We start from the raw sequence: 46,206 nt of genomic DNA on the forward strand, positions 1-46,206 counted from the left end.
CTCATCCCCGCGCCCCCCGTCCCCCACACCCCCCCCCCCCCCCCCCCCGCGGGGGAGCCCCCCCCCGGCCCCCCCCCCCCGGGCGGGACCGGCACGGCCCGGTTCGTGCTCAAGAAGCTCCTCGAAGCGCTGATCAGCATCGTGCTGGTGATCGTGCTGTTCTTCTTCCTCTTCCGGATGCTGCCCGGCGACCCGGTCGCGGCGATGACCCGCGACCACCCCACCAGCCCGCGGCAGATCGCCGAACTGCGCGAGAAGATGGGCGTCGACAAGCCCGTCTTCGTCCAGTTCGGCAACTACTTCTGGAACCTGCTGCACGGCGACCTCGGCGAATCCCGGCTGCTCAACAACGGCCGCCCGGTCGCCGACATGATCGGCGAACGGCTCTGGCCGACCATCCTGCTCGTCGGCAGCGCCACCCTGCTCGCCGTCGTCCTCGGGCTGTGGCTCGGCATCCGCGCCGCCTGGCGCCGCGACAGCTTCTTCGACCGCAGCCAAACCGGGCTCGCGCTGACCCTGTGGTCGGTCCCGCAGTTCTGGCTCGGCCTGATGCTGCTCGTGGTGACCAACGGCCTGTTCCCCAGCCGCGGCATGCACTCCCCGGACGCCGCACCCGACGTCCTCTCCCAGACCCTCGACGTCCTGCACCACCTCGTGCTCCCGTGCGTCACGCTGCTGGCGGTGTTCTACGCCCAGTACATGCTGATCATGCGGTCGTCGCTGCTGGGGGAGATGAACGCCGACTACCTCACCACCGCCCGCGCCAAGGGCCTGCGCGACGACCTCGTCCGCCGCCGCCACGCCGTCCCCAACGCCCTGCTGCCCACCACCACGCTGGTGTTCATGCAGTTCGGCTCGGTGCTGGCCGGCGCGGTCACCGTCGAGGCCGTGTTCAGCTGGCCCGGCCTGGGCCAACTGACCTACGACGCCCTGCACGGACCCGACCTGCCGGTGCTGCAGGGCGTGTTCACCGTCCTGGCCGGCGCGGTGGTGCTGATGAACCTGCTCGCGGAACTGCTCTACCGCGTGCTCGACCCGAGGGTGCGTACCTCATGACCACCGCCGAGACACCCCGGCAGATCACGTGGGCGCGCCGCCGGGCGTCGCTGAAGAGGACCTGGCGCGAGTTCGCCGGCCAGCGGGCCGCGCTCACCGGGCTCGTCCTGCTCGGCGCCACCGTGCTCGTCGCCCTGCTCCTGCCGCTCATCAGCGACGAGACCGGCCTCGACGTCACCAAGGCCACCGGGGCACCGCTGTCCCCGCCGAACGCCGACTTCTGGCTCGGCACCGACAACTTCGGCCGCTCGGTGCTGCTGATGACCGTGTGGGGCACCCGGATCTCCCTGCTCGTCGGGTTCTCCGCGGCACTGCTGTCGGTCGTCATCGGCACCCTGATCGGCATCACCGCCGCCCACTTCGGCGGCTGGGTGTCGGCGACCCTGCTGCGGTTCACCGACTTCTTCCTGGTGCTGCCCTCCCTGATCCTCGCGATCGCGCTCTCGGCGGTGCTGCCCAAGGGCGTCGGCACGATCATCATCGCCATCGGCCTCACCGCCTGGCCCAGCACCGCCCGGCTCGTCCGCGCCCAGACGCTGACCATCGAGAGCCGCCCCTACATCGAGCGCGCCCACGCCCTCGGCGGCGGCCACCTGCACATCATCGGCCGGCACGTGCTGCCCGGCGTGATGCCGCTGGTCCTGGCCAACACCACCCTCGTCGTCGGCAACGCCGTCATCGCCGACGCGACCCTGTCGTTCCTCGGCGTCGGCGACCCCAACTCCATCACCTGGGGCCTGGTGCTGGAAAACGCGCTCAACAACGGCGCCATCAGCCGCGGCGCCTGGTGGAACGTGCTCCCACCGGGCATCGCCATCGTCCTCGTCGTCCTCTTCTTCACCCTGGTCGGCCGGGGCCTGGAGACCGTGTTCAACCCGAGGTTGAAGAAGTGACCACCCCGCTGCTGCAGCTCACCGACCTGAACGTCACCTACGCGGTGGGGGACTCCGAAGTCCCCGCCGTCCGCGGCGTCGGCCTCACCCTCGACCCCGGCGGCACCCTCGGCGTCGCCGGCGAATCCGGCTCCGGCAAGTCCACCGTCGCCATGAGCGTGCTGCGGCTGCTGCCGCGCACGGCGAAGATCACCGGCGAAATCCTCCTCGACGGCCAAGACGTCACCACCATGAAGTGGGGACGGCTGCGCGCGGTCCGCTGGGCCGAGGCGTCGGTGGTGTTCCAGGGCGCCATGCACGCGCTCAACCCCGTCCGCAAGATCGGCGAGCAGATCGCCGAACCGCTGCGGCTGCACCCGCCCGCCGGCAAGACGCTCACCGACGCCGCTGTCGACGCCCGCGTCGCCGAGCTGCTCACCCAGGTCGACCTGCCCCCGAGCCGGGCCGGTGCCTACCCCCACGAGCTGTCCGGCGGGCAGAAGCAGCGCGTCATGATCGCCATGGCGCTGGCCTGCTCGCCCCGGCTGATCATCGCCGACGAGCCGACCACCGCCCTCGACGTCATCGTCCAGGCCCAGGTCCTCGCCCTGCTCGCCAAGCTGGTCGCCGAACAGCACATCGGGCTGATCATGATCAGCCACGACCTGTCCGTGCTCGCCGCCACCTGCGAACGCATCGCCGTCATGTACGACGGGCAGATCGTCGAGGAAGGCCCCAGCGCCGAGGTGATGGGCTCACCTCGCCACGACCACACGCGAGCGCTGGCCGCCGCGTTCCCCACCGTCGGCGACCCGGTGTCCCGCTTCGCCCCGGCCACCAGCACCCCGCTGCCGCCCGAACCGGCGAACCGCGTTCCCGGCGGTGAGCCGCTGCTGGCCGCGGAGAACCTGCGCGTGTCCTTCCGCGACCGCACCGGCAAGCGCATCGACGCCGTCGCCGGCGTCGATCTCACGGTGTCCCGCGACGAGATCGTCGCCCTGGTCGGCCAGTCCGGCTCCGGCAAGACCACGCTCGCCCGCACCCTGCTGGGCCTGCAGAAACCCGATTCCGGCGTGGTCCGCTACGCCGGGAAACCCGTCCCGGCCGGCGGGGCCGGGCTCAAGGCCTACCGCCGGCAGGTCCAGCTCATCCTGCAGGACCCGACGAGCGCGCTCAACCCGGCCCACACCGTGTACGAGGCCGTGGCCGAAGGCCCGCGGATCCACCGGCTCGCCGACGAGCGGGCCGTCGTCCACCGGGCGCTGGAGGCCGCGGAGCTGCGGCCCGCCGAGAAGTACGCCGACCGGCTGCCGCACCAGCTCTCCGGCGGCCAACGCCAGCGCGTCGTCATCGCCGGGGCGCTGGCGCTCGAGCCGTCGGTGGTGGTGGCCGACGAACCGGTCGCCTCCCTCGACGCTTCCGTCCGCGGCGAAATCCTCGCCCTGCTGCTGCGGCTGCGCCGCGAACTCGGCCTCGCCGCGCTCGTGATCACCCACGACCTGGGCCTGGCCTGGAACATCGCCGACCGCGTCGCCGTGATGTACCGCGGCGAGCTCGTCGAAACCGGGACCGTCGAACAGGTCCTGCTCGACCCGCGGCACGAGTACACGAAGTCCCTGCTGGCCGCCCTGCCCGGCGGCACCCTCCAGCACCGCACTGTCGAAACCTGATACTGCGAGAACTCCGCACGAGCGCGGTGTGTAATCTCCGAACGGAAATGGCGACCACCACCGACCCCGCACAGACGCCCTCGACCGGCCTGGCCGAGCGGCTCCGCGTGCCCTCGCGATTCCCCTACCGCACGATCGCGATGGGCACCGTCGGCAGCACCCTGCTGATGATCGCCGCCCTCGGCGCCGGCGGCATCCTGATCTCCGACCCCGTGCTCGGCCACGGCCCGCTCTCGTGGGTCCGCTACGGCCACGGGCGCATGCTCGCCAACGCCGTCCTCTACACCGGCTTCGGCATGGTCGTCTGGGCGTGGGTCCGGCTCGGCCGCTACGTCCTCGCCGGCCGCATCGGCAGCCGCCCGATCCTGGTCGCCGCCGGGTGCTGGATGGCGCCGCTGCTGGTGTCGCCGCCGCTGTTCACCCGCGACGTCTTCTCCTACCTCGGCCAGGGCGCCCAGCTGCTCTACGGGCTCGACCCGTACGCCAACGGCCCCGCCGAGCTCGACGTGCTGCCGAACGTCGTGCAGAACGTCCACCCGCTCTGGCAGACCACCCCGGCCCCGTACGGCCCGCTGTTCCTGCTGATCTCCAAGGGCGTCGTCGCCACCAGCGGCGACAACATGATCCTCGGTGTCATCCTCATGCGCCTCGTGCTGCTGGTCGGCCTGGCCGGCACGCTGTGGGCGCTGCCGCGGCTGGTCAAGCACCTCGGCGGCAAGCTCCCGGTCGCGCTGTGGCTCGCGGTGGCCAGCCCGATGATGGTCATCCACCTCTTCGGCGGCCCGCACAACGACTTGATGATGCTCGCGTTCCTCACCATCGGCGTCCTCGCCGCCCTCGAGCGCAAGCACGTGCTCGCGGTCGTCCTGGTCACGATCGGCATGCTGATCAAGCCCACCGCCGCGATCGCGCTGCCGTTCATCGTCTGGATGTGGGCCAACCACCTCACGGGCGAGTCGAAGGTCCGCAACTTCCTGCGCGCCGGCGCGGCCTCGATGGGCCTGTTCCTGCCGGTGTTCGTCGCGGGCACGTGGATCTCCCTGGGTTCGCTCAACCTCGGCTGGTGGTCCGGGCTCAAGGCGCCCCAGCTCATCGCGAACTGGCTGAACATCCCCACCGGCATCGGCGAGGTGTTCTACAACCTGGTCCACCTGATCGTGGACGTCCAGGTCTCGCCGTTCGTGACGGTCGCCCGCGCGGCGGGCATGCTCCTGCTGATCGCCTTCGGCGTCCGCCAGTGGTGGCTCGCCCGCGGCGGCGGCACGGAGGCGGTCTACCGGGCCGGGATCTCGCTGCTCGCGGTGGCGATCCTCATGCCGCCGACCCTGCCGTGGTACCTGACCTGGGGCTTCGTACTGCTCTCGGCGTTCAAGTGGCAGCCTCGCCACTTGGCGCTCGTGGTGGCGGTGTCGGTGTTCGTGACGCTGGTCTACTACCCGACGGGCGAGCAGGCCCTGTACGACTGGTGGTTCATCGCGCTGGTGGTGGTGGCGAGCCTGTACTCGGCGGCGTCGCTCCTGCGCCCGGACCCGCTGGGCGTCATCGACGCCTGGCGCCGCCCGGAGAAGTTCCTCCGCGACTAAGGCTCCTGACAGAACGATCTTCGGGGTCTTCCGATCCTCACATGTTCGCCCTGCGAGGCGTGGCCCAAAAGCGGTCCGAGGCCCATCGCCCGCCGTGGGCAGGCCCATGGCTCCGGGCCGGGCACGGTCAGGTGAGTGGTTGAGCGCACCATCGCGTAGTACCACGGCATGAAACGCCTGCGCATCCGCTGAGAACGCCCCGACGACATCCACGAAGCTCGCCACCTGCATCATCACCTGGCGACACGTCGCACGACTTTGTAGGAACTCCAAGCCGGGCGGCTGCGCGCCATCTCCTGCGCTGCACGCCGTAGTAGCGGCCGGCGTGCTCCCGCTCTTCGGAGGACATGCCGGGACGATGGCACGCCCGCCGGCCCGGAGCCACCGGATTCAGGCGATTCCGGTCCAGCCGGTCCACGTGTGCACGTCCGTGACCACCACAGCGTGCTCCGGCGGGCGCTCGGCGTACTGCTCGTACTTGGCCACCAGCCACGCCACCGGCTCAGCCCCCGGCGGCTCCACCCGCGCCACCCCGTCCGCCCGCGCCCACCACAGCTGCGTCCAGTCCTCGGCGTAACCGTCGGCCAGGAAGCACACCGCCGGGTTCTCCGCGATGTTGCGCAGCCGCCGCAACGCCACCGAAGACTTCGGCTTGTGGTCCACCGCGAACACCACCGTGTCACCGCGCACCGCGAACGTCACCGGCACCAGGTGCGGCACCCCCTCAGCCGAGGCCGTCGCCAGCCGCGCCACCCGTGCCGCGGCGAACCGGTCCCGGGCCTCCGTCGACGTGAGCTTCACGTCAACGCGGGGGAGTCGAACGTCAGCGTCCCCAGGTCCGCGTCCAGCGTCACCGGTACCCCCAGCGGCAACGTCGGCGACGACGCCACGTGCCCGAACCCGAACTCCTCCACCAGCGGCACCCCCAACGGCCCCAGCCGGTCCAGCACCAGCGCCCGCACGTCCGCAGGGTTCCCGCACGCCGCCCACGAACCCAGGACGATGCCGCGCACCCCGGCGAACCAGCCGCTGCGCAGCAGCTGCGTCAGCATCCGGTCCAGCCGGTACACGCTCTCCGTCACGTCCTCCAGCAGCACGATCGCGTCGCGCGCCGACCCGTGCTCCGGCGTCCCGATCCCCGCCGCCAGCAGCGACAGGTTCCCGCCCGCCGACACCCCCGACGCCCGGCCCGGCACCAACGGCGACCCGCCGCGCACCACCAGCGTCCGCTCCGGTTCGAACAGCGAACGCCGCAGGTGTTCGACCGCGAAGTCGTCGAACAGCACGCTGGCCGGCATCGGGGAGAACAAAGTGGACAGTCCCAGGTGGGCGTCCACCGCGCGGTGCAACGCCGTGATGTCCGACGACCCGGCCAGCACCTTCGGGCCCGCCGCCCGCAGCGCCGGCCAGTCGACCAGGTCCAGCATCCGCTGCACGCCGTAACCACCCCGCGCCGCCAGCACGCACCGCACCCCGGGATCCAGCCACGCCTCGGTGAACTCCGCCGCGCGTGCGGCGTCGGCACCGGAGAGGTACGGCGGCGAGCCCGGGTCGGCCCGCACGCACGGGCCGACCCGCACCTCGACGCCCCAGCCGCGCAGCACCGGCAGCGCCTTCTCCAGCAGGTCCGCCGGCACCGGCCCGGCCGGCGCCACCAGCGCCACCGTGTCCCCGGCCCGCAGCCGCGGCGGCCTCACCGCGACAGCTCCAGCCGCGCCACACCCGGCGTCTCGAAGCCGAACACCTGACCGTAGAACGACAATTCCGCCTCCAGCGCCGCCACGATCGTCGCCGCCTGCCGGAAGCCGTGCTGCTCGCCGGCGAACCGCTGGTAGGCGTACGGGATCCCACGCCCGGCCAGCTTGGCCACGAACCGGTCGGCCTGCTCCGGCGGGCAGATCCGGTCGTCCAGCCCCTGCTGGAACAGCACCGGCCCGGCCAGCCCCCCGACGTTCGCCAGCGGGGAACGTTCGACGTACCGCTGCCGCGTTTCCGGCAGCGGCCCGACGAGCCCGTCCAGGTACCGCGACTCGAAGTCGTGCGTGTCGCCCTCGGTCCCGGTCCACCCGGCCAGGTCCAGCACCGGGTACATCACCGTGCCCGCCCGGTAGGTCTTCGTCGTCGTCAGCGACGCCGCCGCGGTGAACCCGCCCGCGCTTCCGCCGCGGATCCCCAGCCGGTCACCGTCGGCCAGCCCGGCCGCCACCAGCGCTTCGGCCACCGCGACGCAGTCGGCGACGTCCACCACGCCCCACTGCTCCCGCAGCCGCTCGCGGTAGGCGCGCCCGAACCCCGTCGACCCGCCGTAGTTCACCGCCGCCACGCCGATGCCGCGGCTGGTGAAGTAGGCGATCTCCAGGTCCAGCTCGGCGAGGTGCTGCCCGGTGGGGCCGCCGTGGACGTGCACCAGCAGCGGCGGCCGTTCACCGTCGGGTGCCGCGAAGTCCGGGTTCCGCGGCGGGTACAGCACCACCGGCACGGTCTCGCCGTCCGGCGTGCTGAACACCCGCTCCTGGGGCACCGGCAGGAACGCCGAAGGCAGCTCCGGCTGCGGCGTCAGGTCCGTCACCGAGCCGTCGAGGGAAACCCGCACGACGGCGGACTCCCGAGCCGGCCCGCCCGCGACGCCGGCGACCGTGTCGCCGGACACCGCCAGTCCCGTCGAAGACCAGGCCGTCAGCTCATCGGCCACCGGCGCCACGGTGCCGTCCGCCTCGTCGAGCACCACCAGCCGGCCCGAGGAAAGCACCGCGTGCCGCCCGCCGCCCAGCGGCGCGAACCACCGCGACCCCGCCTTCCACAGCGGCCCGCCGAGCTCCTGCTCCACCGGCGCGAGGTTCACCACCGAGCCGTCCAGGCCGATCCGGTGCAGGTTCCACCAGCCGCCGGGGTCCATGAGCGCCAGCAGCGCGGCCGGCGTCTCCCACTCGACCTGGCACACCGAGACGTCTGCGCCGCCCGCCAGCACCCGGTGCGGCCCGAACGAGCCGTCCGCGGCCACCTCGGCCACGCACAGCTCGGTGCCGTCCCACGGCATCAGCGGGTGGTCCCAGCCGAACCAGGCCGCGTGCCGCCCGTCCGGCGACAGCTTCGGCACGGTCAGGAACCGGTGGCTCGCGGCCAGCACCCGCTCGCCGCCGCCGTCCACGGCGATCGCGACGAGTTCCCGTTCGACGTCGGTGGGCCGCGGCCCGGTGCCGCGCTCCCGGACCGCCCACACCTCACCCGGTCGCCCGGCCCGCAGATCGCCGTAGCGGGCGCTCTGCGGCTCCGCGGGGGAGGGCGTGAGCGCCACCACGCCGATTTCGCTCTGCGCGTACACGCGCTGATCGGCCCAGTGCGTGAAGACCACGGAATCCCCGGCGGCCGCCCACGGCCGCCCGCCGTACTCGTGCAGCCGGTTGCGGACGTTCCACGGGGCCGGCAGCACGTCCTCGGTACCGCCCGGCACCGCCCGGACCAGCGCGACCCGGCCCTGTTCAGCCGGTCGCGCCTCGGCCCACCACACCTCGTTCCCGACGACGTCGAGCCACTGCGGGCCGCCACCGGCGGCGGCCACTTCGGCGGCGGTGATGGGCGAAGACCAGGTTCCGCACGGGGAGATCCGAGACACCCCCCGAGGCTAGCGGCCCGCGAACGGTGGGGCGGCGGATGCCGATCATGCGCCGGTGGCCTAGGGTCGTCAGTGCTATGTCTCGCGTAATCCACGTCTTCCGCCAGCCGGATCGGTTCGTCGCCGGCACCGTCGGCGAGCCCGGCGATCGCACGTTCTACCTCCAGGCGTCGGAGGACGTGCGCACCATCAGCGTCACCATCGAAAAACAGCAGGTCGTCGTCCTCGCGGAACGCCTGAGCTCACTGCTGGAGGAGGTGGCCAGCCGGTTCGGCGCCGACGTCCCCGACGACGCCCCCGAAGACCTCGTCGACCTCGACCCGCTCACGGTGCCGGTCGAGGAGGAGTTCCGCGTCGGCACCATGGGCCTCGGCTGGGACGCCGACAGCAGCGCGGTCGTCATCGAACTGCTCGCCATCACCGAGGGCGAGGTCGACGAAACGGTCGTGCTCGACGACACCGAGGAGGGCCCGGACGCCGTCCGCGTCTTCCTCACCCCGGCCGCCGCGCGCGCCTTCGCCGAGCGGGCCGACCGCGTCGTCAACGCCGGCCGCAAGCCGTGCCCGCTCTGCGCGGAGCCGCTCGACCCCACCGGGCACATCTGCCCCCGGCAGAACGGCTACCGGCGCGAAACCGACGCGGGCGAAGAAGACTGACCATGGCGACTGCCCCGGCCGACCCCGCGTCCCGCGAACTCGTCACCCACGGCCGAATCGACGTCGAAGGCCGGCTGGTCGACGCCTCCAACGTCACCCTCTTCTGCGCCATCGAGCTCGACGGCGTCACCGGCCGGGTCGTCTACAAGCCGGTGTCGGGGGAGCGGCCGCTGTGGGACTTCCCCGACGGCACCCTCGCCGGGCGCGAGGTCGCCACCGCGATCATCGCCGACGCCGCCGGCATCGGCGCGATCCCGCCGACCGTGCTGCGCGACGGCCCGTTCGGCCCCGGCATGGTCCAGCTGTGGGTGGAAACCACCGAGGACGACCTGGTCGAAGTCCTGCCGCCCGACGACGTCCCCGACGGCTGGCGCCCGGTGCTGCACGCCCACGACCGGCTCGGCGAACCCGCGGTGCTCGCCCACGCGAACCACCCCGGGCTGCGCGACCTCGCCGTGCTCGACATCGTGGTGAACAACACCGACCGCAAGGGCGGGCACCTCCTGCCCGGCGTCGACGGCCACGTCTACGGCGTCGACCACGGCATCTGCCTGCACACCGACCCCAAGCTGCGGACCGTCCTGTGGGGCTGGATCGGCGAGCCGCTGCCACCGGACACGGTCGAGAAGCTGCGCAAGCTGCGCTCCGAAATCGACGGCGGCCTCGGCAAGACCCTGTCGGAGCACATCACCAAGTTCGAGATCCGGGCCCTGGCCGACCGCACCGACGTCCTGCTCGCCGAGGGCCTCTTCCCCGAGCCCGGTGACGACTGGCGCGCCATCCCGTGGCCCCTCTTCTGATCGACGACCCGGCCCGGGCCCGGCTCGTCGACCGCTTCGGCGCGGAACTGGCCGAGCCGTGGTGCGACGCCCTCCCGGACCTGGTCGCGCGCCTGACCGCCGAGTGGGGGCTGACCGTCCGCGAGGCGCGGCCCGGCAACACCGGCCGCACCCTGCTGTGCACCGGCCCCGGCGGCGACCTGCGGGTCCTCAAGCTGACCCCCGATCCGGAAGTCGCCCGGCTGGAGTTCACCGGGCTGCGCGCCTGGGCCGGCTGCTCCCGCGTCGTCCAGGTCCTCGACGCCGACCTCGACACCAACGCGATCCTGCTCGAAGGCCTCGTCCCGGGCACCGAGCTGTCGGGGCGCGACGTGCCGTGGGCCGAGCTCGGCGAGCTGCTCGACCAGCTGCACTCTGTTGATCCAAGCGGAGTCGATCCAAGCGGGGTCGAGCGCGCGTTCCGGCGCCTGGCCGAGGGCATCGAGTTCATCTTCAACCTCTCCGAACGCCGTCGTCGCGAGTCCCCGGCCGCTGCACACCTGAGCGCCGGCGTGCTGGCCAAGGGGCGCGAGCGCGCCATGGCACTGGCCACCAGCGGGCCGGTCACGCTGATCCACGGTGACCTGCACCCCGCCAACGTCCTCGACGCCGGGCCGGAACGCGGCATCGTGGCCATCGACCCGCGACCCGGCCTCGGCGACCCGTCCCTCGACGCCGTCGACTTCGTCTACGTCCCGATGGCCGCCGGCGGCACCATCGACGACGGGATCGCCGCCCTCGCCCCCCACGTCGCGGACTTCGACGCCGAGCGCGTGCGCGCCTGGTGCGTCGCCATGGCCCCGCTGGTCGCGCTCGCGCCGCTACGCCGGGGCGAGCGGACACCGTTCACCGACGCGGTCCTGGAACTGGCCCGCTGACGGCGTGGCATGACCCGTCCGGGGTGCTGCCGCCAGTAGGTTCCCTGCTCGTGCGCTCCCATTCCTATGACGACGTGCTCGCCGGCCGGCGCCGCAAGAAGGTGCCGGAGGTTCCCGCCGAGCGCGGTCTCGTGGTCGAAGACCCGGCCAGCGGCTACTGCGGCGCGGTGGTGAAAATCGAGTACGGGAACGTCGTGCTCGAGGACGCCAAGGGCCGCCACCGCGTCTTCCCGCTCGCCCCCGCCGGCTTTCTCCTCGAAGGCAAACCGGTCACGCTGGTGCCGGTCAAGACGGTGAAAGCGCCGGCCAAGCAGGTCTCCGCGTCCGGGTCGGTGAAGGTGCAGGGCCTGCAGGCCCGCGTGGCCCGCGACTCCCGCATCTGGGTCGAAGGCAAGCACGACGCCGAGCTCGTCGAGCGCGTCTGGGGGCACGACCTGCGCGTCGAAGGCGTCGTCGTCGAACCGCTCGACGGCGTCGACGTGCTCGCCGAACGCATCGCCGAGTTCGGCACCGGCCCCGGCCGCCGCCTCGGCGTCCTGGTCGACCACCTCGTGCCCGGCAGCAAGGAATCGCGGCTCGTCGAGGCCGTCCACGACGAGAACGTGCTGGTCACCGGCCACCCCTACATCGACGTCTGGGAAGCGGTGCGCCCCGCCGCGGTCGGCATCGAGGCGTGGCCCAAGATCCCGCGCGGCATCGAGTGGAAGCAGGGCATCTGCGACGCGCTCGGCTGGGGGCAACCTTACGAAGGCTGGCAGCGTGTCCTGAGCGGGGTGAGCAGTTTCCGCGACCTCGAGACCCCGCTCATCGGGGCGGTGGAACGGCTCATCGACTTCGTCACCGAACCGGCGGAAGAGGGCTGAATGTCCGAATTGTCCAAGGTCACGCGAAGGTTACGTCCCGTCACTGCGCCGGTGCGAACCGGCGCGATCTGAGAGCATGAAGCCATGACTTGGGCTCTGGTCTGGTTGATCGTCGGGATCGCCCTGATGATCGCCGAAGTCGTCTCCGGCGACTTCGTGCTGATCATGCTGGGGGTCGCCGCGCTGTTCGGCGCCGGTGCCGAGGTCCTCACCGGGAACCTGGTCATCGACGTCGCCGTGTTCGCCGTCGCCTCCGTCGGCATGCTCCTGCTGGTCCGCCCCGCGCTCAAGCGGCGCTTCCTCTCCGGGCCGACCCACCACACCGGCATCGACGCCCTGATCGGCGCCCGCGCGGTTGTCGTGTCCACAGTGGACTCCGAAACGGGTCAGGTGAAGCTGGCCGGCGACGTCTGGTCGGCGCGCAGCATGTCGGCGCACCTCCCGCCCATCGCGCCCGGCACCTCGGTCACGGTCGTCGAGATCTCCGGCGCCACCGCCGTCGTGTCGGACGAACCGTGAGCCTCGGACTCGTCATCGTCGGCGAGGGCCACGCCGCGGTGCTCGAACGCGGCGGGCAGTTCCGCAGCGTGCTCGGCCCCGGCCGCCACTTCGTGCTCCCGTTCGCCGACCGGGTCCGCGCCCGCCTCGACCTCCGTGACCAGATCCTCTCGGCCCCGCCCCGCCCGGTCGAAGCCGGCGACGGGCACGAGGTCCTCATCGGCTTCGAGGTCGTCTTCGCGATCACCGACCCGCGCCTGGCCACCTACGAAATCTCCGCCCCGGCGCTCGCGATCGAACAGCTGACCCGCACCGCGCTGCGGCAGGAAGCCGGCCTGACCACGGCCGAGCGCGCCGTCACCGCGCCCGGGGACCTGCACCGTACAGTGTGGACAGTCCTGCACGACACCACCGGCCGCTGGGGCATCACCACCAAGGAGCTGCAGCTCACGGTGAGCCCGCCCGCGGCACCCACAACGCCGTCAACCGCGCAAGAATGGTACTAGGTAAGGGGAAATACTCTTGACCGGATTCGCGATCGGCCTGGTCATCGCCTTGGTCTTGCTCGTGATCATCACGATAGCCAAGGCGGTCATGGTGGTGCCGCAGGCGCAGTCGGCCGTGATCGAGCGGCTCGGCCGGTTCCGCACGGTCGCCTCGCCCGGCCTCAACATCCTCGTGCCGTTCCTGGACAAGGTGCGCGCCCGGATCGACCTGCGCGAGCAGGTCGTCTCGTTCCCGCCCCAGCCGGTCATCACCGAGGACAACCTGACGGTGTCGATCGACACGGTCGTGTACTTCCAGGTCACCGACTCGCGCGCCGCGGTGTACGAGATCTCCAACTACATCGTCGGTGTCGAGCAGTTGGCCACCACCACGCTCCGCAACGTGGTCGGTGGCATGAGCCTCGAGCAGACCCTGACCTCCCGCGACTCCATCAACACCCAGCTGCGCGGGGTGCTGGACGAGGCGACCGGCCGGTGGGGCATCCGCGTGGGCCGCGTCGAGCTCAAGGCGATCGACCCGCCGCCCTCCATCCAGGACTCGATGGAGAAGCAGATGCGCGCGGACCGGGAAAAGCGCGCCATGATCCTCACCGCGGAAGGTCAGCGCGAGTCCGCCATCAAGACCGCGGAAGGCCAGAAGCAGAGCCAGATCCTCTCCGCCGAAGGTGCCCGCCAGGCGACCATCCTGGCCGCCGAGGCCGAGCGGCAGTCCCGGATCCTGCGGGCCCAGGGTGAGCGCGCCGCGCGCTACCTGCAGGCGCAGGGCCAGGCGAAGGCGATCGAAAAGGTGTTCGCCGCGATCAAGGCCGGCCGCCCGACGCCGGAGGTACTGGCCTACCAGTACCTGCAGACGCTGCCGCAGATGGCGCAGGGCGACGCGAACAAGGTCTGGATGATCCCCAGCGACTACGGCAAGGCCCTCGAAGGCTTCGCCCGCGCGCTCGGTGCCCCCGGCGACGACGGTGTGTTCCGGTACGAGCCGGCGAAGGAAGACGACGTCCCGGCCAAGCCCGACCTCGAGGACGAAGAGGTCTCCAGCTGGTTCGAAACCAAGAGCGACCCGAAGGTCGCCGAGGCCGTCGCGGCCGCGGAAGCGGTGGCGCGCAAGGAGGTCCCGGCCATCGGGGCGCCCTCGTCGCCGCCCGCGCGGCCGTCGATCCCGCGCCCGGCCCAGCAGCTTGAGCCCGCCGCCGACGAGGACCGCGGCACGGAGGTCACGCCCGCCCCGCAGCCGCCTTCGAGCTCCCAGCCCCCGACGCCTCAGGGTGGCCAGCCCGCGCTGCCGCAGCCGCAGGCCCCGGCCGGTCCGCCCCCGGGCGGCCAGTACCAGGGCCCGCCCCCGCAGGCCCCGCCGCCGGGCCAGTTCGGCGGCGGCCCCCAGCAGAACCCGGGCACCGGCCCCTTCCCGCAGCAGCCCCCGTTCGGCGGCCCGCGCCGCTGAAGTTCACCCGACGAGGGGCCTCCCACCGAGTGCGGTGGGAGGCCCCTCGCCACGTGTGTCGTCCATCCAGGTACGCGTGTCGTCCGCCTGGGCACGCGTGTCGTCCGGTCAGGTGCGCTGGTAGATGCTCGCGTCGTCGATGTCGGCCTTCGAGCGGTCCTTCAGGAAGATCACGCACAGCACCGTGACCACCGCGGACAGGATGATGTAGCCGGAGATCGCGTACGGCGTCCCGGTCGTGTGCAGCAGCCACGTCGCCAGCAGCGGCGCCGGCCCGCCCGCGAACACCGACGCCAGCTGGTAGCCGAGCCCCGCGCCGCCGTAGCGCAGGTGCGTCGGGAAGCTTTCGCCGATCAACGCCGCCTGCGGTCCGTACTGGAGTGCGTGCGGGACGAAGGACACGACGACCGCGACGAACACCAGCGCGTGGCTGCCGTGCGCCAGGATGGTGAAGTACGGGAACGCGATCACCCCGGTCAGCACCGTCCCGCACAGGTAGACCCGTTTGCGGCCGAAGGTGTCCGACAGCGTCGAGAACAGCGGAATCAGCGCCAGCTCGCACGCGGCCCCGACGAGGACCGCGTTGAGCACGAAGGTCTTGCTGAACTCGTGCCGCGACACGACGTAGATCAGCACGTAGCTGGTGAACAGGTAGAAGGGCATCTGCTCGCTGAACCGGACACCGGCCGAGAGCAGGATTTCCCGCCAGTGGTGCCGGATCGCGTCGAGCACCGGCGTACGCGCGGTCTGCCGGTTCTCGACGAGCTTCGCGAACATCGGCGTCTCGAGGATCTTCAGCCGGATCACCAGGCCGACCCCGACGAGCACCAGGCTGAGCAGGAACGGGATCCGCCAGCCCCAGGAGTCGAACGCCTCGGGGGAGAGCGTCGCCGACAGCAGCGTCATCCCGCCGGTACCCAGCACCAGCCCGACCGGGACGCCGATCTGCGCGAAACTGCCGAGCAGCCCCCGTTTGCGCTGGTCCCCCCACTCCATGGCGAGCAGCACCGAGCCGCTCCACTCGCCGCCGATGGCGATGCCCTGCACCAGCCGCAGCAGCACCAGGATCAGCGGCGCGGCGACCCCGATCGCCGACGTCCCGGGCAGCATCCCGACGACGCCGGAGGAGATGCCCATCAGCAGCAGCGTGACGATCAGCGTCGCCTTCCGCCCGATCCGGTCACCCCAGTGCCCGAAGACGGCGGCCCCGACCGGCCGCGCGGCGAACCCGACCGCGTAGGTGGCGAACGACTGCATGGCGCCGGCGTAGGCGCTCGAAGCGGGGAAGAACAGGTGCGGGAAGACCAGGGCCGCCGCGGTGTTGTAGAGGAAGAAGTCGTACCACTCGATGGTCGTGCCGACCGCGCTCGCCAACGCTGCCCGCCGTACTTGCACTTTGCTGCCTGACGCCACCTTGTGAGTGACGCTGTTGTCTCCCAGAACCATCTCGCAACACCTCCGGTGACCGATGTCACACAACAGTGTGACGCGCGTCAACGGTTTCGGCGATCGATGACGCGTTTCTCGTCCGGTCGGTGACGGAGCGCCGGAAAAATCGGACGCGCGACGGCGAGCTGCGCCGGTGGCCGGGGCACGCCCGCTACGAAGCTTTCCTCGCCGGCAGCCCGGCGACCAAACTTGCCGACTGAGCAACTTTGCAGATTCGGCAAATTTCTGTACTGTGAAGTCATGGACGCCGACCGCGCCGGGCTTCGTGATCGCAAGAAGCAGCAAACGCGCATCGCGCTGAGCTGGGCGGCGATCCGGCTGACCGTCGAACGCGGCTTCGACAACGTGCGGATCGAAGACATCGCCGCCGAAGCCGGGGTGTCCACGCGGACCTTCAGCAACTACTTCGGCAGCAAGGGCGAAGCCATCGTCGCCCGCCACCACGACCGGGCGCGCGCCATTGCCGCCGCGCTGCGCGAACAGCCGGCCGGTAAACCGATCTGGGACGCCGTCACCCAGGCCGCGCTCGACGGGTTCGCGCTCGGCGAACCGGTGCCCGACGGGCAGGGCGCCACCCCGGCGTGGGTGGAAGGGCTGCGGCTGATGGTCGCCGAACCCGCCCTGCAAGGCGAGTTCCAGAAGGCCGGCGCCGCGGCCGAAGCCGAGTTCGCGCTCGCCGTCGCCGAACGCACCGGCACCGACGCCACCCGGGACGTCTACCCGCGGCTCGTCGCGGGCGTCGTCGGGGCGGCGCTCAACGTCGTCACCCAGCAGTGGCTCGTCGCCGAACCGCGGCCGTCACTCGAAGAGGTCCTGCGGGACGTCTTCGGCCGGCTCGCCGCCGGCCTGCCCGAACCCCGCTAGCCCCCCATCCGAAGAGCGCCCGCACGCCGGGCTGCTTCGCCATGCCCATTTTCCCGCCACCGCAAGGAGTTTCGCCATGGAAGACGTCGTCATCGCCGGAGCCGGTCCCAACGGTCTCATGCTCGCCTGCGAACTCGCCCTCGCCGGGATCCGCCCGCTGGTCCTGGAGCGGCTGCCCGAGCCGACCACGGAAAACCGCGCCAACGGTCTCGTCGGCCAGGTCGTCCGCCTCCTCGACCGCCGCGGCCTGCACGACCGGCTGGCGGGCCCGATCGGGCCGCCCGCACCGGCGTTCGTCTTCGGCGCGATGCGGCTCGACCTCACGCTCACCGACCCGAACCCGCTGAACATCCTCGGCGTGCCGCAGCGGCGCGTCGAAGCGATGCTCAACGAACGCGCCGCCGAACTCGGGGTCGAGGTCCGCCGGGGGCACGAGCTCACCGGGCTCACCCAGGACGCCGACGCGGTCACCCTCGACGTCACCGGTCCCGAAGGGCCCTACCGGCTTCGGACCCGGTACCACGTCGGCGCCGACGGCGGCCGCAGCATCACCCGCAAGCTCGCTGGCATCGACTTCCCCGGCGTCACCGAAGACCGCACGCTCTCCTACACCGCGAACGGCACCGTCCCCGCCGAGTTCGCCGACACGGAGTCCGGCGGCCTGCGCGTGCCCGGTCACGGCGTCATCCCGCCGTTCTTCCACTACCGCACCGGAACCGGCCTGTTCGTCTACGCGCCGTTCCCCGCCGGACCGTTGATCAGCACCATGGAGCTGGCCGACGGCGAAGAGTCCGGCGATGAGCCGCCGATGACCCTCGACGAGCTGCGCGCGAGCATCGAGCGGGTCCTCGGGTTCGCGCTGCCGGTCGAGCCGCCGACCGGCGACGGGCCGCACCTGCTGCGCCGGCTGCGCGGGCGCAACACGCGGCTGGCCGCGAAGTTCCGCGAAGGGCGTGTCCTGCTGGTCGGCGACGCCGCCCACGTCCACTCCGCGATCGGCGGCCCCGGGCTCAACCTCGGCCTGCAGGACGCCGCCGGCCTCGGCTGGAAGCTCGCCGCGACGCTGCACGGCTGGGCGCCGGCGGGCCTGCTCGACACCTACGAGAGCGAACGCCGTCCGATCGCCGAGCGCGTCGTCATGCAGACGCAGGCGCAGTCCGCGCTGGTCGCGCCGGGTCTCGAGGTCACCGCGCTGCGCGAGCTGTTCGGCGAGCTGCTGCGGCTGCCCGGCACGGTGCAGCACATCGCGGACCTCATGTCCGGCGCCGACGTCCGGTACGAGCCGGCCACCGACCACCCGCTGGACGGCCGCTGGGCGCCGGACCTCGTCCTGGCCGACGGGACCCGGCTCGCCGAGCTGACCCGGACGGCCCGGCCGCTGCTGCTGGACTTCACCGGCTCGCTCGGCGACGAGCTGCGCGGCTGGACCGACCGCGTCGACCTCGTTCCCGGCCGGGCCCCGGGCGACGCGACCGCGCTGCTCGTCCGGCCCGACGGCTACGTCGCCTGGGCGACCGGCGCGACGGACCCGGACGAAACGGAACGCAAGGCCCTCCGCACCGCCCTCGAACGGTGGTTCGGCCACCCGCTTGACGCGTAGGAGATCTCCTACCTATTGTCGGCGGCATGACGATCACCCACGTGCAGTTCCTGACCCTGCCCGTTGCCGACCACGCCCGCGCGCGGGACTTCTACGTGGGCAAGCTCGGCTTCGAGGCGCTCGTCGACCGTCGCACACCCGAGGGCGGCCGGTTCGTGATGGTCGCGCCGAAAGGGGCGAAGACCGGCGTGGTCCTGACCGACCAGCAGGTCACCGGCATCGAACCGGGGCCGCGGCACTTCCAGCTGCAGACCACCGACGTCGACTCCGACGTCGCCGCGCTGCGGGCGGCCGGGGTCGAGGTCGCCGAGCCGCGGTCGCAGCCGTGGGGCCGGGCGACGTCGTTCACCGACCTCGACGGTCACACGATCGGCCTGCTCGAGCCCTCGGACTTCGGCGCCGTGCCGCGCTGATGCCGGTCAACGACGACGTCTTCGCCGCGCTGGCCAGCCCGGCGCGGCGCGAAGTGCTCCGGCTGCTGCTCGAGGGTCCGATGGCCGCCGGCTCGATCGCGGAACGGTTCGAGATGGCCCGGCCCAGCCTCTCGGAACACCTGCGGGTGCTTCGGGAGGCGGGCCTGGTCACCGAGCAGCGCCAGGGCCGCCACCGCGTCTACCGCCTCGACGCGGCGCCGCTGGAAGAGGTCGCGGACTGGCTGACGCCGTACGAGCGCTTCTGGCGCACCAAGCTCGCCAACCTGCGCGACCTGCTGGACGAAGGGGACGACCTGTGACCGACGACGACCCGACCGCGATCCACGTCGACCAGTTCCTCGCCCACCCGGCTCGCAAGGTGTGGCGCGCCCTGACCGAGCCGGACCTCCTCGAGCGCTGGCTGAACATGCCCAACGACATCAAGCCCGTGGTGGGGCACCGCTTCGAGCTGCTGGCCGAGCCGGTGCCCGCGGCCGGGTTCGCCGGTGGCCCGGTGGCGTGCGAGGTCCTGGAAGTCGAGCCCGAGCGCAAGCTCAGCATCCGCTGGGGTCCGCAGTGGACGGTCACCTGGCGGCTCGAACCGGAGGGCAGCGGCACCCGGCTGTTCCTCAGCCACGAAGGGTTCGACCCGGACGACGAGTTCCAGCGCGTCTCGCGCCGGATCATGGGCGGCGGCTGGCGCTCGCACGTGCCGCGGGCGCTGGCGCGGTTGCTGGACACGCTGCCCGATCCGGCCCCGTTACGATCGGCTGGTGAACCCCGCCGCTGACCCCGCCGAGTCGAAACCGCTGCGCGCCGACGCCCGGCGCAACCGGGCTCGCGTGCTGGAAGCGGCCGAGAGCGTCTTCGCGGCGAAGGGCACCGGGGCGCCGACCGAGGAGGTCGCGCGCGTCGCCGGCGTCGGCATCGGCACGGTGTTCCGGCACTTCCCGACGAAGGAGGCGCTGCTCGAAGCGGTGCTCTTCGCCCGGCTGAGCCGGTTCGTCGACGAGGCCGAGACGGCGGTGGCCGCGGAGTCCGCCGAGCCGGGCACCGCGTTCTTCAGGTTCCTCGCCAGCTGGGTCGAGATGTCGAGCGCGAAGAGCGCCTACTTCGAAGCCCTCACCGCGGCCGGGGTCACGGTCCCGGTGGCGAAGTCCGACATCGGCGCGCGGCTGCTGGCGGCCCTCGGTGTGCTGCTTTCGCGCGCGCAGCGGGCGGGCGCGGTCCGCGACGACCTGGTCGTCGGCGAGCTGATCCCGGTGATCATCGGGGTCGCGCGGGCCGCCGAGTACGCCGGCCCGGACACGACCCTGCGCGGCCGGGCGGTGGACATCCTCTTCGACGGTCTCCGCCCGTCAGCGGGGGAGCGGCGCTGAGCCCACCGGCGCGAGCACCGGGCGCTTCGCGGTGAGCGTGTCGCCGGAGGACTCGCCCCGCAGCCGGCGTCGCACCCACGGCAGCGCGTGCTCCTGGGCCCACTTGAGGTTCTGGCTGCGGCGCGCGGCCGGGCTCAGCACCTCGCGCGGACCCAGCTCGGTCGCGGCCAGCGGGTGTTCGACACCGAGGGCGGCCAGCACGGCGATGGCGACTTCGGTGTGGCCCCAGGCGTTGAGGTGCAGGCGGTCCGGTGCCCACAGCCGCCGGTCGCGCAGCTGCCGCATGGCCCACATGTCCACCAGCAGCGCGCCGTGGCGAGCGGCGATCGCGCGGACGAACTCGTTGTAGATGGCGACCCGGCCGCGCATCCTGCGGAACAGCGCGTCCTCGACGCCGTCGACGCCGGTGAACAGCACCAGGCGGGCACCGGTCGCCCGGATCTTCGCGACGGCCGCTTCGTAGTCGGCCATCAGCCCGTCGATGTCGACCTTGGGCCGCATCAGGTCGTTGCCGCCGGCGTAGAGGGTGACCAGATCGGGGTCCATGGCCAGCGCGGGCTCGAGCTGCTCGCCGAGGATCTGCGGCATCAGCTTGCCGCGGATGGCGAGGTTGGCGTAGCGGAACTCGGGCTCGCGCACGGCGAGCTGCTCGGCGACGCGGTCGGCCCAGCCACGCACCCCGTTCGGAGCGGCGGGATCGTCGTCACCGACGCCTTCGGTGAACGAGTCCCCCAGGGCCACTAAGCGCTTGCTCATGTGTCCAGTGTAGGCAAGCCCCGGAAGAAAATTCCGAAGGCCTGTCGGATCGCGGCCGTGGTGTTCGTAGCAGGAGTAAAAGGGCAAACCGCTTCCCCCGAGGAGACCCACCATGACCGCCACCTACACCTTCGACATCTTCTCCACGCTCGACGGCTACGCCAACCACAGCGGCGACTGGGGCGGCTACTGGGGCAAGCAGGGCCCCGAATTCCTGGCCCACCGCGCCGCCGCCTACCGCGACCCCCCGCGCATGGTGCTCGGGGCCAGGACCTACGCGTCGAACGCGCCCTTGCTCAGCGCGGGCTTCGACCGCAGCCGGTTCGACGAGTGGATCACGCGCATGTTCGGCTCCCCGGTGACGGTGCTCTCCAGCCGGCTGACCGAGCCGCTCGACTGGCCGGGCACGACGATCGAGCCCGGCGACCCGGTCGAGGTCGTCAGGCGCCTCAAGGCCGGATCGGACGTGCCCCTGCGCTCCCACGGGAGCCTGACGCTCAACCGGGCGCTGCTGAACGCCGGCCTGGTCGACGCCGTCGAGGTGACGGTGTTCCCGGTGCTCTCCGGCAAGACCGGCGTGACCCGGGTCTTCGACGGCGTGGACGACTTCGACCTCGAGCTGCTCGAGGCCCGGACCTTCGACGGCCACACGCAGGTGCTGACCTACCGGCCGACCCGGCACGGTTGACCGGTGCCGGGAGTTCCGCCGGGCGCGGAATCCGTGTACCGCGCCGCCGCGGCCCGGTACACGGGAAGGGTGACCGACTACGACGCGATCGCCGACTGGTACGAAACCACCCTCGTCCCCAGCTGGCGGGCGGACCCGCTGGAGTTCGGGCCCACCCTGCGGGAGCTGCTCGGGCCGGGCACGGGACCGTGTCTCGAGCTGGGCTGCGGCACCGGTGCCCACGCCGGGCGCATCCGGGAGCTCGGCCGCACCCCGCTCGGCGTCGACCTCTCCGCCGGGATGCTGCGGCACGCGGCCGCGCGGCCGCCGGTCGCGCGGGGTGATGCCACGGTGCTGCCGGTCGCCACCGGGGTGCTGCCCGCCGTCGTCGCGATCATGGTCCACACCGACATGCCCGCCTACCCCGCGGTGCTGCGCGAAGCCGCCCGCGTGCTGGCGCCGGGCGGGGTGTTCGTGCACGTCGGCGTGCACCCGTGCTTCTGCGGCGGCTTCGCCGACCGCACCGACGGCCGCGCCGTCGTCATCCGGCCCGGCTACCGGGAACCCGGCTGGACGATGGAGTCGTGGACCGATCAGGGCCTGCGGGACAAGGTCGGGGCCACCCACCTGCCGCTGCCCGCGCTGCTGGGCGCGGTGCTCGACGCGGGCCTGGTGTTCGAGCGGTTCGCCGAAGGCGGCGCGCCCACGCCGACGGTCTTCGCCTGGCGCGCGAGAAAGCCTTACGCCGGAGGAACCAACCGATGATCCTCCGGGACGGGTCGCTATTCTCCCGCGATGACTGGGGAAGTCCGAATCGGTGACCAGGCCCGCGCGGCGGCCACCCGCACACTGCAGACAGCATTGCGCGAAGGCCGGCTCGACCTGGCCGAGTACGAACGGCGGCTGGTGGTGGTCCAGGCCGCCCGGGTGCGGAAGGACCTGACGCCGGCCGTCGCCGATCTGCCCGATGGTTCCGGCCGGACCGGCCCGGGACTGCGGATCTCCGCCGCCGACCGGGAACAAGCACTGGTCCGGCTGGCCGACGCCCTGACCGACGGGCGCCTGCAAGCACGCGCCTACGCCGACGCCGAGGAACTGCTGAACCGGGCCGTCACGTACGCCGACATCGACGCCGTCGTCGGCAACCTGGACGCCAAAGCCAGTCACATCGAGCGCGATCAGGCCATCGCGCGCATCGAGGCCGCGGTCGCCGGCGGCCTGCTGGATCCGGCCGAACAGCACGACCGCGTGGCCGCGGTCCGGCGGGCGGCCACCGACGCGCAGCTGGCCGCGCTGGTGGCCGACCTCCCCGCCGGTGCGGGGCCGGCCCGCTTCCCGCGGGCCTCCCACGCCGACCGGGAAGCCGTGGTCGCCCGGCTGCACGACGCCGTCGAAGCCGGGGTGCTCGACCTGCCGGAGTTCGACGAGCGGGTGCGCGCGGTGTACGCGGCGCGGCTGCGCAACGAGCTGACGCGGCTGGTCGCGGACCTGCCCGAGCCGGCGCCGGAACCGCTGGCTTCCCTGCCGCCCGCACCGCCCGTCGACCTGCCTGCGCCGCAGCCACCGTCGTTCGAGGCCGGTATGACCAGGGCCAAGATCGCGGGCTTCAGCGTGTTCCCCATGATCGGCCTCGTGATCGTCCTGGCGATGGCGGGCCTGACCGCACCGGCCATCGCGGTGGCCTCGGTGTCGGCGATAGTGTTCGTCGGGACCCTCGTGTACGCCAAGCGCACGATGACGGCGGCGATGGCCGCGGAAAGCGCTCCCCGAGCCGAAACCTCGTTTCAGCCGATGGCCGAGCCGTATCCCAGCCGGGTGACGTGGGTCGACGTTGACCCTTCCGAGTGGACGCCGCGCGAGCGGGTGCTGGGCCGGCACAAAGGCGACCTCCTGTCGGTGACGGCACTGGTCCTGCCCGACGGCACCCCGGTGGCGATCACCGGCGGCCGGGACAACACGGCCCGGGTGTGGGACCTGACCGACGACTCGTGGCGGCACACGCTCGACGGCCACACCCACGACGTGGTGGGCATCGCGGCGATGGTTCTGCCGGACGGCGTCCCGATCGCGGTGACGATCAGCCCGGACCGGACCGCTCGGGTGTGGGACCTGCGGGACGGTTCACCGCGCGGCACCCTGCCGGGACTGGCCCCGGACCCGGAGGCGGTGCGGTGCCTGTCGCTGGCCGACGGCACCCCGGTGGCGGTCGTCCACAACGGCCGCGACGCGATCCAGACCTGGGACCTGCGCGACCACAAGAGGCGGCACAACCTCCGTCTGGGGACCACCACCTTCGACCAGCTGGCCCCGGTGCTCCTCCCCGATGGCACGCCGGTCGCCGTCGTCTCCGATTGGGGGCACAACCTCCTCCGGGTGGTGAACCTGACGAACGGGAAGCCGTGCTTCCGGCTCGCCGGCCACACCCACCCGGTCAACGCGATCGACACCACGGTCCTCGCCGACGGAACCCCGGTCGCCGTGTCCGCGGGCCAGGACAAGACGATCCGCGTCTGGGACCTGGCTCGCCGGACCCTGCTCCATACCATTTCCGGCCTGGTCCAAGCGAAAGAAGCGCTGGTGTGCACGACACTGCCGGACGGCGCCCCGGTCGTGGTCGCCTGCGACTGGGATCCGGGCAACACGATGGTGTGGGATCTGCGGGACGGCGCCGAACTGCCGTTCCGGTCCGATCTCTGGGGAAAGATCCTGGGCGCGGTCGCCCTCCCGGACCGGACCCTGCTCCTGGGGCTGTCGGACGACTCCTGCGCGGCGGCTGTTCGCCGGCTTCCCTAGGCGCTGACCTGCCGGGCCCGGTGCTCGGCCACGTGGACGCGCGTGGCACACCGGGTCGAGCAGAACCGGCGACGGCCGTTGCGCGAGGTGTCGACGTACGCCGTTTCGCAGCCTTCGCGGCTGCAGATGCCCAGGCGGTCGGGAGCCTCGCACACCAGGTGGGCCAGGCCGCCCGCGGTGTACGCGCGGACCCGGCCGACCGGACCGGCGTCCTCCGCCGAGTAGTGCAGGTGGGGTGGTTTGCCGTCGTGGGTGGTGATGTACGGGCGGCACGCCGCTTCGGCCAGCAGTTCGTTGACCAGCTTCGGGCGGTCGACGACGTCCGCGGCGAACACCGGCCGCAACCGGCCGGCCCACGCGCCGATCAGGGCCGCTTCGCCGTCGGTCAAGGCCTGGATGGCCATGCCGTTGCGGACCATTCCGTCGAGGAGCTCGCTCGCGGAGCCGGCGTTGACCAGGTCGGCGGCGACCAGCGCCGCCGGGCCGCCGTAAGGGTTGAAGTGCACTGAGTCATTACAGCACGATCGGGGCATGGACCGGAACCGTTGCCCTCGCTGCGGCTGGCCGCTCGCCGAACTCCCGGCGGCCGCGTCCCAGCCCGTCACCCATCGCCTCGACTACGTGCGCTGCGTCTGCGGCAGCTGGCTCGCCCGCTGGGACGGCGAAGTCGTCGGCGCCACCCGCTCGGCGCCGTGACTCAGAGGTCGAGCGCGCCCGCCGCGTTGTCGTTCCACTGGTCGACGCGGCGGATGTACTCGTACAGCGCCCGGCTGCCGCGCACCCAACGGCCCTGATCGGCGATCGCGAGATCGTCGGCGCCGGCGCGGCGCGCCTCGGTGGCGAACCCGGACCGCAAGGAGTGCCCGGTCACCGGGTACGGCAGGCCCGCGCGGACGCCGGCCCGGGTGAGGATCTGGTTGACGCCGGTCGTGCTCAACGCGGGCTCGCCGACGTTGCCGTGCCGGTCGACGCGGCGGAACGCCGGACCTTCGGTGATCCCCGCGCCCGACCGCCACGCGTGCCACGCCCGCACCGGGTCGGTGTCCGGGCTCTCGCGCCGCGGGACGACCATGTCGCCGGTGCTCTTTCCGTGCCGGACCGTCACCGCCAAGCCCCGGTCGTCGACCGGCTGCACGTCGGTGACCAGCAGGTTCGCCAGGTCGGAGCAACGGGCGGCGATCGGGAAACCGATCAGCAGCATAGCCCGGTCGCGGGCGCCGGCCAAGGTGTCCGGGCACGCCCGCGACATCGCCCGCAGGTCGGCGAGGGTGACCATGGTGGCCTTGCCACGCCCGCGCTGGACGCCTTCCCGCGCGAGGCGCTGCCGGTACCCCTTCAACGCCCGCCACGCCGCGCGGCTCGCTTCCGGATCGACGACGACCTTGTGGTGCCGCAGCCCGGCCAGCGCCCCGGTGAGCCGCCGTTCGATCGTCGACGGCGCCGCCGGGGCGGCCCGTTCGGGCACCTCGGGCACGGCCCGTTCGCCGGGCCGCAGCGTGCGTCCCCGTTCCAGCCACACGACGAACCCGGTCAACGCCCCGATCGACGCCGACAGCGGCGGGATCCCGGCTTCGGCGGTGTAGTCCTGCCACACCTGCCAGTCCTGGGCGTAGGCCTTGAGCGTGTTCGGCGGCCGCTGCTCGTCGACGTGCCGGGCGGCCGCGGCGTCCAGCAGCGCCAGCCGGTCCTGTGGGCTGAGCGCGGCGTCGATCACCGGTTCCAGGTCGGGCACGCGCCGAGGTTACGGGATGTCGATCTCCGCGGGCAGGAACCGGGCCAGGGCGTCGGCCACCGCGTCGGGACGTTCCAGCGTCTGGATGTGCGGAGCATCGGCGACGACCTCGAATTCCGCGCCCCCGCCGCCGATCCGGCCGGCGATGGCGGCCATTCCGTCGACCGGGATCGACGCGTCCGCCTCGCCGGCGAGCGCCAGCGCCGGTGCGGGGAAGCCGCGAAGCCGTCCGTAGACATCCAAACCGCCGTACCCGCGCCAGATCGACGCCCACGTCGGCGGATCGAACGACGCCAGGCACGCACGGGCGTACCGCACGCCGCCGGTGTCGGCGGCCAGGGCGCCGGGGTGAACCAGCGTTCCAGCGTCGGCTCGATCAGCGGGGTCATCCCGGCGGTCTCGGCGAGCCGCGCGCGCTCCTCGAAGGCTTCGGGTGCCGGCCGGTCGGGCGCGGCCAGCACGGCCAGGGACGCGAAGCGGCCGGGCGCGGCAACGGCGGCGGTCTGCGCGATCGCCCCGCCCAGGGACAACCCGGCGACGTGGGCGGTGTCCACCTCGAGCGCGTCCAGCACGGCCAGCAGATCGGCGGCGGTGGCCGCCATCGTGAACGGCAGCGGGGCACCGGCGGCGGACCCGTGCCCCCGGACGTCGTAGGCGAACACCCGGCGGCCTTCGGCGAGGCGGTCGAGCACCGGGTCCCACATCCGGTGGTCCAGACCGAGGGAGTGGACGAGCACCACGGCGGGTCCGCGGGTGCCGCGGGCGGTCACCGCCGTCTCGTGGTCGGAAGCGGTGATCTTCATGTCTTGATCTTCTCAGCGGCGTCCAGGAAAAATGCCGCCGGAACACTGTCGATCCGCCCCCGGCGCGTTCGTTTGAGCGGTGACGGCACGACCCCGAGGAGGACGACGTGAAGCAGTACCTGCTCAGCATTTACCAGCCCGACGGCCCGGCCCCGCCGCCGGAGGTGCTCGACGGCATCGCCGAGAAGCTCGACACGCTCAACGCCGACCTCAAGGCCGCCGGCGCCTGGGTGTTCGCCGGCGGGCTGCACCCGCCCTCGACCGCGACCGTGCTGCGGGCCGCCGACGGCGGCACCCTCGTCACCGACGGCCCCTACGCCGAGGGCAAGGAACACCTCGGCGGGTTCACGATCATCACCGCGCCCGACCTCGACGCCGCCCTGGCCTGGGGTAGCCGGCTCGCCGACGCCGTCGCCCCGCTGCCGGTCGAGGTGCGGCCGTTCCGCGAATGAGCGTCGAGGAGGTCTTCGCCGCCGAGTACGGCCGGGCCGTGTCGGTTCTCGTGCGGGTCTTCGGCGACATCGACGTCGCCGAAGAGGCCGTGCAGGACGCCTTCACCGAGGCGGTCCGGCGGTGGCCATCAGCGGGACTCCCGCCCAGCCCGGCGGGCTGGATCATCACCACCGCCCGCAACCGGGCCATCGACCGCCTGCGTCGTGAGGCCGCCCGGGCGGACAAGCACGCCCAGGCGGCGTTGCTGCATGCGACCGTGCTCGATACCGAAGCCGAGCCCGTACCGAAGCCGAGCCCGTGGAGGAGGGCGCCGTGCCCGACGAACGGCTCCGGCTGATCTTCACCTGCTGCCACCCGGCGCTGGCCCGGCCGGCGCAGGTAGCGCTCACGCTGCGGCTGCTCGGCGGCCTGACCACCGCGGAGATCGCGGCCGCCTTCCTCGTCGCCGAACCGGCCATGGCCCAGCGGATCGTCCGCGCGAAGAACAAGATCCGCGACGCCGGCATCCCGTACCGCGTCCCCCACGACGCCGACCTGCCCGCACGGCTGGCCGCGGTGCTCGGCGTGCTGTACCTGATCTTCAACGAGGGGTACACGGCCAGCACGGGAGAGGACCTGGTCCGCGACGACCTGTGCCGCGAAGCGATCCGGCTCACCCACGTCCTGGCCGGGCTGATGCCCGACGAACCCGAGGTGCAGGGGCTGCTGGCGTTGCTGCTGCTCGTCCACTCGCGACGCGCCGCGCGCACCACCGCCGACGGCGCGCTGGTGCTGCTGGCCGATCAGGACCGGGCCCGGTGGGACGCGGACCTGATCACCGAAGGCCAGGACATCGTCCGCCGCTGCCTGCGCCGCAACCAGCCGGGCCCGTACCAGATCCAGGCGGCGATCCAGGCCGTCCACAGTGCCGCGCCCACCGACTGGTCGCAGGTCAAGGCGCTCTACGACCAGCTGCTGGCGGTGACGCCGACGCCGGTGGTGGCGCTGAACCGGGCGGTCGCCGTGGCCGAGGTCGACGGCCCGGCCGTGGCGCTGGCCCTCGTCGAGGACCTCGGTCTCGACCGGTTCCCGCTGTTCCACGCGATCCGCGCCGATCTGCTGGCCCGCTTGGGCCGGCGCGGGGACGCGGCCGAGGCGTACACGACGGCGATCGAGCTGACCGGCAACGGCGCGGAGCGTGATCTGCTGCGGAGCAAGCTGGCCCGCGTGCGGTCAGAGCGCGCCGGGTGAGAGGACGTAGGAAAACCGGCGGACGCGCGGCACCCAGGTCTGGAAGACGCTGACGTCGGGCAGCGTGATCGACGGCGCGAGTTCGGTCAGGCTGCGGTGCAGGTGCGCCCAGTGCGCGACCTCGCCGGCGGGGATCGGGCCGATGGCCTGGCTGCGCCACCGATCGCCGCTCTCCTCCGGTTGCAGGTCCGCCACGAAGTCGGTCCACGGGGTCTGCGGCGCCCGGCGGAGCAGCGCGTCGGCGAACCGGCCGAGCAGGCGCCCGTGCGCGGTGCACGTCCCGAGCAGCACGACCACGGCCTCGAATTCGCCGTCGAGGAAGGCGGAGGCCTCCGAAAGGTCCCTGGTCGCCCGCAGCATCCGGTAGAGGTTGATCAGGCGTTTCGCGTCCCGGGGCGTGTCGACCAGCCGGTCCAGGCGGGCGAGCAGGGCGATCTCCGGTTCGGTCAGGGGACGCGGTTTCGCCGGCGGCTCGGCCGGGTCCAGCTGCGCGGCCACCTGCGAGCCGGGCTCCACCGGCAGGTCCGTGGCCGGGCGGTCCCACGTGGCCGTCGACGGCGGTGCCGGTTCCGGCTCTCGAACGTCTTCGGCGGGCGTGGCCGGTGTGGCGGCCGGGGGTTCGGCCATCCCGTCCAGTAGCCGCCGGAGGCTGCCCTGGGGCATCCGGGGCAGGACCAGCGGGATGTTGAGGATCTTCTCCAGGTAGTCCTCGGGTGTCACGTGCCACCCGTCGGCCCGCACGACGGGGTCCGCTTCGATCAGCCGGTCGTAGTGCGAGCTCAGCGACCGCAGCAGCCAGCGCGGGTCCACGCCGACGACCACCACGAACAGGTCGAACGCCAGCAGCAGGTGCACCGCCTGCAGCACGTCGACGACCTGGCGGGGGCTGCAGCGGTCGAGGTCGTCGATGTAGAGCACGATCCGGTCCAGTGGCCGGGTCCCGTCGTCGTCGCCGGTGGTCATCAGGGCGACGAGCTTCTCGAAATCCTTGCGGATGGTGGAGATGAGACCCAGGTTGCCCTGGTAGTCGTCGGTGCGGGAGCGCTCGGCGAGGAAGGCGTAGAGCCGCCGTCCCGGCGTCAGCTCGGTGAGCTGCCGGCCCAGCTCGCCGATCCGGGCGACGACCTCTTCCAGCTGCCGTTCGGCGATCTGCTGCTCGGCGTCGGCCTGCCGCAGGGCGGCGACCTCCCGGCGCGCGCCGTCGTCGAGACCGTTCTGCAGGTCTTCCGCGAGGATCCGCAGCCGGCGCAGTCCGCCGCGGGCGGCCCGCACGAGCGTGAGCCCGGCGGTCGTGAGGGCGCCGGCCACGGCGCCGACGCCGATCAGCCAGCTGCGGATGTCCGGGACGAACGCCGTGAGACACGCCCCGGCCAGCAGCACGATCCCCGCGACGACCAGCGCGGTCCGGCCCTGGCGGTAGCGGGAGATCCGGTTCAGCTCTCCGGCTTCCTCCCGGGTTTCCCGCAGTTCGCCGGCCAGCAGCCTGCCTTGCTCGGTGACGTCGCCGACGCCGAGCTTGCGCCACACCTCGGCGCACTGCTCGCGGAACGCCGGTGACTTCCCCAGCGCCCGGACCAGGTCGAGGGCTCGCGTCCGGCGGCTGGTGCGCGCTTCGCCGATCTTGCGCTTGAGCGCGGCGGCCTCGGCCTGGGCCCGTTCGGTCACCGCGGTCAGCTGTTTGCGCTGCTCGAGTTCGCCGGCGAGCCGGTCGCGCAGCCGGGCGCCTTCGCGCAGCCGCGCCTGGTGCTCGGCGTCCGGCTCGCCCGGCTGCCGGACGGGTTCGGCGAGCTGGCGGAAGATCTCGTCGCCGAGGCTGGCCCAGAGGTTGGCGTCCGCGTAGTGCCAGGCGTTGAACCCGACCTGCGCGATCTTCCGGCACTGGCCGGGAGCGCCCTCCAATTCCTTGACCTGGCCGCGCAGCATGCCCATGAAGAAGCTCTTCCCGGCGCCCCACTCGCCGAACACGCCGATCGACAGCGGCAACGGCGTGTCCTTCGCGGCGATCACCGTGGCCAGCATGGAGACGTAGGGCTTGACGCCGAGGTGGTCGCGCGTCAGCGGGATGCATTCGTTGGGGTCGACGAGGTCCTTGGCCAGCCCACCGGCGAGCTGGTCGGGGGAGAACCCGGCGACAGTGGCGCGCCGGGGGATGCGGGCGGTCTCCCACTGCTGGGCGATGGTGGTGACCTGGTCCTCGCGAAGGGAGAAGAAGATCACCTGCGATACGGCGGTGTGGGCGGCGAGCGCCCCCTCGATCAAGGCCTCGGCCGCCATCGGCGCCGCCATCCCCAGCTGCCCGGTGGCGAACAGGGGCAGGGCGATGGACCTGGCCCCAGCCTCGGCGGCGGCGAGGATCGCGGCCTTCGCGGCGGTGGCGACCGCCTCCGCGGTCGCCGAATTGCGCTGGTCGGGGGCGTGCGGCGTCGCCAGCACGGCCCAGCGCAGCTGAGCTCCCCGGCCCGGCCCGCTCAACTCCAGCAGCGCCGGTACGTCCGGCGTGACCCGGCCGAGGTCGATCGAGGCCCAGTCCGCGTCGGGATACACCTCCTGTACGGCCGCGGCGAGCTGGCCGAACCCGGCGCCGACGGAGACCGCCAGTGCATCGACTGGCAGTTCCCAGGGGCGGTTGGTCAGCGCGACGGTGTAGGAGACGCCGTCGGCGGTCCGGAGCGGGGTCACCACGGGCGGCGGGGAGGGGTGCACAGTTTCAGACTCGCCCATCCGCCCTCCGTCGTTACTCCGGGGCTCTCAGCTGAATCTGAGTTCGGATATGTGACCTTATCCCAACTTACAGCCTGTCTCGCTAATCTTCTGATTTTGAACAGTTACTTCCAGTTTTGATCAGAAGCTTTGATAGGGTGCCGATCATGACGGAAGACGCAGGTCAGGTGCGCGTGTGCGAGTACCGGAGGTGCGGGGCCGCCCTGCCACCCGCCGTGGGGCGCGGCAGCCGGGCCCGGTTCTGCCAGGACGGCAAGACCTGGGGGCGGCGCAACCTCAGCTGCCGCGACGCCGAGGCCGTGCTGTCGGACGCCGAATCGCTGCGGGAGAGCGACACCGAGCTGGACGACACGGCTGTCACGGCGCTGGCCGGCCAGGTCGACCGGGTGCTCGCACCGGCCCGCGGGCTCGTCGAGACCCTCACGACGCTGCGCCACCAGCTCGAGGCGACGACCGCGGTCGCGCTGGCCGAACGGGACGCAGCCTTGGCCGAGGCCGACGAACACCGCCTGCACCGTGGCCGCGCGGACGCCGAAGCCGCCCAGGCCCGGGAAACGGCTGAGACGGCCGTCGCCGCGGCGGCCTCGGCGGAGAAGGACAAGGCGGCCGCGCTGCGGGAGCGGAACGAGGAGCTTGCCGCCCGCCGTGCCGCGGTCCAGGAGCAGCAGCGGGCCGAAGGGCAGCTGGCCGCGGTGCGGGACGAGCTCGCCCGCGTCGCCGATCGAGCCGATGTCTCCGCGGCCCTCGCCGGCGAACGTGCCGCGGTGATGGCGACGCTGACGGCCGAACTGGCCGCCGCCCGGACCGCGCTGGAGGAGGAGCGTGGCCGCGGTCAGGTCGCCGCGGCGCGGGCGGAGGCGGCCGAAACCCGCGCCGATGCCGTCCAGGAACGGTTCGACGCCGCCCGCGAAGAACACACCCGGGCCGTCGCGGCCCAGGAAGCCGCGCGCGACAAGGCGGTTGCGGCACTCGACCAGGCCCGTGCCGAGGCCGAGCGCCTGCGGGCCGGCTTCGACCAGCGGCTGGCCGAAGTGCAGGCGGCGCACGAGCAGACGATCCGGTCGATGCACGAAACCACGACGAACCTCGGCGCCGAACTGCGTGCCGTGCTGGCCCGGGCGGACGCCGCCGAGCGGGAACTGGCCGGCGTGCTCACCACCCTGCGCGAAGTTCCCGAGCCACCCGTGATACTTAAGCAGTTACTTGACCGACTGGCGCGGCTGGGTTAACTTAAGTACATGCTTAACCATGAGGAGACGCTCGACCTGGTCTTCCGCGCTCTGGGTGACCGGACGCGGCGGGCGCTGGTGGAGCGGCTCGTGCGTGGCCCGGCGTCGGTCAGTGAGCTGGCCGAGCCGCTGACCATGTCGCTCGCCGCCGTCGTCCAGCACCTGCAGGTCCTGGAAACCGCCGGAATCGTGCGATCGGAGAAGGTCGGCCGCGTCCGCACCTGCCGGATCGAACCGGAGATGCTGCGCGTCGCCGAGCACTGGCTGGGGCGTCAGCGCACCACGTGGGAGAGCAAGCTCGACCGGCTCGGCGACTTCCTCGCCGGCCCGGAGACCGCGGAAGGGAGCACGTCATGACCGTCTTGCACAGCACGTTCAGCCTCGAACGCACCTACCCGGTGCCGCCGGAGCGGGTCTTCGCTGCCTGGGCCGACCCCGCGGCGAAGAAGCGCTGGTTCGTTTCGGCGGGCTCGCACGAGCTGGACTTCCGCGCCGGTGGGCGGGAATCCATCGAAGGCCGCACCCCCGCCGGGGGCGTGCTGAACTTCGTCGCCACCTACCACGACATCGTGCCCGAGCAGCGGATCGTCTTCTCCGGCACGCTCACCGGCGACGGCGCGCTCGCGACCGTCTCGACCACGACCGTGGAGCTGTTCGCCGAAGGCGACGGTACGCGGCTGGTGCTCACCGAGCAGGACACGTTCCTCGACGGCGCCGAGAAGCCGGAGTGGCGGGAGCAGGGCACGAGTGACTGGCTGGCGAAGCTGGGCAAGGAACTGCAGTCGGAGTGATCGGTGGCCGCCGGGCCGGCACCACGGCTATGGCGTTCGGGACCGGTAGTTCCGGGGACTGAGGCCGAATTCGCGTTTGAAGGCCGCGCTGAGGGCGAAGGCGCTGCCGTAGCCGACCTGGCGGGCGATCGCCGCGATCGTCGTTTCCGGGTGCTGGCGCAGCAGGTCGGCGGCCAGGGCGAGCCGCCAGCCGGTGAGGTACGCCATCGGTGTCTCGCCGACCGTGGCGGCGAACCGCCGGGCCAGGGCGGCACGGGAGACACCGACGTCGGCGGCGAGCTTGGCGACCGTCCACGGCTCGGCCGGCTGGTGCTGCAGCAGCCGCAGCGCCTGGCCGACGACCGGGTCGTCGTGGGCCCGGTACCAGGCCGGTGCGCTGGTGTCGGGCCGGTCGAACCAGGCTCGCAGCGCGGCGATGAGCAGCAGGTCGAGCAATCGGTCGAGGACGGCTTCCTGGCCGGGCACGTCCCGGCCGATCTCGGCGGCGAGCAGCCCGGCGACCGGGTTCGGCCAGTCGGCAGCGCGCAGGAGGAGCACCGTCGGCAGCGCGGCCAGCAGCCGGTCGCTCAGTTCGCCTTCCATGCCGTAGGTGCCGGTGAGCAGCACGACCGGGCCGTCGGTGCCGTGGCCCCAGGTGCGCACGCCGAGGTCGGCGAGTTCGCTCAGGTGACCGCCGTCGGCGGCGCGGCACTCCTGGCCGGGCAGGATGAGCGCCTGCGGCGGCGTCGACGGGTCGTCGGCGACCAGGTACGGATCCGGGCCGCGCACGATCGCGACGTCACCTTCGCCCAGGAGGACGCGGTCGCCGGTGTCGGGCACGATCCACGCTTCGCCGCGCACCACCGACACCACGGTCAGGGGCGCTCGGTCTTCGATGCGCAGTGACCACGGCGGGGTCAGCACCGAACGCAGCAGGAACGCGCCGTGGGCGCGGGGGCCGTCCAGCAGCGCGGCGAGCGGGTCCATGCCCCGACTGTAGACGCTGGAACATGTGATTGCGGCTTTCAACTATGGAGAGTCTCCTCGGCGGCCGCTTGACTGAGCCCTATGACGGAGAAGGGGAAACCGATGTCGACGGTGGTGCTGGTGGCCGCGCTGGTCGCGGCGGGGTTGATCGCCGGGTTGTTCTACGCCTACGCCTGTTCGGTACTGCCGGGCCTGGCCCGCGGGGACGACAAGACGTTCGTGGAGGGCATGCGCGGGATCAACGTCGCGATCGTGAACCCGGTGTTCCTGCTGACGTTCCTGGGCGCGCCGCTGCTGGCGGGGGTGGCGGTGTTCCTGAACCCGGGGCCGCGGCCGTGGGTGATCGCGGGGTTCGCGCTGCTGGTGGCGATGGTGGTGATCACCGGGCTGGTCAACGTCCCGCTGAACAACGCGCTGGACAGCGGCGGCGACGACTACGCGGCGGCGCGGGCGGCGTTCGAGACGACGTGGGTCCGCTGGAACGTCGTGCGGGCCCTGGTGAGCACGGCGGGCTTCGGCTGCCTGGTCGCGGCCGTGCTCACCCGGCGCGGTTAGCCGTCGAGGCGGAAGAGCCGGCCAGCAGGTCGAGGACTTCGCCGACGACGACTGGCGCAAGACCAACCCGCGCATCGTCGACGAAGTGCAGGCCCCGGGCGCGCGCCACGACGAGGCGAACACGGCCGGCATCGACCGGTGATCTCCGGCCGCGTCAGGCGAAGTCCTCCGGGCCGAGCATGGGGCGGACCTCGATGCTGCCGTAGGTCGCGGCGGGGTGCTTGGCCGCCAGTTCGAGGGCTTCGTCGAGGTCGGCGCAGTCGAGGATGACGAAGCCGCCGATCTGTTCCTTGGCTTCGGTGAACGGCCCGTCGGTGAGCAGCACTTCGCCGTCGCGGACGCGGATCGTGGTGGCTTCCGATGGTGGGCGCAGGCCGCCACCGCCGCGGACCTTGCCGCGGCGTTCCATGTCTTCGCTCCAGCCGCCGCAGCCGTCGTTCGCGTGTTCTTCGGCGGTTTCGTCGCCGCAGATCATCAGCAGGTACTGCATGTCAGCATCCTTTCAGGACTTCGCGCAGGCGCGCGGCGAAGGCTTCCGCGTCGGTGTCGAACCCGCCGTGGCCGCCGGGGAACACCTCGGTGGCGGCGCCGAGCGCCGCGGCGAGCCCGAGAGCGGCCTGGTGGACCGGCAGTTCGGCGGACTGCTCGCCGACGGCGACCACCAGCCGCGCCGGTGTCGCCCGCAGCGCGTCGAGGTCGGGCTCGTAGGCGCCGGTCGCGGGCATGAGGTGGCCGAAGAAGTAGGCGAAGTTGCCTTCCGCGCGCGGGTCGAGCGGCGGTGCGGGGTCGACGCCCACGACTTTCATGAACGCGGCGAAGGCGGCCGCGAGGCCGTGGTCGCGGAACAGGGCGGGGATGTCGGGGCCGTCGAGCGCGCCGGCGGGCAGGTAACGGGTGACCGGCGGTTCGTGCAGCACGGCCGTGCGGACGTCGGCGGGGTGGTGGCGCAGGAGTTCGAGGAGGGTGATCGCGCCGCCGCTGCTGGCCAGGACGTCGGCGGGGCCCACTTCGGCGAGCAGGCGGTGCACGTCTTCGGCGTGGTCGCGGAGGGTGTGCGGGCCCGGCGCGCCGTCGAGGGGGCTGCGGGACAGGCCGCGCGGGTCGTAGGTGACGACGGTGTGGTCTTCGGCCAGCAGCGGCCGGATGTGGGTGAACACCGCGGCGTCGGCGGGCCCGCCGGGGACCAGCAGCAGCACCGGCCCGCGGCCGTGGACGTCGTAGGTGAGGGTGGCGCCGGGGACGGCGAGGGTGCTCATGGGTGTTCCTCCGGTGGTCGGGCTTCACCAGCCCGACGAACGGCGTCGTCCGGGACCGACACCGTCTCGGAGATTCGTCGCGTGAGATAGCTGCGTTCGGCGTCGGTGCCGGCGAGGTCGCGGGCTTGCTCGTACCAGTGCCGGGCTTCGGCGTGGCGTCCGAGGCGGCGGAGGAAGTCGGCGCGGGTGGCGGCCAGCAGGTGGTAGCCCGGCAGCGGCAGGGCGTCAAGGAGGGCCAGTCCGGCCGCCGGGCCGTCGGCCATGCCGACCGCGATGGCGCGGTTGAGTTCGACGACGGCGCTGGGGACGTGCTTGCGCAGCTGGTCGTAGAGGCCGGCGATCTGGGGCCAGTCGGTGTCGGCGGCCCGGGCGGCGATCGCGTGGCAGGCGGCGATGGCGGCCTGGATCTGGTACGGCCCGGGACGACGGCGGCGCAGCGCGGTCTCCAGGACGGCGGTGCCTTCGGTGATCGCGGCGGCGTCCCAGCGGGTGCGGTCCTGCTCTTCGAGCGGGACGAGGACACCGTCGGCGTCGACGCGGGTGGCGCGGCGGGCGTGCTGGAGCAGCATCAGGGCGAGCAGGCCGAGAGCTTCGGGTTCGTCGGGCATCAGCCGCGCGAGGACGCGGGCGAGCCGGAGCGCTTCGGCGGCGAGGTCCGGGCGGAGCAGGTCGGGGCCGGCGCTGGCGGAGTAGCCCTCGTTGAACGTCAGGTACAGCACGCCGAGCACGGCGTTGGTGCGTTCGGGCAGCAGGTGCGCGGGCGGGACGCGGTAGGGGATGCGGGCGTGGCGGATCTTGCGCTTCACCCGCACGAGCCGCTGGGACATGGTGGCTTCCGGGACGAGGAAGGCGCGGGCGATCTCGGCGGTGGACAGCCCGGCGAGGGTGCGCAGGGCGAGCGCCACCTGGGCTTCGGTGGCCAGTGCGGGGTGGCAGCAGGTGAAGATGAGCCGCAGCCGGTCGTCGGTGACGCCGCTGTCGTCGGGTTCGGGTTCGTCGTGGAGATCCACGAGGGCGGCCTCCCGGAGCTTGGCGGCGCCGAGGGCGTCGCGGCGGAGCCGGTCGGTGGCGCGGTGGCGGGCGGCGGTGGTGAGCCAGGCGCCGGGCCGGTCGGGGACGCCGTCGCGGGGCCAGGTGCGCAAGGCGAGGGCGAAGGCTTCCTGGGCGCACTCTTCGGCGAGGTCCCAGTCGCCGGTGATCCGGATGAGCGTGGCCACGACTTGGCCCCACTCCTCGCGGAACGCCTCGGCGAGCGCGGTCTCGACGTCCACCACCGCTCCTTTCGTGCCGGTCAGCTTCCCGACGAACGGGACGGCCCGGGACCGACAGCCGCGGCGTGACAAGCGCCGAACCCTTCGGCGCGCACGACGATCCGGCCGTCTTCCACGCGGACGGCCGTCTCGGTGGCGTCGCTGACGGCGGTGACGCCGGCGGCGGCCGCGAGTTCGCCGCCGGCGTCGCAGACGAGCCGCAGCCGGGGCCGGGCCGGGGGCGCGATCGCCTGGTCGAGGCAGCCGCGCAGGTCGGCGACGGCCAGCCGGGCCAGTGGGGCGAGTTCGCCGGGGTCGCTGGTGACGAGCACGGCGGTGACGTCGGCCCCGGCGCGGACGGCTTCTTCGAAGGCGGCGGCGCGGTGCAGGCCGAGGACGGTCACGACGCCGTCGCCGGGCCGGAACGGTTCGCCGGTCAGCAGGTCGGTCGCCGCCGGCGGGTCCCACGGCTGCCCGTCGGGCCGGGCCTGGGTGGTGATCGCTGGCTCGGCCGGCCAGTCGTCGCTCAAGCCCAGGTCGAGCAGGGCCGCGCAGGCGGTGACCAGGTGGAACGGCTCGCCGAAGCCGGGCGCGGCGGCGGCGAGCTGGCTCGCGCCGTGCAGCGTGGTGAGCGCGGCTTCGGCGACCCGCACGAGACGGCGTCCCGGCCGGGCGCGTTCGAGGGCGAGCCCGAGCAGGATCGCGTCGACGCGCATGAGCTGCGCGAAGGGCCGTCGGGTGTGCTCGTCGGCGAGGACTTCGGGCAGCAGGTCGCGGGCGAGGCGGGCGTCTTCGCTGTCGGTGTCGGTGGCCAGCGGGAGCCGGGCGATCCAGGCGCGGGCGAACGCGGCCAGGACGTCGGCCGCGGCGGGGTCCGGCGGCGGGGTGGCGGGGCGGGGGGCGCGTTCGGCGAGGTCGGCCAGCACCGCGAAGTACAGGGCGCGTTTGCCGGGGAAGTTGGAGTAGACCGCGCCGCGGGTGAGTTCGGCCCGTTCGGCGATGACGTCGATCTTCGCCTCGCGGAAGCCGCGGCGGGCGAATTCGTCGCGGGCGGCGGTGAGCACCTTGGCGCGGTTGCGCTCCTGGGTCTCCGCCCTGCTGAGCCTGACCATCGTCCTCCTTGCCGTGGGATCGCCAGTCAAGATACCGTGACCACTGAGATGATAAGAACATCTGATTTGAACATCTGGAGTGGTGGATGACCCCCGAGATCGACCTGACCGACCCGAAGGTGCTGACCGACCCCTTCGCCGCCTACGACCACGCGCGGGAAGTGAGCGCGGTGGCCAAGCTGGTCATCCCCGGTTTCGGCCCGTTCTGGGCCCTGACCCGCTACGCCGAAGCGCGGGCGATGCTGGCCGACTCCCGGTTCGAGGTGAACTCCGGCAGCTTCCTGCGCCCGCCGGGCATCCCCGAGCACTGCCTGGCCTACATGGAGACGATGGCCGAGAAGGACGGGCCGGAGCACCTGCGGCTGCGGCGGCTGGTGGCGCCGGCCTTCACCCCGAAGCGGGCCGCGCAACTGCGGCCCCGGCTGGCGGCGATCACCGAGCGGCTGCTCGACGAGCTGCCCGGCCGCGCCGAAAACGGCGTCGTCGATCTGGTGCCGCACTTCGCCCGGCCGCTACCGATCGACGTCATCTGCGAGCTGGTCGGCATTCCCGAAGCCGACCGGCCGCGCTGGCGCGAATACGGGGCCGCGGTCGCGAGCGGGATGGGGCCGGACTTCGCCGCGGCGATCCCGGCGATCATCGAAGGCGCCCGGGAAGCGGTGGCGCGCAGCCGGGCCGAGCCGGGCGACGACCTCATCGGCGACCTGGTGCGGGCCCAGGCCGAGGACGGTGACCGGCTCACCGACACCGAGCTGGTCACCCTGGTCTGGCACCTGGTCCTGGGTGGGCAGACGCCGGTGAACCTCATCGCCAACGCCGTCGAAGCACTGCTGCGGCACCCGGACCAGCTGGCCCTCCTGCGCGCGGACGCCGGGTTGTGGCCGGGGGCGGTGGAGGAGCTGATGCGCTGGTGCAGCCCGCAGCTGCTGACCACGCCGCGGTTCGCGCGCGAGGACGTCGAGATCGACGGCAAGCTGATCCGCAAGGGCGAGCGGGTGACGGCGGCCGTGGTGGCCGCCGACCGCGACCCGCGCGCGTTCGCCGAGCCGGACCGCTTCGACATCACCCGCTCGGGGCCGGCGCAGCTGGGCTTCTCGCACGGCCCGCACTTCTGCCTGGGTGCCTCGATTTCGCGGGTGCAGACCGAGGTGGCGTTGTCGGGGCTGTTCGCGCGCTTCCCCGGCCTGGCGCTCACCGAGGACGTCCCGCGCGCTCCCGACGGCGGCACCTGGCGCCCGGCGCGGCTACTGCTGGCGCTGTAACACCTACTGCTGGCGCTGTGACACGAGCGCTTCGACGCCGTCGAGGACCCGGGCGAGGCCGAAGCGGAAGGTGTAGGCCGGGTTCTCGGCGGCGTTGTGGGCCTCGCCGGCGGCCTGGCCGACGCGGGAGGAGATCGGGTAGCGCGCCGCGTCGGCGGCCGGGATGCCGGCCAATACCGGCCAGGCGCGCTCCCACCACTGGGCGTCGGTCATGCCGGTGGCGCGGACGAGGCGGGCGTTGTCGAGCGAGCTGCGCGCGGTGCTCCGGACCAGGCCGGTGACGAGGCCGACCACGGCGTCCATCTCGACGTCGCCGAGGCCGATGCCCTCGATCGCGCGCAGCTCGCGCTCGTACTTGGCGAAGCTGTGCGGGCCCAGCGCCGAGCGGCTGGTGGTCACCTGCAGCAGCCAGGGGTGGCGGTGGAACAGTGTCCACTGCTCTTCGGCGATCGCGGTCAGGGCCGCTCGCCAGCCGAGACCTTCCTCCGGGGCGGCCAGTTCGCCGTTGGCGTGGTCGATCATCAGGTCCAGCAGCTCGGCCCGGCCCGGCACGTAGGTGTAGAGCGACATGGGGGAGACGCCGAGCTGCTCGGCGACCCGGCGGATGGTGACGGCTTCGATGCCGTCGGCGTCGGCGAGCGCGATCGCGGCGCGGACGACGTCGGCCGTGGCCAGTTTGGGTTTCGGGCCGCGGCGCGGGGGTCCCGAGACGCCCCAGAGCAGCTCGATCGCCCGTCGCGGGTCGCCGTCACCGTTCTCCTGCGTGCGCACGCCGGCCATTCTGCCCACCTGATTCCCGTACGACGTACAGAGTTGTGCTAACCTCTTCTTCGTACACTGTACAGAGTTAAGGGGCAGGATGACTCCGCACATTCACGCCGAGGGACTTCGCAAGCGCTACGGCGACGCGTACGCCCTCGACGGGTTCGATCTCTCCGTCCCGGCCGGCACCCTGTGCGGCCTGCTGGGACCCAACGGCGCGGGCAAGACCACCGCGGTCCGCGTGCTGTCGACGCTGCTGCGCCACGACGGCGGCGTCGCCCGGGTGGCCGGATTCGACGTCGCCACCGAACCGGCGAAAGTGCGCGCGTCGATCGGGCTGGTCGGCCAGCAGGCCGCCATCGACGAAATCCTGTCCGGGCGGCAGAACCTGATCCTCTTCGGCCGGCTGCACCACCTGGGCCGCCGGGAGGCCAGCCGCCGCGCCGACGACCTGCTCGAGCGGTTCGGCCTCGCCGACACCGGGCCGAAGCCGGTGTCGGCCTACTCGGGCGGGATGCGGCGGCGGCTCGACCTGGCCGCGTCGCTGCTGGCGGCCCCGCGGGTGCTGTTCCTCGACGAGCCGACGACCGGGCTGGACCCGCGCAGCCGCGCCGAGGTCTGGCGGGCGGTGCGGTCGCTGGTCGCGGACGGGACGACGGTGCTGCTCACCACGCAGTACCTGGAGGAGGCCGATCGGCTGGCCGACCGGATTTCCCTCGTCGAGCACGGCCGGGTGATCGCCGAAGGGTCCCCGGCCGAGCTGAAGGGCTCGCTCGGGGCGACCCGGATCGAGCTCGTGCTCACCGACCCGGACGCGCTCGGCGCGGCGGCGGGGCTGCTCGCCCGGGTCACCGGGGCCGAGCCGGTGACCGAGGAGCTGCGGGTGAGCGCGGCGGCCGAGCCGTCGATGCTGACCGACGTCGTGCGTGAGCTGGCGGCGACCGAGCTGTCGTTCGCCGACGTGGCGCTGCGGCAGCCGACGCTGGACGAAGTGTTCCTGGAGCTGACGGGGGTGACGCGATGAGGTGGGCGATCGAAGACGGCTGGACGTTGACCCAGCGTTACCTCGCGCAGCTGGCGCGGCGCCCCGCCCGCCTCGCCGGGGTGGTGGCGTTCCCGATCCTGATGGTGCTGATCTTCGCCTACCTGCTCGGCGGCGGGATGAGCGTGCCCGGCGGGGGCTCCTACCGCGAGTTCCTGATGCCGGGGATGTTCGCGATGACCATGGCCTTCGGGCTGTCGGGGACGATGATCGCGGTGCTGGACGACACCGGCAAGGGCGTCACCGACCGGTTCCGGTCGCTGCCGATGGCGCCGTCGGCGGTGTTCACCGGGCGGGTGGCGGCGGATCTGGTGAACGCCGTCCTCGCGCTGGCCGTGCTGGCCGGCTGCGGGCTCGCCGTCGGCTGGCGCCCGCACGGCAGCCTGGGCGAGACTCTGGCGGCGCTGGGCCTGCTGCTCCTGCTGCGGACGGCGCTGGTGTGGGCCGGGATCTACCTGGGCCTGCTGACGTCGGATCCGTCGATGGTGTCGCTGGCGCAGACGCTGGAATTCCCGTTCGGGTTCCTCTCCGGCGCCTTCGTGGCGACCTCGACGATGCCGGCGTGGCTGGGAACCGTGGCGGAGTGGAACCCGTTGTCCTCGACGGTGACCGCGGCGCGGGTGCTGTTCGGCAACCCGGGCGTGGCGGGGACGTCCTGGGTGAGTGCGCACGCGGTGCCGATGGCCGTGGTGTGGCCGCTGGTGCTGCTGGCGGTGTTCGTGCCGTTGTCGGCGCGCAGGTACAGGAGGCTGGGGAACTGAACGTCCACTTCGAACCGGGCGAACCACCGCGGACGGGACGGCTCGTCGTCGACGGCCGCGAGTTGTCCATTGCGGACGGCCTGCCGGAGCTGCTGTCCGGCGCCGACGGCTTCTGGGCGACCGCGGCGAGGGCGGCGCTGCGGCTGGTGGCCGCGGGACGGCTGCTGCCCGGCGTCACCGCATCCGGGCAGGACGCCTGGCGTGTCGGGCCGCTGGAACCGGCGGAAGCCGCGTGGCTGGGGGATCTCGCGGCCGCGATGCCCCCGGACGAACGTGCGCCGGGGCCGCTGCTGCGGGCCTTCCTCGACGCCGTCGCCGACACGCTGCCCCGCACGCCCGCCGCGGCCAAAGCCGCCGGGACGCGGTTGTTCGCCGCCGTCGCACCGCAGCGCGCGGAGTCCCTGCGCGACTGGGCGGGCGAGCTGGCCGCGGGCCTGGATTCGGGGATCCGGGTGTCGCTGCGGGTGACGGCACCCGGCGGGTTCGACAGCGGGCGTTTCCACGCCGTGGTCCAGGTGCACAGCCTGGCCGATCCCGGGCAGGTCGCCGACGCGGCGCAGCTGTGGGAGACCGGGCGGTTCGGGCCGCGGGCACGCATCGACGTCCTGCTGGCGCTGCGGCGGGGAGCGCAGGTGTGGCCGGCGCTGAGCCCGCTGCTGACCTCGGCGGTGCCGGCCGAGGTGGCGCTGGGCGAGGACGACGTGACCGAGCTGGTCGCGGCCGCGGCGCCGCGGCTGGCGGCGGCCGGGATCGACGTGCACTGGCCGGCCGAGCTGGCGGGGTCGCTGACCGCGCGGGCCGTCGTCCGCTCCGGGGACACCCCCGGTGACCTGCCGTCGTTCTTCGGCGGCGGCCGCGCGCTGGCGTTCGACTGGCAGCTCGCGCTCGGTGGTGAGGTGCTGACCGAGGCGGAACTGGACGCGCTCGCCGAGGCGCGCCGCCCGGTGGTGCGGCTGCGCGACCGCTGGGTGCTGGTCGATCCGGCGCTGGCGGCGAAGGCGCGGGACCGGGCGCTCAAGCCGCTGACCCCGGTCGACGCGCTGGGGGCGGTGCTGTCGGGGACCACAGAGGTCGACGGCGAGGTGGTCGAGGTCGTCACCGACGGCTGGCTGGCGCGGCTGCGGGAACGGCTGGCCGAGCCGCCGCAACCGCAGGCCCCGCCGGCCGGGCTGGCCGCGACGCTGCGGGACTACCAGCTGCGGGGGCTGCAGTGGCTGGCCACCGTCACCGGGCTCGGTCTCGGCGGGTGCCTCGCCGACGACATGGGCCTCGGCAAGACGGTCACGCTGATCGCGCTGCACCTGCACCGGGCCTCGGGGCCGACCTTGGTGGTGTGCCCGGCTTCGCTGCTGGGCAACTGGGAACGCGAGATCCGCCGGTTCGCCCCCGGTGTGCCGGTGCGGCGCTTCCACGGCAGCGCCCGTTCGCTCGAGGACGTCGAGGACGCCGCCGGGTTCGTCCTGACCACTTACGGCACGCTGCGCACCGATCCCGCGCCGCCGGCCGGGGTGCGGTGGGGGCTGCTGGTGGCCGACGAGGCCCAGCACGTCAAGAACCACCGCTCCGGCACGGCGAAGGCGCTGCGGCTGGTGCCGGCGGCGGCGCGGGTGGCGCTGACCGGCACGCCGGTGGAGAACACCCTCTCGGAGCTGTGGGCGATCCTCGACTGGACCGCGCCGGGCCTGCTGGGGTCGCTGAGCGAGTTCCGGATGCGCTGGGCGAAGCCGATCGAAGCCGGGGACCCCGCGGCGGCCGAACGGCTGTCGCGGTTGCTGCGGCCGTTCCTGTTGCGGCGCCGCAAAGCCGATCCGGGGATCGCGCCCGAGCTGCCGGCGAAGACCGATACCGATCGGCCGGTGGCGCTCAGCGCGGATCAGGTGGCGCTGTACGAGGCGGTCGTGCGGGAAATGATGGCCGACATCGCCGCGAGCGACGGGATGGCCCGGCGTGGCCGGATCGTCAAGCTGCTGACCGCGCTCAAGCAGATCTGCAACCACCCGGCGCAGTACCTCAAAGAGCCCGGTGGCCGCTCCGGGAAGCTGGAGCTGCTCGACGAACTGCTGGACACGATCCTCGCCGAGGGCGGCGCGGTGCTGGTGTTCACCCAGTACGTCGCCATGGCGCGGCTGCTGGAGAAGCACCTGGCCGACCGCGGGATCGCGACGCAACTGTTGCACGGCGGCACCCCGGTCGCGCGCCGCGAAGAGCTCGTCGAGCGGTTCCAGGCCGGTGCGGTGCCGGTGTTCCTGCTGTCGTTGAAAGCCGCCGGGACGGGGTTGAACCTCACGCGCGCCGACCACGTCGTGCACTTCGACCGCTGGTGGAACCCGGCGGTGGAGGACCAGGCGACCGACCGGGCGTACCGGATCGGGCAGACCCGGCCGGTGCAGGTGCATCGGCTGGTCGCCGAAGGCACGGTCGAGGACCGGATCGCCGCGATGCTGCGGGAGAAGCGGGCGCTGGCCGAGGCGGTGCTGGCCGGCGGAGAGGCCGCGTTGACGGAACTGTCGGACGCCGAGCTGGCCGAGCTCGTCGAGCTGAGGAGCCGCGGATGACCGACGACCGGGTGCGCGGGTTTCCCGCGTTCGGGGCGGCCGGGCACCTCGCCCGCTCGTGGTGGGGCCGGGCGTGGGTGCGCGCGATGGAGGACACCGCGCTGGACCTGCGTCAGCTGAAGAAGGGCCGCAAGTACGCCGCGGCCGGCCTGGTCGGCCCGATCACGGTCAGCCCGGGCCGCATCGCGGCGGTGGTCGACGACGCCGACGGCGGCCCGTACCGCACGCAGCTGCGGCTGGCGGAACTGTCCGAACCGGACTGGACGCGGTTCCTCGACCGGGTCGCCTCCCGCGCGGGGCACCTGGCGGCCCTGCTGGACCGCGACATGCCACCCGACCTGGTCGAGGCGGCCGGTGTCGACCTGCTGCCGGGGATCGGCGACCTCGATCCGGAGTGCGACTGCCCGGGCTGGGAGCTGCCGTGCCGGCACGCGGCGGCGTTGTCGTTCCAGGCGTCGTGGCTGCTCGACGCGGACCCGTTCCTGTTGTTGCTGATGCGGGGCAAGGGCGAGCGGGAGATCCGCGAGGAGCTGGAGAGCCGCACGGCGCCGGTGGCGGTGGCCGAGCCGGCGGCGGACCGGGTCCCGGGGGAGCTGCCCGACCTGGCGGGGTTCCGGCCCTCGGGCGCCCCGTCGATCCCGGCGGCGCCGGGGGTGCCGGCCGAGGCGTTCGCGCTGCTGGTGGCCAACGCGGCCGGGCGGGCGCGGGCGGTGTCGGAGGGGCGGCCGTGGCCGGGGCGGCGGCAGGACGCGGTCCGCCTGGCCGCGGAGTTCCCTTCGGCGGCCGGGCGGCTGGGTCAGGGAGCGGGTTTCGCGCGGGCGGTCGCGGCGTGGCGGTACGGCGGCCAGGACGGGCTGGAGGTGCTGGAAACGCCGTGGACCCCGCCGAAAGCGGCCTTGGCGGCCGCGCGGGCGGCGCTCGCGGACGTGGCGGGGGAGCCGGTGTTCGAGCGCAACCACTGCACGGTCGGGGAGGTGCAGCTGAGGCTGGATCGCCGGGGCCGGTGGCACCCGTACCGGCTCGAAGGACAGACGTGGTGGCCCGCGGGGGCGCCGGAGAGCGATCCGGGGCTGCTGGTGGGCTGAATCGCGGCGGTTCCGGCATCCGGGCACCCGCGCGTGCCGACCCGGCTCGGCGTGCCCCGGTTTGCCGCGCTGCGGGGCGGAAATCCGCCAACTTTCCCGGTATCCAGCGCGGGACTCGTTGTCTCCTGTCCCCTGACGGCGGGTTCCGCCGGGCCACTGGGGGTGGGGGGGGGGGGGGGTGGACCGCGCCCCCCCCCCCCGTGGCCGCCGGGCCCGTAAAGCACCCGCAGTAAACAGGGGGGGGGGGCCACCACCCCGGGCCGCCC

General features: G+C 72.9%; 46 protein-coding genes and 1 pseudogene. 32 read left to right on the forward strand and 15 right to left on the reverse strand.

What is annotated here, in order from left to right:
* Positions 1 to 105: 105 nt before the first annotated feature.
* Genes ACFVYA_RS21270 through mptB form a run of 4 tightly spaced genes read left to right on the forward strand, consistent with a single transcriptional unit; the run spans position 106 to position 5,181 of the window.
* Positions 106 to 1,056 carry an ABC transporter permease gene (locus ACFVYA_RS21270; protein ID WP_387047237.1) on the forward strand — a complete coding sequence of 317 codons (951 nt, stop codon included), beginning with the start codon at positions 106 to 108 and terminating at the stop codon, positions 1,054 to 1,056.
* Positions 1,053 to 1,949 carry an ABC transporter permease gene (locus ACFVYA_RS21275; RefSeq protein WP_285991725.1) on the forward strand — a complete coding sequence of 299 codons (897 nt, stop codon included), beginning with the start codon at positions 1,053 to 1,055 and terminating at the stop codon, positions 1,947 to 1,949. The genes ACFVYA_RS21270 and ACFVYA_RS21275 overlap by 4 nt, the downstream gene beginning before the upstream one ends.
* The gene (gene nikE, locus ACFVYA_RS21280; RefSeq protein ID WP_387047240.1) at positions 1,946 to 3,598 is read left to right on the forward strand and encodes a nickel ABC transporter ATP-binding protein NikE; all 1,653 of its coding nucleotides are present in this window, start codon (positions 1,946 to 1,948) and stop codon (positions 3,596 to 3,598) included. Before ACFVYA_RS21275 ends, nikE begins: the two co-directional genes overlap by 4 nt.
* A gap of 47 nt (positions 3,599 to 3,645) precedes the next feature.
* Entirely contained in the window at positions 3,646 to 5,181 is a 1,536-nt protein-coding gene (mptB, locus tag ACFVYA_RS21285; protein WP_387047242.1) for a polyprenol phosphomannose-dependent alpha 1,6 mannosyltransferase MptB, read from the forward strand.
* A gap of 390 nt (positions 5,182 to 5,571) precedes the next feature.
* Here mptB and ACFVYA_RS21290 read toward each other — a convergent pair whose 3' ends face one another.
* Genes ACFVYA_RS21290 through ACFVYA_RS21300 form a run of 3 tightly spaced genes read right to left on the reverse strand, consistent with a single transcriptional unit; the run spans position 5,572 to position 8,794 of the window.
* Positions 5,572 to 5,982: a TIGR03668 family PPOX class F420-dependent oxidoreductase gene (locus tag ACFVYA_RS21290; RefSeq protein WP_387047244.1), complete on the reverse strand. Its 411-nt coding sequence runs from the start codon at positions 5,980 to 5,982 to the stop codon at positions 5,572 to 5,574.
* Entirely contained in the window at positions 5,979 to 6,878 is a 900-nt protein-coding gene (locus tag ACFVYA_RS21295) for an LD-carboxypeptidase (protein WP_387047246.1), read from the reverse strand. Before ACFVYA_RS21295 ends, ACFVYA_RS21290 begins: the two co-directional genes overlap by 4 nt.
* Positions 6,875 to 8,794: a prolyl oligopeptidase family serine peptidase gene (locus tag ACFVYA_RS21300; protein ID WP_387047248.1), complete on the reverse strand. Its 1,920-nt coding sequence runs from the start codon at positions 8,792 to 8,794 to the stop codon at positions 6,875 to 6,877. The genes ACFVYA_RS21295 and ACFVYA_RS21300 overlap by 4 nt, the downstream gene beginning before the upstream one ends.
* A gap of 77 nt (positions 8,795 to 8,871) precedes the next feature.
* Here ACFVYA_RS21300 and ACFVYA_RS21305 point away from each other — a divergent pair, with 77 nt between their 5' ends.
* The 7 genes from ACFVYA_RS21305 (at position 8,872) to ACFVYA_RS21335 (ending at position 14,454) form a co-directional block, all read left to right on the forward strand.
* Positions 8,872 to 9,450, forward strand: a complete 579-nt coding sequence (locus tag ACFVYA_RS21305) for a DUF3090 domain-containing protein (protein WP_285991732.1) — start codon at positions 8,872 to 8,874, stop codon at positions 9,448 to 9,450.
* Positions 9,451 to 9,452: 2 nt separating this feature from the next.
* Positions 9,453 to 10,250, forward strand: a complete 798-nt coding sequence (locus tag ACFVYA_RS21310) for an SCO1664 family protein (protein ID WP_387047250.1) — start codon at positions 9,453 to 9,455, stop codon at positions 10,248 to 10,250.
* The gene (locus ACFVYA_RS21315; RefSeq protein WP_387047252.1) at positions 10,235 to 11,146 is read left to right on the forward strand and encodes an aminoglycoside phosphotransferase family protein; all 912 of its coding nucleotides are present in this window, start codon (positions 10,235 to 10,237) and stop codon (positions 11,144 to 11,146) included. The genes ACFVYA_RS21310 and ACFVYA_RS21315 overlap by 16 nt, the downstream gene beginning before the upstream one ends.
* 50 nt (positions 11,147 to 11,196) lie before the next feature.
* Positions 11,197 to 12,009, forward strand: coding sequence for a DUF3097 domain-containing protein (locus ACFVYA_RS21320; RefSeq protein WP_387047254.1), 813 nt, complete (start codon positions 11,197 to 11,199; stop codon positions 12,007 to 12,009).
* A gap of 84 nt (positions 12,010 to 12,093) precedes the next feature.
* Complete coding sequence (locus ACFVYA_RS21325; RefSeq protein ID WP_387047256.1) at positions 12,094 to 12,528, forward strand: NfeD family protein; 435 nt, start codon at positions 12,094 to 12,096, stop codon at positions 12,526 to 12,528.
* On the forward strand, positions 12,525 to 13,013 hold the full coding sequence (locus ACFVYA_RS21330; protein WP_387047258.1) for an SPFH domain-containing protein: 489 nt from the start codon (positions 12,525 to 12,527) through the stop codon (positions 13,011 to 13,013). The genes ACFVYA_RS21325 and ACFVYA_RS21330 overlap by 4 nt, the downstream gene beginning before the upstream one ends.
* Before the next feature lie 88 nt (positions 13,014 to 13,101).
* Positions 13,102 to 14,454 (forward strand): SPFH domain-containing protein, encoded by a 1,353-nt coding sequence (locus tag ACFVYA_RS21335; protein WP_387047372.1) that lies wholly within the window; start codon positions 13,102 to 13,104, stop codon positions 14,452 to 14,454.
* A gap of 108 nt (positions 14,455 to 14,562) precedes the next feature.
* Here ACFVYA_RS21335 and ACFVYA_RS21340 read toward each other — a convergent pair whose 3' ends face one another.
* Positions 14,563 to 15,900, reverse strand: coding sequence for an MFS transporter (locus ACFVYA_RS21340; RefSeq protein ID WP_387047260.1), 1,338 nt, complete (start codon positions 15,898 to 15,900; stop codon positions 14,563 to 14,565).
* Between the two features lie 243 nt (positions 15,901 to 16,143).
* On the opposite strand from ACFVYA_RS21340, the gene ACFVYA_RS21345 reads away from it, so the two are divergent.
* The 6 genes from ACFVYA_RS21345 to ACFVYA_RS21370 all read left to right on the forward strand — a co-directional run bounded on the left by ACFVYA_RS21345 (position 16,144) and on the right by ACFVYA_RS21370 (position 20,159).
* Positions 16,144 to 16,767 (forward strand): TetR family transcriptional regulator, encoded by a 624-nt coding sequence (locus ACFVYA_RS21345; RefSeq protein WP_387047262.1) that lies wholly within the window; start codon positions 16,144 to 16,146, stop codon positions 16,765 to 16,767.
* A 76-nt stretch (positions 16,768 to 16,843) separates the two neighbouring features.
* The gene (locus tag ACFVYA_RS21350; RefSeq protein WP_387047265.1) at positions 16,844 to 18,367 is read left to right on the forward strand and encodes an FAD-dependent monooxygenase; all 1,524 of its coding nucleotides are present in this window, start codon (positions 16,844 to 16,846) and stop codon (positions 18,365 to 18,367) included.
* A gap of 26 nt (positions 18,368 to 18,393) precedes the next feature.
* Positions 18,394 to 18,780, forward strand: a complete 387-nt coding sequence (locus ACFVYA_RS21355; RefSeq protein WP_387047267.1) for a VOC family protein — start codon at positions 18,394 to 18,396, stop codon at positions 18,778 to 18,780.
* Complete coding sequence (locus tag ACFVYA_RS21360) at positions 18,780 to 19,100, forward strand: metalloregulator ArsR/SmtB family transcription factor (RefSeq protein WP_387047270.1); 321 nt, start codon at positions 18,780 to 18,782, stop codon at positions 19,098 to 19,100. Before ACFVYA_RS21355 ends, ACFVYA_RS21360 begins: the two co-directional genes overlap by 1 nt.
* The gene (locus tag ACFVYA_RS21365) at positions 19,097 to 19,570 is read left to right on the forward strand and encodes an SRPBCC domain-containing protein (RefSeq protein WP_387047272.1); all 474 of its coding nucleotides are present in this window, start codon (positions 19,097 to 19,099) and stop codon (positions 19,568 to 19,570) included. Before ACFVYA_RS21360 ends, ACFVYA_RS21365 begins: the two co-directional genes overlap by 4 nt.
* On the forward strand, positions 19,554 to 20,159 hold the full coding sequence (locus ACFVYA_RS21370; protein ID WP_387047274.1) for a TetR/AcrR family transcriptional regulator: 606 nt from the start codon (positions 19,554 to 19,556) through the stop codon (positions 20,157 to 20,159). The genes ACFVYA_RS21365 and ACFVYA_RS21370 overlap by 17 nt, the downstream gene beginning before the upstream one ends.
* Here ACFVYA_RS21370 and ACFVYA_RS21375 read toward each other — a convergent pair.
* Positions 20,139 to 20,915, reverse strand: a complete 777-nt coding sequence (locus tag ACFVYA_RS21375; protein ID WP_387047275.1) for an SGNH/GDSL hydrolase family protein — start codon at positions 20,913 to 20,915, stop codon at positions 20,139 to 20,141. The genes ACFVYA_RS21370 and ACFVYA_RS21375 overlap by 21 nt on opposite strands.
* Before the next feature lie 112 nt (positions 20,916 to 21,027).
* On the opposite strand from ACFVYA_RS21375, the gene ACFVYA_RS21380 reads away from it, so the two are divergent.
* The 3 genes from ACFVYA_RS21380 to ACFVYA_RS21390 are packed head-to-tail and all read left to right on the forward strand — an operon-like array spanning position 21,028 to position 24,375.
* Entirely contained in the window at positions 21,028 to 21,603 is a 576-nt protein-coding gene (locus ACFVYA_RS21380) for a dihydrofolate reductase family protein (protein WP_387047276.1), read from the forward strand.
* A gap of 3 nt (positions 21,604 to 21,606) precedes the next feature.
* Entirely contained in the window at positions 21,607 to 22,347 is a 741-nt protein-coding gene (locus tag ACFVYA_RS21385) for a class I SAM-dependent DNA methyltransferase (protein ID WP_387047278.1), read from the forward strand.
* Positions 22,348 to 22,377: 30 nt separating this feature from the next.
* Positions 22,378 to 24,375, forward strand: coding sequence for a DUF1707 domain-containing protein (locus ACFVYA_RS21390; protein WP_387047279.1), 1,998 nt, complete (start codon positions 22,378 to 22,380; stop codon positions 24,373 to 24,375).
* Here ACFVYA_RS21390 and ACFVYA_RS21395 read toward each other — a convergent pair.
* A complete protein-coding gene (locus tag ACFVYA_RS21395; protein WP_387047281.1) occupies positions 24,372 to 24,881 on the reverse strand; it encodes a CGNR zinc finger domain-containing protein in 510 nt (169 codons plus the stop codon). The two genes, ACFVYA_RS21390 and ACFVYA_RS21395, sit on opposite strands and share 4 nt — an antisense overlap.
* A gap of 25 nt (positions 24,882 to 24,906) precedes the next feature.
* On the opposite strand from ACFVYA_RS21395, the gene ACFVYA_RS21400 reads away from it, so the two are divergent.
* Complete coding sequence (locus tag ACFVYA_RS21400) at positions 24,907 to 25,071, forward strand: hypothetical protein (protein ID WP_285991750.1); 165 nt, start codon at positions 24,907 to 24,909, stop codon at positions 25,069 to 25,071.
* 1 nt (position 25,072) lies between these two features.
* Here the strand turns inward: ACFVYA_RS21400 and ACFVYA_RS21405 are convergent, their stop codons facing one another.
* Together ACFVYA_RS21405 and ACFVYA_RS21410 are read right to left on the reverse strand one after the other, a co-directional pair.
* Complete coding sequence (locus ACFVYA_RS21405; protein ID WP_387047284.1) at positions 25,073 to 26,107, reverse strand: site-specific integrase; 1,035 nt, start codon at positions 26,105 to 26,107, stop codon at positions 25,073 to 25,075.
* The gene (locus ACFVYA_RS21410) at positions 26,086 to 26,910 is read right to left on the reverse strand and encodes an alpha/beta fold hydrolase (RefSeq protein WP_387047286.1); all 825 of its coding nucleotides are present in this window, start codon (positions 26,908 to 26,910) and stop codon (positions 26,086 to 26,088) included. The genes ACFVYA_RS21405 and ACFVYA_RS21410 overlap by 22 nt, the downstream gene beginning before the upstream one ends.
* A 107-nt stretch (positions 26,911 to 27,017) precedes the next feature.
* Here ACFVYA_RS21410 and ACFVYA_RS21415 point away from each other — a divergent pair, with 107 nt between their 5' ends.
* Positions 27,018 to 27,362, forward strand: coding sequence for a YciI family protein (locus ACFVYA_RS21415; protein WP_387047289.1), 345 nt, complete (start codon positions 27,018 to 27,020; stop codon positions 27,360 to 27,362).
* A pseudogene (locus tag ACFVYA_RS21420) lies at positions 27,359 to 28,593 on the forward strand (RNA polymerase sigma factor). Before ACFVYA_RS21415 ends, ACFVYA_RS21420 begins: the two are co-directional and overlap by 4 nt.
* On the opposite strand, the gene ACFVYA_RS21425 reads toward ACFVYA_RS21420, so the two are convergent.
* A complete protein-coding gene (locus ACFVYA_RS21425) occupies positions 28,576 to 31,314 on the reverse strand; it encodes a P-loop NTPase fold protein (protein WP_387047290.1) in 2,739 nt (912 codons plus the stop codon). The pseudogene ACFVYA_RS21420 and the gene ACFVYA_RS21425 sit on opposite strands and share 18 nt — an antisense overlap.
* Before the next feature lie 146 nt (positions 31,315 to 31,460).
* Between ACFVYA_RS21425 and ACFVYA_RS21430 the strand changes: the two genes are divergently transcribed.
* Genes ACFVYA_RS21430 through ACFVYA_RS21440 form a run of 3 tightly spaced genes read left to right on the forward strand, consistent with a single transcriptional unit; the run spans position 31,461 to position 33,334 of the window.
* Positions 31,461 to 32,543, forward strand: coding sequence for a hypothetical protein (locus ACFVYA_RS21430; protein WP_387047292.1), 1,083 nt, complete (start codon positions 31,461 to 31,463; stop codon positions 32,541 to 32,543).
* A gap of 9 nt (positions 32,544 to 32,552) precedes the next feature.
* A complete protein-coding gene (locus ACFVYA_RS21435; protein ID WP_387047294.1) occupies positions 32,553 to 32,900 on the forward strand; it encodes an ArsR/SmtB family transcription factor in 348 nt (115 codons plus the stop codon).
* The gene (locus ACFVYA_RS21440) at positions 32,897 to 33,334 is read left to right on the forward strand and encodes an SRPBCC family protein (RefSeq protein WP_387047295.1); all 438 of its coding nucleotides are present in this window, start codon (positions 32,897 to 32,899) and stop codon (positions 33,332 to 33,334) included. The genes ACFVYA_RS21435 and ACFVYA_RS21440 overlap by 4 nt, the downstream gene beginning before the upstream one ends.
* A 27-nt stretch (positions 33,335 to 33,361) precedes the next feature.
* On the opposite strand, the gene ACFVYA_RS21445 is transcribed toward ACFVYA_RS21440, so the two are convergent.
* On the reverse strand, positions 33,362 to 34,300 hold the full coding sequence (locus ACFVYA_RS21445; protein ID WP_387047297.1) for an AraC family transcriptional regulator: 939 nt from the start codon (positions 34,298 to 34,300) through the stop codon (positions 33,362 to 33,364).
* A 102-nt stretch (positions 34,301 to 34,402) separates the two neighbouring features.
* Here ACFVYA_RS21445 and ACFVYA_RS21450 point away from each other — a divergent pair, with 102 nt between their 5' ends.
* Positions 34,403 to 34,855, forward strand: a complete 453-nt coding sequence (locus tag ACFVYA_RS21450) for a DUF1772 domain-containing protein (RefSeq protein WP_387047299.1) — start codon at positions 34,403 to 34,405, stop codon at positions 34,853 to 34,855.
* 154 nt (positions 34,856 to 35,009) lie between these two features.
* Here the strand turns inward: ACFVYA_RS21450 and ACFVYA_RS21455 are convergent, their stop codons facing one another.
* From ACFVYA_RS21455 to ACFVYA_RS21470, 4 genes are read right to left on the reverse strand one after another with little or no spacing between them, the layout of a single operon-like run.
* Positions 35,010 to 35,345 (reverse strand): YciI family protein, encoded by a 336-nt coding sequence (locus ACFVYA_RS21455; protein ID WP_285991760.1) that lies wholly within the window; start codon positions 35,343 to 35,345, stop codon positions 35,010 to 35,012.
* 1 nt (position 35,346) lies between these two features.
* Complete coding sequence (locus tag ACFVYA_RS21460) at positions 35,347 to 36,111, reverse strand: alpha/beta fold hydrolase (RefSeq protein WP_387047302.1); 765 nt, start codon at positions 36,109 to 36,111, stop codon at positions 35,347 to 35,349.
* Positions 36,108 to 37,382, reverse strand: a complete 1,275-nt coding sequence (locus tag ACFVYA_RS21465; protein WP_387047304.1) for an RNA polymerase sigma factor — start codon at positions 37,380 to 37,382, stop codon at positions 36,108 to 36,110. Before ACFVYA_RS21465 ends, ACFVYA_RS21460 begins: the two co-directional genes overlap by 4 nt.
* 20 nt (positions 37,383 to 37,402) lie before the next feature.
* Positions 37,403 to 38,473 (reverse strand): TetR/AcrR family transcriptional regulator, encoded by a 1,071-nt coding sequence (locus ACFVYA_RS21470; RefSeq protein WP_387047307.1) that lies wholly within the window; start codon positions 38,471 to 38,473, stop codon positions 37,403 to 37,405.
* An 86-nt stretch (positions 38,474 to 38,559) separates the two neighbouring features.
* Between ACFVYA_RS21470 and ACFVYA_RS21475 the strand changes: the two genes are divergently transcribed.
* Positions 38,560 to 39,735 carry a cytochrome P450 gene (locus tag ACFVYA_RS21475; RefSeq protein WP_387047309.1) on the forward strand — a complete coding sequence of 392 codons (1,176 nt, stop codon included), beginning with the start codon at positions 38,560 to 38,562 and terminating at the stop codon, positions 39,733 to 39,735.
* A 3-nt stretch (positions 39,736 to 39,738) separates the two neighbouring features.
* Here the strand turns inward: ACFVYA_RS21475 and ACFVYA_RS21480 are convergent, their stop codons facing one another.
* Positions 39,739 to 40,515 (reverse strand): TetR/AcrR family transcriptional regulator, encoded by a 777-nt coding sequence (locus ACFVYA_RS21480; protein WP_387047311.1) that lies wholly within the window; start codon positions 40,513 to 40,515, stop codon positions 39,739 to 39,741.
* A 79-nt stretch (positions 40,516 to 40,594) separates the two neighbouring features.
* On the opposite strand from ACFVYA_RS21480, the gene ACFVYA_RS21485 reads away from it, so the two are divergent.
* From ACFVYA_RS21485 to ACFVYA_RS21500, 4 genes are read left to right on the forward strand one after another with little or no spacing between them, the layout of a single operon-like run.
* Entirely contained in the window at positions 40,595 to 41,521 is a 927-nt protein-coding gene (locus tag ACFVYA_RS21485) for an ATP-binding cassette domain-containing protein (RefSeq protein ID WP_387047314.1), read from the forward strand.
* Positions 41,518 to 42,300, forward strand: a complete 783-nt coding sequence (locus ACFVYA_RS21490; protein ID WP_387047316.1) for an ABC transporter permease — start codon at positions 41,518 to 41,520, stop codon at positions 42,298 to 42,300. The genes ACFVYA_RS21485 and ACFVYA_RS21490 overlap by 4 nt, the downstream gene beginning before the upstream one ends.
* Entirely contained in the window at positions 42,297 to 44,855 is a 2,559-nt protein-coding gene (locus tag ACFVYA_RS21495; protein WP_387047374.1) for a DEAD/DEAH box helicase, read from the forward strand. The genes ACFVYA_RS21490 and ACFVYA_RS21495 overlap by 4 nt, the downstream gene beginning before the upstream one ends.
* Positions 44,852 to 45,940 (forward strand): SWIM zinc finger family protein, encoded by a 1,089-nt coding sequence (locus tag ACFVYA_RS21500; protein ID WP_387047318.1) that lies wholly within the window; start codon positions 44,852 to 44,854, stop codon positions 45,938 to 45,940. The genes ACFVYA_RS21495 and ACFVYA_RS21500 overlap by 4 nt, the downstream gene beginning before the upstream one ends.
* The last annotated feature ends 266 nt before the right edge of the window (positions 45,941 to 46,206 follow it).

This window comes from Amycolatopsis sp. NPDC058278 (assembly GCF_042881395.1).
Lineage (GTDB): Bacteria > Actinomycetota > Actinomycetes > Mycobacteriales > Pseudonocardiaceae > Amycolatopsis.

Excerpts from the sequence above, each read along its gene's own strand:
- ACFVYA_RS21440 (WP_387047295.1), top strand. The coding sequence starts at position 32,897 with ATGACCGTCTTGCACAGCACGTTCAGCCTCGAACGCACCTACCCGGTG.
- ACFVYA_RS21375 (WP_387047275.1), bottom strand. The coding sequence starts at position 20,915 with ATGAGCAAGCGCTTAGTGGCCCTGGGGGACTCGTTCACCGAAGGCGTC.
- ACFVYA_RS21340 (WP_387047260.1), bottom strand. The coding sequence starts at position 15,900 with ATGGTTCTGGGAGACAACAGCGTCACTCACAAGGTGGCGTCAGGCAGC.
- ACFVYA_RS21460 (WP_387047302.1), bottom strand. The coding sequence starts at position 36,111 with ATGAGCACCCTCGCCGTCCCCGGCGCCACCCTCACCTACGACGTCCAC.
- ACFVYA_RS21380 (WP_387047276.1), top strand. The coding sequence starts at position 21,028 with ATGACCGCCACCTACACCTTCGACATCTTCTCCACGCTCGACGGCTAC.
- ACFVYA_RS21410 (WP_387047286.1), bottom strand. The coding sequence starts at position 26,910 with ATGAAGATCACCGCTTCCGACCACGAGACGGCGGTGACCGCCCGCGGC.
- ACFVYA_RS21325 (WP_387047256.1), top strand. The coding sequence starts at position 12,094 with ATGACTTGGGCTCTGGTCTGGTTGATCGTCGGGATCGCCCTGATGATC.
- ACFVYA_RS21425 (WP_387047290.1), bottom strand. The coding sequence starts at position 31,314 with ATGGGCGAGTCTGAAACTGTGCACCCCTCCCCGCCGCCCGTGGTGACC.
- ACFVYA_RS21390 (WP_387047279.1), top strand. The coding sequence starts at position 22,378 with ATGACTGGGGAAGTCCGAATCGGTGACCAGGCCCGCGCGGCGGCCACC.
- ACFVYA_RS21480 (WP_387047311.1), bottom strand. The coding sequence starts at position 40,515 with ATGGCCGGCGTGCGCACGCAGGAGAACGGTGACGGCGACCCGCGACGG.
- ACFVYA_RS21400 (WP_285991750.1), top strand. The coding sequence starts at position 24,907 with ATGGACCGGAACCGTTGCCCTCGCTGCGGCTGGCCGCTCGCCGAACTC.
- ACFVYA_RS21500 (WP_387047318.1), top strand. The coding sequence starts at position 44,852 with ATGACCGACGACCGGGTGCGCGGGTTTCCCGCGTTCGGGGCGGCCGGG.
- ACFVYA_RS21435 (WP_387047294.1), top strand. The coding sequence starts at position 32,553 with ATGCTTAACCATGAGGAGACGCTCGACCTGGTCTTCCGCGCTCTGGGT.
- ACFVYA_RS21360 (WP_387047270.1), top strand. The coding sequence starts at position 18,780 with ATGCCGGTCAACGACGACGTCTTCGCCGCGCTGGCCAGCCCGGCGCGG.
- ACFVYA_RS21430 (WP_387047292.1), top strand. The coding sequence starts at position 31,461 with ATGACGGAAGACGCAGGTCAGGTGCGCGTGTGCGAGTACCGGAGGTGC.
- ACFVYA_RS21335 (WP_387047372.1), top strand. The coding sequence starts at position 13,102 with ATGGTGGTGCCGCAGGCGCAGTCGGCCGTGATCGAGCGGCTCGGCCGG.
- ACFVYA_RS21305 (WP_285991732.1), top strand. The coding sequence starts at position 8,872 with ATGTCTCGCGTAATCCACGTCTTCCGCCAGCCGGATCGGTTCGTCGCC.
- ACFVYA_RS21350 (WP_387047265.1), top strand. The coding sequence starts at position 16,844 with ATGGAAGACGTCGTCATCGCCGGAGCCGGTCCCAACGGTCTCATGCTC.
- ACFVYA_RS21475 (WP_387047309.1), top strand. The coding sequence starts at position 38,560 with ATGACCCCCGAGATCGACCTGACCGACCCGAAGGTGCTGACCGACCCC.
- ACFVYA_RS21450 (WP_387047299.1), top strand. The coding sequence starts at position 34,403 with ATGTCGACGGTGGTGCTGGTGGCCGCGCTGGTCGCGGCGGGGTTGATC.
- ACFVYA_RS21445 (WP_387047297.1), bottom strand. The coding sequence starts at position 34,300 with ATGGACCCGCTCGCCGCGCTGCTGGACGGCCCCCGCGCCCACGGCGCG.
- ACFVYA_RS21455 (WP_285991760.1), bottom strand. The coding sequence starts at position 35,345 with ATGCAGTACCTGCTGATGATCTGCGGCGACGAAACCGCCGAAGAACAC.
- ACFVYA_RS21470 (WP_387047307.1), bottom strand. The coding sequence starts at position 38,473 with ATGGTCAGGCTCAGCAGGGCGGAGACCCAGGAGCGCAACCGCGCCAAG.
- ACFVYA_RS21355 (WP_387047267.1), top strand. The coding sequence starts at position 18,394 with ATGACGATCACCCACGTGCAGTTCCTGACCCTGCCCGTTGCCGACCAC.
- ACFVYA_RS21490 (WP_387047316.1), top strand. The coding sequence starts at position 41,518 with ATGAGGTGGGCGATCGAAGACGGCTGGACGTTGACCCAGCGTTACCTC.
- ACFVYA_RS21345 (WP_387047262.1), top strand. The coding sequence starts at position 16,144 with ATGGACGCCGACCGCGCCGGGCTTCGTGATCGCAAGAAGCAGCAAACG.
- ACFVYA_RS21310 (WP_387047250.1), top strand. The coding sequence starts at position 9,453 with ATGGCGACTGCCCCGGCCGACCCCGCGTCCCGCGAACTCGTCACCCAC.
- ACFVYA_RS21275 (WP_285991725.1), top strand. The coding sequence starts at position 1,053 with ATGACCACCGCCGAGACACCCCGGCAGATCACGTGGGCGCGCCGCCGG.
- ACFVYA_RS21485 (WP_387047314.1), top strand. The coding sequence starts at position 40,595 with ATGACTCCGCACATTCACGCCGAGGGACTTCGCAAGCGCTACGGCGAC.
- mptB (WP_387047242.1), top strand. The coding sequence starts at position 3,646 with ATGGCGACCACCACCGACCCCGCACAGACGCCCTCGACCGGCCTGGCC.